Source organism: Nonomuraea sp. NPDC049158 (assembly GCF_040648335.1).
Lineage (GTDB): Bacteria > Actinomycetota > Actinomycetes > Streptosporangiales > Streptosporangiaceae > Nonomuraea.
The window spans coordinates 30,262-86,041 of the sequence record NZ_JBEZDM010000042.1; the positions used below are offsets into that span (position 1 = coordinate 30,262).

At 70.9% G+C, this 55,780-nt stretch carries 55 protein-coding genes and 1 pseudogene (1 of these 56 cut by a window edge); 38 read left to right on the forward strand and 18 right to left on the reverse strand.

The genetic code is table 11. The features are described from left to right. Positions 1-195: 195 nt before the first annotated feature. The 7 genes from AB0B61_RS48915 (at position 196) to whiA (ending at position 6,657) form a co-directional block, all read left to right on the forward strand. Entirely contained in the window at positions 196-621 is a 426-nt protein-coding gene (locus AB0B61_RS48915) for a Rieske (2Fe-2S) protein (protein WP_358447832.1), read from the forward strand. 104 nt (positions 622-725) lie between these two features. After that, on the forward strand, positions 726-1,181 hold the full coding sequence (locus tag AB0B61_RS48920) for a Rieske (2Fe-2S) protein (RefSeq protein WP_358447834.1): 456 nt from the start codon (positions 726-728) through the stop codon (positions 1,179-1,181). Positions 1,182-1,225: 44 nt separating this feature from the next. Continuing rightward, positions 1,226-1,666, forward strand: a complete 441-nt coding sequence (locus tag AB0B61_RS48925) for a Rieske (2Fe-2S) protein (protein ID WP_358447836.1) — start codon at positions 1,226-1,228, stop codon at positions 1,664-1,666. Positions 1,667-1,762: 96 nt separating this feature from the next. Further along, complete coding sequence (gene uvrC, locus AB0B61_RS48930) at positions 1,763-3,673, forward strand: excinuclease ABC subunit UvrC (protein WP_358447915.1); 1,911 nt, start codon at positions 1,763-1,765, stop codon at positions 3,671-3,673. A gap of 22 nt (positions 3,674-3,695) precedes the next feature. After that, positions 3,696-4,562 (forward strand): RNase adapter RapZ, encoded by an 867-nt coding sequence (gene rapZ, locus AB0B61_RS48935; RefSeq protein ID WP_358447838.1) that lies wholly within the window; start codon positions 3,696-3,698, stop codon positions 4,560-4,562. Between the two features lie 125 nt (positions 4,563-4,687). Further along, entirely contained in the window at positions 4,688-5,605 is a 918-nt protein-coding gene (yvcK, locus tag AB0B61_RS48940) for a uridine diphosphate-N-acetylglucosamine-binding protein YvcK (protein ID WP_357958576.1), read from the forward strand. Between the two features lie 71 nt (positions 5,606-5,676). Beyond that, on the forward strand, positions 5,677-6,657 hold the full coding sequence (gene whiA / locus AB0B61_RS48945) for a DNA-binding protein WhiA (RefSeq protein ID WP_357656688.1): 981 nt from the start codon (positions 5,677-5,679) through the stop codon (positions 6,655-6,657). 510 nt (positions 6,658-7,167) lie between these two features. On the opposite strand, the gene AB0B61_RS48950 is transcribed toward whiA, so the two are convergent. Then, a complete protein-coding gene (locus tag AB0B61_RS48950; protein ID WP_358447840.1) occupies positions 7,168-7,740 on the reverse strand; it encodes a hypothetical protein in 573 nt (190 codons plus the stop codon). A gap of 225 nt (positions 7,741-7,965) precedes the next feature. On the opposite strand from AB0B61_RS48950, the gene gap reads away from it, so the two are divergent. The 5 genes from gap to AB0B61_RS48975 all read left to right on the forward strand — a co-directional run bounded on the left by gap (position 7,966) and on the right by AB0B61_RS48975 (position 11,679). Next, positions 7,966-8,970, forward strand: coding sequence for a type I glyceraldehyde-3-phosphate dehydrogenase (gap, locus tag AB0B61_RS48955; RefSeq protein ID WP_358447842.1), 1,005 nt, complete (start codon positions 7,966-7,968; stop codon positions 8,968-8,970). Continuing rightward, positions 8,970-10,157 (forward strand): phosphoglycerate kinase, encoded by a 1,188-nt coding sequence (locus AB0B61_RS48960; RefSeq protein ID WP_358447843.1) that lies wholly within the window; start codon positions 8,970-8,972, stop codon positions 10,155-10,157. Before gap ends, AB0B61_RS48960 begins: the two co-directional genes overlap by 1 nt. Then, positions 10,154-10,936 carry a triose-phosphate isomerase gene (gene tpiA, locus AB0B61_RS48965; protein ID WP_358447916.1) on the forward strand — a complete coding sequence of 261 codons (783 nt, stop codon included), beginning with the start codon at positions 10,154-10,156 and terminating at the stop codon, positions 10,934-10,936. The genes AB0B61_RS48960 and tpiA overlap by 4 nt, the downstream gene beginning before the upstream one ends. Before the next feature lie 99 nt (positions 10,937-11,035). Continuing rightward, entirely contained in the window at positions 11,036-11,266 is a 231-nt protein-coding gene (gene secG, locus AB0B61_RS48970) for a preprotein translocase subunit SecG (protein ID WP_214636246.1), read from the forward strand. A 68-nt stretch (positions 11,267-11,334) separates the two neighbouring features. Continuing rightward, positions 11,335-11,679, forward strand: coding sequence for an RNA polymerase-binding protein RbpA (locus AB0B61_RS48975; RefSeq protein ID WP_357656681.1), 345 nt, complete (start codon positions 11,335-11,337; stop codon positions 11,677-11,679). A gap of 209 nt (positions 11,680-11,888) precedes the next feature. Here AB0B61_RS48975 and AB0B61_RS48980 read toward each other — a convergent pair whose 3' ends face one another. The 5 genes from AB0B61_RS48980 to AB0B61_RS49000 all read right to left on the reverse strand — a co-directional run bounded on the left by AB0B61_RS48980 (position 11,889) and on the right by AB0B61_RS49000 (position 17,482). Beyond that, positions 11,889-12,542 (reverse strand): hypothetical protein, encoded by a 654-nt coding sequence (locus tag AB0B61_RS48980; RefSeq protein ID WP_358447845.1) that lies wholly within the window; start codon positions 12,540-12,542, stop codon positions 11,889-11,891. Beyond that, positions 12,509-13,582, reverse strand: a complete 1,074-nt coding sequence (locus AB0B61_RS48985) for a hypothetical protein (protein ID WP_358447847.1) — start codon at positions 13,580-13,582, stop codon at positions 12,509-12,511. Before AB0B61_RS48985 ends, AB0B61_RS48980 begins: the two co-directional genes overlap by 34 nt. Beyond that, the gene (locus AB0B61_RS48990; protein ID WP_358447849.1) at positions 13,575-14,144 is read right to left on the reverse strand and encodes a hypothetical protein; all 570 of its coding nucleotides are present in this window, start codon (positions 14,142-14,144) and stop codon (positions 13,575-13,577) included. Before AB0B61_RS48990 ends, AB0B61_RS48985 begins: the two co-directional genes overlap by 8 nt. 310 nt (positions 14,145-14,454) lie before the next feature. Then, entirely contained in the window at positions 14,455-16,059 is a 1,605-nt protein-coding gene (locus AB0B61_RS48995; RefSeq protein ID WP_358447851.1) for an amidohydrolase, read from the reverse strand. 31 nt (positions 16,060-16,090) lie between these two features. Continuing rightward, positions 16,091-17,482, reverse strand: coding sequence for an FAD-dependent oxidoreductase (locus AB0B61_RS49000; protein ID WP_358447852.1), 1,392 nt, complete (start codon positions 17,480-17,482; stop codon positions 16,091-16,093). 96 nt (positions 17,483-17,578) lie between these two features. Here AB0B61_RS49000 and AB0B61_RS49005 point away from each other — a divergent pair, with 96 nt between their 5' ends. After that, on the forward strand, positions 17,579-18,601 hold the full coding sequence (locus AB0B61_RS49005; RefSeq protein WP_358447854.1) for a GNAT family N-acetyltransferase: 1,023 nt from the start codon (positions 17,579-17,581) through the stop codon (positions 18,599-18,601). A gap of 287 nt (positions 18,602-18,888) precedes the next feature. Here AB0B61_RS49005 and AB0B61_RS49010 read toward each other — a convergent pair. Continuing rightward, positions 18,889-19,305 (reverse strand): annotated as a pseudogene (locus tag AB0B61_RS49010) (Clp protease N-terminal domain-containing protein); the annotation flags it as partial. Positions 19,306-19,377: 72 nt separating this feature from the next. Here AB0B61_RS49010 and AB0B61_RS49015 point away from each other — a divergent pair. The 4 genes from AB0B61_RS49015 to add all read left to right on the forward strand — a co-directional run bounded on the left by AB0B61_RS49015 (position 19,378) and on the right by add (position 22,817). Then, positions 19,378-20,235, forward strand: coding sequence for a hypothetical protein (locus AB0B61_RS49015; RefSeq protein WP_358447856.1), 858 nt, complete (start codon positions 19,378-19,380; stop codon positions 20,233-20,235). 35 nt (positions 20,236-20,270) lie between these two features. Further along, entirely contained in the window at positions 20,271-21,140 is an 870-nt protein-coding gene (locus AB0B61_RS49020; RefSeq protein WP_358447858.1) for an oxidoreductase, read from the forward strand. A gap of 11 nt (positions 21,141-21,151) precedes the next feature. Then, complete coding sequence (locus tag AB0B61_RS49025) at positions 21,152-21,724, forward strand: TetR/AcrR family transcriptional regulator (protein WP_358447860.1); 573 nt, start codon at positions 21,152-21,154, stop codon at positions 21,722-21,724. A 73-nt stretch (positions 21,725-21,797) separates the two neighbouring features. Beyond that, positions 21,798-22,817, forward strand: a complete 1,020-nt coding sequence (gene add / locus AB0B61_RS49030) for an adenosine deaminase (protein ID WP_358447862.1) — start codon at positions 21,798-21,800, stop codon at positions 22,815-22,817. Positions 22,818-22,832: 15 nt separating this feature from the next. Here the strand turns inward: add and pgl are convergent, their stop codons facing one another. From pgl to tkt, 6 genes are all read right to left on the reverse strand, one after another. Next, positions 22,833-23,606, reverse strand: a complete 774-nt coding sequence (gene pgl / locus AB0B61_RS49035; protein WP_358447864.1) for a 6-phosphogluconolactonase — start codon at positions 23,604-23,606, stop codon at positions 22,833-22,835. 100 nt (positions 23,607-23,706) lie between these two features. Further along, positions 23,707-24,621, reverse strand: coding sequence for a glucose-6-phosphate dehydrogenase assembly protein OpcA (locus AB0B61_RS49040; RefSeq protein WP_358447865.1), 915 nt, complete (start codon positions 24,619-24,621; stop codon positions 23,707-23,709). Next, positions 24,621-26,243, reverse strand: a complete 1,623-nt coding sequence (gene zwf / locus AB0B61_RS49045) for a glucose-6-phosphate dehydrogenase (RefSeq protein ID WP_358447867.1) — start codon at positions 26,241-26,243, stop codon at positions 24,621-24,623. The genes AB0B61_RS49040 and zwf overlap by 1 nt, the downstream gene beginning before the upstream one ends. Position 26,244: 1 nt before the next feature. Next, positions 26,245-27,858, reverse strand: a complete 1,614-nt coding sequence (locus AB0B61_RS49050) for a glucose-6-phosphate isomerase (RefSeq protein ID WP_358447869.1) — start codon at positions 27,856-27,858, stop codon at positions 26,245-26,247. Then, a complete protein-coding gene (gene tal / locus AB0B61_RS49055; RefSeq protein ID WP_358447871.1) occupies positions 27,858-28,949 on the reverse strand; it encodes a transaldolase in 1,092 nt (363 codons plus the stop codon). The genes AB0B61_RS49050 and tal overlap by 1 nt, the downstream gene beginning before the upstream one ends. Before the next feature lie 5 nt (positions 28,950-28,954). Beyond that, entirely contained in the window at positions 28,955-31,063 is a 2,109-nt protein-coding gene (gene tkt / locus AB0B61_RS49060) for a transketolase (protein ID WP_358447872.1), read from the reverse strand. 256 nt (positions 31,064-31,319) lie between these two features. On the opposite strand from tkt, the gene AB0B61_RS49065 reads away from it, so the two are divergent. The 4 genes from AB0B61_RS49065 to AB0B61_RS49080 are packed head-to-tail and all read left to right on the forward strand — an operon-like array spanning position 31,320 to position 34,845. After that, positions 31,320-32,264 (forward strand): heme o synthase, encoded by a 945-nt coding sequence (locus AB0B61_RS49065; protein ID WP_358447874.1) that lies wholly within the window; start codon positions 31,320-31,322, stop codon positions 32,262-32,264. A gap of 48 nt (positions 32,265-32,312) precedes the next feature. After that, on the forward strand, positions 32,313-32,696 hold the full coding sequence (locus AB0B61_RS49070) for a metalloregulator ArsR/SmtB family transcription factor (protein WP_358447876.1): 384 nt from the start codon (positions 32,313-32,315) through the stop codon (positions 32,694-32,696). Beyond that, entirely contained in the window at positions 32,696-33,631 is a 936-nt protein-coding gene (locus AB0B61_RS49075; protein WP_358447878.1) for a cation diffusion facilitator family transporter, read from the forward strand. Before AB0B61_RS49070 ends, AB0B61_RS49075 begins: the two co-directional genes overlap by 1 nt. Positions 33,632-33,648: 17 nt before the next feature. Continuing rightward, complete coding sequence (locus AB0B61_RS49080; protein ID WP_358447879.1) at positions 33,649-34,845, forward strand: PrsW family intramembrane metalloprotease; 1,197 nt, start codon at positions 33,649-33,651, stop codon at positions 34,843-34,845. On the opposite strand, the gene AB0B61_RS49085 is transcribed toward AB0B61_RS49080, so the two are convergent. Both AB0B61_RS49085 and AB0B61_RS49090 read right to left on the reverse strand, forming a co-directional pair. Further along, entirely contained in the window at positions 34,830-35,441 is a 612-nt protein-coding gene (locus tag AB0B61_RS49085) for an ElyC/SanA/YdcF family protein (RefSeq protein WP_358447881.1), read from the reverse strand. The two genes, AB0B61_RS49080 and AB0B61_RS49085, sit on opposite strands and share 16 nt — an antisense overlap. Before the next feature lie 216 nt (positions 35,442-35,657). Continuing rightward, positions 35,658-36,674: a COX15/CtaA family protein gene (locus tag AB0B61_RS49090; protein ID WP_358447883.1), complete on the reverse strand. Its 1,017-nt coding sequence runs from the start codon at positions 36,672-36,674 to the stop codon at positions 35,658-35,660. A gap of 97 nt (positions 36,675-36,771) precedes the next feature. Here AB0B61_RS49090 and AB0B61_RS49095 point away from each other — a divergent pair, with 97 nt between their 5' ends. Genes AB0B61_RS49095 through AB0B61_RS49130 form a run of 8 tightly spaced genes read left to right on the forward strand, consistent with a single transcriptional unit; the run spans position 36,772 to position 44,184 of the window. Continuing rightward, on the forward strand, positions 36,772-37,953 hold the full coding sequence (locus tag AB0B61_RS49095) for an FAD-binding oxidoreductase (protein ID WP_358447885.1): 1,182 nt from the start codon (positions 36,772-36,774) through the stop codon (positions 37,951-37,953). After that, entirely contained in the window at positions 37,950-38,192 is a 243-nt protein-coding gene (locus tag AB0B61_RS49100) for a (2Fe-2S)-binding protein (protein ID WP_225291383.1), read from the forward strand. Before AB0B61_RS49095 ends, AB0B61_RS49100 begins: the two co-directional genes overlap by 4 nt. Beyond that, a complete protein-coding gene (locus AB0B61_RS49105; RefSeq protein ID WP_358447887.1) occupies positions 38,189-39,634 on the forward strand; it encodes an NAD(P)/FAD-dependent oxidoreductase in 1,446 nt (481 codons plus the stop codon). Before AB0B61_RS49100 ends, AB0B61_RS49105 begins: the two co-directional genes overlap by 4 nt. 16 nt (positions 39,635-39,650) lie before the next feature. After that, positions 39,651-40,544, forward strand: coding sequence for a dihydrodipicolinate synthase family protein (locus AB0B61_RS49110; RefSeq protein WP_358447888.1), 894 nt, complete (start codon positions 39,651-39,653; stop codon positions 40,542-40,544). Further along, positions 40,541-41,557 carry a proline racemase family protein gene (locus AB0B61_RS49115; RefSeq protein WP_358447890.1) on the forward strand — a complete coding sequence of 339 codons (1,017 nt, stop codon included), beginning with the start codon at positions 40,541-40,543 and terminating at the stop codon, positions 41,555-41,557. The genes AB0B61_RS49110 and AB0B61_RS49115 overlap by 4 nt, the downstream gene beginning before the upstream one ends. After that, positions 41,554-42,519, forward strand: a complete 966-nt coding sequence (locus tag AB0B61_RS49120) for a proline racemase family protein (RefSeq protein ID WP_358447892.1) — start codon at positions 41,554-41,556, stop codon at positions 42,517-42,519. The genes AB0B61_RS49115 and AB0B61_RS49120 overlap by 4 nt, the downstream gene beginning before the upstream one ends. Further along, a complete protein-coding gene (locus AB0B61_RS49125) occupies positions 42,516-43,454 on the forward strand; it encodes an ornithine cyclodeaminase family protein (RefSeq protein ID WP_358447894.1) in 939 nt (312 codons plus the stop codon). The genes AB0B61_RS49120 and AB0B61_RS49125 overlap by 4 nt, the downstream gene beginning before the upstream one ends. 58 nt (positions 43,455-43,512) lie before the next feature. Next, complete coding sequence (locus AB0B61_RS49130; RefSeq protein WP_358447896.1) at positions 43,513-44,184, forward strand: GntR family transcriptional regulator; 672 nt, start codon at positions 43,513-43,515, stop codon at positions 44,182-44,184. A gap of 38 nt (positions 44,185-44,222) precedes the next feature. On the opposite strand, the gene AB0B61_RS49135 is transcribed toward AB0B61_RS49130, so the two are convergent. Continuing rightward, the gene (locus AB0B61_RS49135; protein ID WP_358447898.1) at positions 44,223-45,134 is read right to left on the reverse strand and encodes an EamA family transporter; all 912 of its coding nucleotides are present in this window, start codon (positions 45,132-45,134) and stop codon (positions 44,223-44,225) included. A gap of 135 nt (positions 45,135-45,269) precedes the next feature. Between AB0B61_RS49135 and AB0B61_RS49140 the strand changes: the two genes are divergently transcribed. Continuing rightward, positions 45,270-46,439: an MFS transporter gene (locus AB0B61_RS49140; protein ID WP_358447900.1), complete on the forward strand. Its 1,170-nt coding sequence runs from the start codon at positions 45,270-45,272 to the stop codon at positions 46,437-46,439. A 74-nt stretch (positions 46,440-46,513) separates the two neighbouring features. Here the strand turns inward: AB0B61_RS49140 and AB0B61_RS49145 are convergent, their stop codons facing one another. Beyond that, complete coding sequence (locus tag AB0B61_RS49145) at positions 46,514-47,281, reverse strand: ABC transporter permease (RefSeq protein WP_358447901.1); 768 nt, start codon at positions 47,279-47,281, stop codon at positions 46,514-46,516. Beyond that, positions 47,278-48,186 carry an ABC transporter ATP-binding protein gene (locus AB0B61_RS49150; RefSeq protein ID WP_358447903.1) on the reverse strand — a complete coding sequence of 303 codons (909 nt, stop codon included), beginning with the start codon at positions 48,184-48,186 and terminating at the stop codon, positions 47,278-47,280. Before AB0B61_RS49150 ends, AB0B61_RS49145 begins: the two co-directional genes overlap by 4 nt. Before the next feature lie 181 nt (positions 48,187-48,367). On the opposite strand from AB0B61_RS49150, the gene AB0B61_RS49155 reads away from it, so the two are divergent. The 8 genes from AB0B61_RS49155 to AB0B61_RS49190 all read left to right on the forward strand — a co-directional run. Continuing rightward, a complete protein-coding gene (locus AB0B61_RS49155; RefSeq protein WP_358447904.1) occupies positions 48,368-49,144 on the forward strand; it encodes a VOC family protein in 777 nt (258 codons plus the stop codon). Positions 49,145-49,236: 92 nt separating this feature from the next. Continuing rightward, positions 49,237-50,457, forward strand: a complete 1,221-nt coding sequence (locus AB0B61_RS49160; protein WP_358447905.1) for a multidrug effflux MFS transporter — start codon at positions 49,237-49,239, stop codon at positions 50,455-50,457. Positions 50,458-50,548: 91 nt separating this feature from the next. Continuing rightward, positions 50,549-51,262, forward strand: a complete 714-nt coding sequence (locus AB0B61_RS49165; RefSeq protein ID WP_225291448.1) for a metalloregulator ArsR/SmtB family transcription factor — start codon at positions 50,549-50,551, stop codon at positions 51,260-51,262. Beyond that, entirely contained in the window at positions 51,259-52,671 is a 1,413-nt protein-coding gene (gene sufB / locus AB0B61_RS49170) for a Fe-S cluster assembly protein SufB (protein WP_358447906.1), read from the forward strand. Before AB0B61_RS49165 ends, sufB begins: the two co-directional genes overlap by 4 nt. Further along, positions 52,671-53,795: a Fe-S cluster assembly protein SufD gene (gene sufD, locus AB0B61_RS49175; protein WP_358447907.1), complete on the forward strand. Its 1,125-nt coding sequence runs from the start codon at positions 52,671-52,673 to the stop codon at positions 53,793-53,795. The genes sufB and sufD overlap by 1 nt, the downstream gene beginning before the upstream one ends. 53 nt (positions 53,796-53,848) lie before the next feature. Continuing rightward, positions 53,849-54,166, forward strand: a complete 318-nt coding sequence (locus AB0B61_RS49180) for a non-heme iron oxygenase ferredoxin subunit (protein ID WP_225291368.1) — start codon at positions 53,849-53,851, stop codon at positions 54,164-54,166. A 4-nt stretch (positions 54,167-54,170) separates the two neighbouring features. Continuing rightward, complete coding sequence (sufC, locus tag AB0B61_RS49185) at positions 54,171-54,917, forward strand: Fe-S cluster assembly ATPase SufC (protein ID WP_358447909.1); 747 nt, start codon at positions 54,171-54,173, stop codon at positions 54,915-54,917. Then, positions 54,914-55,780, forward strand: the 5' portion of a protein-coding gene (locus AB0B61_RS49190) for a cysteine desulfurase (RefSeq protein WP_358447911.1). 396 nt of this gene lie beyond the right edge of the window; 867 of the gene's 1,263 nt are visible here — the first part of the coding sequence; it begins with the start codon at positions 54,914-54,916; its stop codon lies off the right edge, out of view. The genes sufC and AB0B61_RS49190 overlap by 4 nt, the downstream gene beginning before the upstream one ends.

Below are 55,780 nucleotides of genomic sequence, written 5' to 3' on the forward strand. Positions count from 1 at the left end.
CTGCCCCTTTGTCTGCAGTCTGCGGTCTTCGGGGGTGTTCTGTGGGGCGGTGTCCCCGTAAAAACACCCCCCGACGGTAGACGGCCTCACGGGGATGACCCGGACGGGGGACCGAGGGGTGGCGGCAATAAAGTTGACCCGACGATAGCGGCCTGGCCTGCAGGGGGTCAGTGGCCACGGGGAAGGGTCGGCACCATGGGGATTACGGAGCTGGGCGGCGCCATGCCCGAAATCGGGCGTCGCGAGGCGCTGGGCGCGGCCGGACTGGCGGCGTGCGGTCTCGCGGTCGCGGGATGTGGCGGCGGTGCCAGCGCGGAGCCGGCCGGTATCAAGGGGCAGCTGCTCGCCAAGACCGCGGACGTTCCCGTGGGCGGCGGCGTCGTGGTGGAGAAGTACAAGATCGTGGTCACCCAGCCGGCGAAGGGCGCCTTCAAGGCGTTCAGCGCGGTCTGCACGCACAAGGGCTGCGCCGTCGGCTCGCCCGAGGAGAACGTGATCACGTGCGGGTGTCACGGCAGCGAGTTCGCCGCCGACAGCGGCAAGGCGCTCAAGGGGCCGGCGACCGCGCCGCTCGTGGCCTACAAGGTCAAGGTCGAGGGTGACGGCGTCGTGGTGGCCTGAACAGGTAATTCTGCGTGGTTCCCGGGATTGGCGTACGGCACGCTGAACCGGCGCGAGGGCGCTGGCCGTACCTGAAGTGAGAACTAGACCTGGGAGGACGCAATATGACCGAAACGACGCGCCGGGCGGTGGTGCTCGGGGCCGGAGGCGCCGGGCTCGCAGTGGTGATGACCGCTTGCGCGAGCTACGGCTCGCCGACGACCCAGGCGAGTGAGGCACCCCCGGCCGACGAGCCGTCGTCCGCGGCCCCGAAGAAGAAGAAAGCCGCCGCCGGCAAGGCGCTCGCTGAAACCGGCGACATCCCCAGCGGGGGCGGGAAGGTCTTCGAGAGCCAGAAGATAGTCGTCACCCAGCCGACGGAGGGGGAGTTCAAGGCGTTCACGGCGGTCTGCACCCATCAGGGATGCACGGTCGACGAGGTCGCGGACGGCACCATCAACTGCCCGTGTCACGGGAGCAAGTTCAAGATTTCGGACGGTTCCGTCGCAGGTGGCCCGGCTTCCGAGCCGCTCGCGGAGAAGAAGATCAAGGTCAGCGACGGTAAGATCACGCTCGCCTAGCGGGTCCTCATGAATTTCTCACCTGTGTGCGGTTGGGTGAGCTCATGGGAGATGACTTTCAGAGTCGCAGAGCGATGATCGCCGGTGTGGGCGCGGGTGGCCTGACACTGGCGCTGACCGCGTGCGGCAGTAACGACGCCGCGAGCGGCGCGCAGACCTCGACCGCTGATACGCAGTCGAGTGCTCCGGCGGCCGCGGGTGGCGCATTGGCGAAGACCTCCGACATCCCCGTGGGCGGAGGGACGGTCTTCAAGGAGCAGAAAGTGGTGGTGGTGCAGCCCAAGTCGGGCGAGTTCAAGGCGTTCAGCGCGATCTGCACCCACCAGGGCTGTACGGTCGGCGGCGTCGCGAACGGGATGATCGACTGCCCGTGCCACGGCAGCAAGTTCAAGATCGACGACGGATCCGTCACCGCCGGACCGGCCAAGAAGCCGCTTCCTGAGCAGCAGATCAAGGTCGAGGGAGACCAGATCACGCTCGCCTAGGCGCACGCCCGCCGTACCAGGACGACTGGTACGGCGGGCCGCCTTGTCGGTGGGGCCCGTTAGTCTTTGAACGTGGCGAGATCAGCGCGCAGCCCCCTGAGTTTCCGCCCCCAGTCGGGCTCCATTCCCGACTCTCCGGGGGTCTACCGGTTCAGGGACGCGCATGGCCGGGTGATCTACGTCGGCAAGGCCAAGAGCCTGCGGCAGCGGCTCAACTCCTACTTCGCCGACTTCTCCGCGCTGCATCCGCGCACCCAGACCATGCTCACCACCGCCGCCGACGTCGACTGGACGGTGGTCGGCACCGAGGTCGAGGCGCTGCAGCTCGAATACTCCTGGATCAAGGAGTTCGACCCCCGCTTCAACGTCAAATACCGCGACGACAAGTCCTACCCCTACCTCGCCGTCACCATGGGCGAGGACTTCCCGCGCGTGCAGGTGATGCGGGGCGCCAAGCGCAAGGGCACCCGCTACTTCGGCCCCTACTCGCACGCCTGGGCCATCCGCGAGACCGTCGATCTGCTGCTGCGCGTCTTTCCCGTCCGCACGTGCAGCGCGGGGGTGTTCAAGCGGGCCGGGCAGATCGGCCGGCCGTGCCTGCTGGGCTACATCGACAAGTGCTCGGCGCCGTGCGTGGGCCGGGTCACCCCGGACGAGCACCTGGCCCTGGCCGAGGACTTCTGCGACTTCATGGCGGGTAACACCGGCCGCTTCATCAAGCGGCTGGAGCGGGACATGCGCGAGGCCGCCGCGGCGCAGGAATACGAGCGGGCCGCCAGGCTCCGCGACGACATCCAGGCCCTGCAGCGCGCGCTCGAGAAGCAGGCCGTAGTCCTCGGCGAGGGCACCGACGCCGATGTGATCGCGCTGGCCGAAGACCCCCTTGAGGCCGCCGTCCAGGTCTTCTACGTGCGCGGCGGCCGCATCCGCGGCCAGCGCGGCTGGGTGGTCGACAAGGTCGAGGAGAGCTCGCCGGGCGAGCTGGTCGAGCAGTTCCTGCTGCAGATGTACGGCGAGGCGGGCGCCGAATCGATGCCCCGCGAGGTCCTCGTGCCCGTGCTGCCGCCCGACAACGAGGCGATCACCGAGCTGCTGTCGGAGCAGCGCCGCGCCCGGGTCGAGGTCCGGGTGCCGCAGCGCGGCGACAAGAAGTCGCTGATGGAGACCGTCGAGCGCAACGCCAAGGAGTCGCTCGCCCAGCACAAGATCCGCCGGGCCGGCGACCTGACCACCCGCAGCAAGGCGCTGCAGGAGATCGCCGACGCGCTCGACCTCGACCAGGTGCCGCTGCGCGTCGAGTGCTACGACGTCTCCCACCTGCAGGGCGAGAACGTCGTGGCGTCGATGGTGGTGTTCGAGGACGGCCTGGCCCGCAAGAGCGAATACCGCCGCTTCGCCGTCAAGACCAAGGAAGGCGACGTCGCCTCCATCTACGAGGTCATCCAGCGGCGGTTCCGGCGCTACCTGGAGGAGCGCTCGAACACCGGGGAACTGGCGGCCGAGGACGACGCGGACGGACCCAACGGGCCCATCGACCCGGAGACCGGAAAGCCGCGCAAGTTCGCCTACCCGCCCAACCTGGTCGTGGTCGACGGCGCGGGTCCCCAGGCGGCCGCCGCCCAGCGGGCGCTCGACGAGCTCGGCATCGATGACGTCGCCGTGTGCGGCCTGGCCAAGCGGCTCGAAGAGGTGTGGCTGCCCGGCGACGACCAGCCGGTGATCATGCCGCGCTCCAGTGAAGGGCTCTACCTGCTGCAACGCGTGCGGGACGAGGCACACAGGTTCGCCATCACCTACCATCGTGCTAAGAGGTCCAAGACCGTGAAGGAGAGCGCGCTCGACACCGTGCCCGGCCTCGGACCGGCGCGCAGGCAGGCGCTGCTCAAACACTTCGGCTCCGTGAAGAAGCTGCGCGAGGCCACCGCCGCCGAAATGTGCGAGGTCCCCGGCATCGGCCCGGCCATCGCCGAGGTGATCGCGTCGACGCTGAAGGGGGAGGGACAGTGAGCCCGCCGAACGGAGTGAGGCAATGAACACCGAGCCGGCGTTCGTCATCGTCACCGGCATGTCAGGCGCGGGTCGCAGCACCGCGGCCAAGGCGTTGGAAGACCTGGGCTGGTTCGTCATCGACAACCTGCCACCAGGGCTGCTGTTCGCCATGGCGGAGGAGGCGGGCAAGGTCAAGCTGGCCGCCGACAAGGTGGCCGCCGTCGTCGACGTGCGCAGCCTGGCCTTCACCAGCGACCTCAACGCCGCCATCGAAGAGCTGGAGGGCCGCGGCGTACGCGTGCGCGTGGTCTTCCTCGAGGCCGGCGACGAAGGGCTGGTGCGCAGGTTCGAGAACGTACGCAGGCCCCACCCGCTCCAGGGCGAGGGCCGGCTCGTCGACGGCATCGCCCGCGAGCGCGGCATCCTGCGCGAGGTGCGGGCCAACGCCGACCTGGTGATCGACACCTCCTCGCTCAACGTGCACGAACTACGCAACAAGATCGTCAACTTCTTCGGCGGTGACGACCGGCCGGGGCTGCGGCTCAACGTGGTCTCGTTCGGCTTCAAATACGGCCTGCCGGTCGACGCCGACCTCGTGGTCGACTGCCGGTTCCTGCCCAACCCGCACTGGGTGCCGGATCTGCGGCCGATGAGCGGGCTCGACGCGCCGGTGCGTGATTACGTGCTCGGTCAGCCTGGGGCCAAGGAGTTCCTCGACGCGTACGAGGAGGTGCTGCAGGTGATCGCCGCCGGCTACGCGCGCGAGGGCAAGAGCTACGCCACGCTGGCGGTGGGCTGTACGGGTGGCAAGCACCGCAGCGTGGCGATGGCCGAGCAGGTCGCCGGCCGGCTGCGTGACCGCGGCATGGAAGTCCAGGTCAGCCACCGGGATGTGGGGCGGGAGTGACCGATGAGGGCCAAGACCAGGGCGAGGCGGCCGTAGCCGAAGTGACGCCGGGTGAGGCGGTCATGGCCGGCGCGGCGCCGGGTGACGCGGCCGAGATCGGCGCGCCGCCGGATGACCGGCCGCGGGTGGTGGCGCTGGGCGGGGGGCATGGGCTCTATGCCTCGCTGTCGGCGCTGCGCGGTGTGGTGGGCGATCTGACCGCGGTGGTGACGGTCGCCGACGACGGCGGCTCCAGCGGGCGGCTCAGGCGCGAGCTGGGCGTACTCCCTCCCGGCGACCTGCGCATGGCGCTGGCCGCGCTCTGCGGCGACGACGAGTGGGGGAGCACCTGGAGCGAGGTCGTCCAGCACCGCTTCCGCAGCGAGGGCGACCTGCACGGCCACGCTGTCGGCAACCTGCTCATCGTGGCGCTGTGGGAGCTGCTCGGCGATCCCGTGGCGGGCCTCGACTGGGTGGGCCGGCTGCTCGGCGCCCACGGCAGGGTGCTGCCGATGGCGTCGGTGCCGCTGGACATCGTGGCCGAGGTGGAGCTCGACGGCGTCACCTCGACCGTACGCGGGCAGGTGGCCTGCGCGCTGACCCCCGGCCGGGTGCAGGCCATCTCGCTGGTGCCGGAGGACCCGCCGGCGCGGCCTGAGGCCGTACGCGCCGTGCTGGAGGCCGACTGGCTGGTGTTCGGGCCCGGGTCGTGGTTCACCAGCGTGTTACCGCATCTCAAGGTCCCCGAGCTGGCTCGGGCGTTGCACGAGTCGAAGGCCCAACGGCTGGTCACGCTCAACCTGGCGCCGCAGCCCGGCGAGACCGACGACTTCTCACCCCAGCAGCACCTGGAGGTGCTCCGGCAGCACGCGCCCGGCCTGCGCGTCGACGTCGTGCTCGCCGACACCGGCGTGGTCGACGACCGCGACGCTCTGGAGAAGGCCGCCACCGCGCTCGGCGGGCGGCTCGTCATGGCCGACGTCGCGGCCGCCGACGGCTCCCCCCGGCATGACTCACGACGTCTTGCCTCCGTCCTGGACGAGATTTTCCTCCAGAAGCGTTGATCCTGGTCGGTGCGGCGCAAAGGTGCGAGACACTGCTGAGAGCCGGTCTGAATGGGGGAGGACTAACGCTTATGGCGATGACGGGTGTGGTGAAGGACGAGCTGAGCCGCCTGCCAGTGCTGAAGCCTTGCTGCCGGAAGGCGGAGGTGTCGACGCTGTTGCGGTTCGCCAGCGGGCTGCACCTGGTGGGCGGGCGCATCGTGATCGAGGCGGAGCTCGACACCAACGCCACCGCGCGGCGGCTGATCAAGGACATCGGGGAGGTGTTCGGTCACAAGGCCGAAGTGCTCGTGCTGGCACCCGCCGGGCTGCGTAAGGGCTCACGCTATGTCGTGCGCGTCTACCGCGACGGTGAGGCGCTGGCCCGGCAGACGGGTCTCATCGACAACCACGGGCGCCCGGTCCGCGGCCTGCCTCGTCAAGTGGTGGCGGGGGCCGCCTGCGACGCCGAGGCCGCGTGGCGCGGGGCGTTCCTGGCGCACGGCTCGCTGACCGAGCCGGGGCGCTCCATGTCGCTGGAGGTCACCTGCCCGGGGCCCGAGGCGGCGCTGGCGCTGGTGGGGTCGGCGCGGCGGCTCAAGATCCACGCCAAGGCGCGGGAGGTGCGGGGCGTCGACCGGGTGGTGGTGCGCGACGGCGACGCCATCAGCGCGCTGCTGACGCGGCTCGGCGCGCACGACAGCGTGCTGGCCTGGGAAGAACGCCGGATGCGCCGCGAGGTGCGGGCCACGGCCAACCGGCTGGCCAACTTCGACGACGCCAACCTGCGCCGCTCGGCGCGGGCCGCGGTGGCGGCGGGGGCGCGGGTGCAGCGGGCGCTGGAGATCCTGGGCGAGGAGGCGCCCGACCACCTGGTGATCGCGGGGCGGCTGCGGGTGGAGCACAAGCAGGCGTCTCTGGAGGAGCTGGGGCAGATCGCGGATCCGCCGCTGACGAAGGACGCGATCGCCGGACGTATCCGGCGGCTGCTGGCGATGGCCGACAAACGTGCCACCGACTTGGGCATCCCCAACACCGAGGCGAACCTCACCGTGGACATGCTCGCCCAGTGAGGGCGCTTCTCCGCGCGGCCCGCGCAGCCTCTGTGGGGCTCTGTGTGGCCTGCTCGCGGCCTCTGTGTGGTGAGGTGGCCCCGGTTGACCGGGGCCTGGTGACCGCGGGCATGTGATGGGGCCCGGTGAGTGCTGGCACGTGTCCGCGGGTACGAGACTGCGGTGCGTGCCGGGAGGCGGCTTCGGGAGCGAGGCAGGACGGTGCTGAAGGGCTGTGGGCGGGCTTCTCCTCCGTGCGGGGCTCGCTGGGTTCTGGGGGCTGCTCCGTACAGGGGCCGCTGGGCTCTGGGGGGCTGCCCCGTGCGGGGATCGCTTTCGGGTTCTCCTCGTGGTGCTCCGCTGTGCGTGGCCTTCCGTCAAGGCGGTTCATGCATTACGGCACGGCACGGTGGGCGCCGACCGCCGTCGTGGGCTGGGCCCTGTCCAGGGGAACGCTCCTCCGGTGGGGGGACTTCCCGCCGTGACGTGCGCATGCTTGGCCGTCTCCGTGGATCGGGCCGGTGAGCCGTTTCAGGCGCGGCCCGAGTCTCTCGGCGTGAAGAGGTCGCCCGTGGGGCGTGAGGGGTTGGTGGGGCTTTGGAGGGGCTCGAAGGGGGCCCGGTATTCCGGTTCGGCCGGGGCCGGGTCCTCCGGTGGGGTCAGGGAGGTTCGGCGGGCTCGGACGCGGCGCACTCGCACGCGTACGAGGAAGTAGGCCGTCAGGGCCGCCACCGCCAGCGGGAGCCAGAGCTCCCAGGAGTCCTTCAGCGAGGGCCAGAGGCTGGTCAGCTCGGCCGGGAAGTTGGTCATGAGGCGGTCGAGGCTCAGGTCGGGCCGGCCGCCGGTGCTCGTGGCGCGGGCGGTGGTCCAACCCAGGGCCACCGCCGCCACCGAGCAGAGGGCCGACCACCACGGCAGGAGCCGGCTGCCCGGCCTGAACAGGCATACCAGGAGAGACAGGAGCAGAGCCGAGGCGAAGGCGATCGTGGTCATCGCCCAGAGGCCGTCGCCGGCGGTCAGGAAGGCAGCCGGGATGAAGCGGTCTCCGTAGAGGAGTACCGCCCCTTGCGCGATGGCGCAGACGAGCGTTGCTACGAAACCCACGACCAGGCCAGACAGCAGGCCGGACCTAGGTTGTGACATCTCAGCCCCCAGAGAATGCCGGAACTTACTCCGATGAGTCGGGCACTTTACTCGAAGCTCGCAAATTACGCCGCCTGATCGCGGATTCACGGTAAGGGGAGTCGAGTGGTCTAAACCAATTTGGTTCCGATAGGGTTTGGCATTGAGGTTTTTAGCTCGCCATCACGTACGAGGAGATCGGTTCCCGTGAGCATCCGCGTAGGCGTCAACGGCTTCGGCCGCATCGGTCGCAACTTCTGGCGTGCGGTGGCCGCCAGTGGCAAGGACATCGAGATCGTTGCGGTCAATGACCTGACCGACAACGCGACGCTCGCCCACCTGCTGAAGTACGACAGCATCCTCGGCCGCCTGCCGTACGAGGTGAAGGTCTCCGGCGACGAGATCACCGTCGACGGCAAGACGATCAAGGTCTTCGAGGAGCGCGACCCGGCCAAGCTGCCCTGGGGCGACCTCGGCGTCGACGTGGTGCTGGAGTCGACCGGCCTGTTCACCGACGCGGCCAAGGCCAAGGTGCACGCCGACAACGGCGCCAAGAAGGTCATCATCTCCGCCCCGGCGAAGAACGAAGACGTCACGATCGTGATGGGTGTCAACGACAACATCTATGACGCCACCAAGCACACGATCATCTCCAACGCCTCCTGCACCACCAACTGCCTGGCTCCGCTGGCGAAGGTCCTGAACGACGCCTTCACCATCGAGAAGGGCCTGATGACCACCATCCACGCCTACACGCAGGACCAGAACCTGCAGGACGGCCCGCACAAGGACCTGCGCCGCGCCCGCGCCGCCGCCGTCAACGTGGTGCCCACCTCGACCGGCGCCGCCAAGGCCATCGGCCTGGTGCTGCCCGAGCTCAAGGGCAAGCTCGACGGGTTCGCGATGCGCGTGCCGATCCCCACGGGCTCGGCCACCGACCTGACCGTCGAGGTCTCCCGTGACGTGACCGTCGAAGAGGTCAACGCCGCGTACAAGGCCGCCGCCGAGGGGGCGCTCAAGGGCGTGCTCAGCTACACCGAGGACGAGATCGTCTCCAGCGACATCGTCACCGACCCGGCCTCCTGCATCTTCGACGCCGGCCTGACCAAGGTCATCGGCAACCAGGTCAAGGTCGTCGGCTGGTACGACAACGAGTGGGGCTTCTCCAACCGCCTCGTCGACCTCATCCAGTTGGTGGGCGCGGACCTCTGATGCGTACGCTCGACGATCTCGATGTGAAGGGTCGGCGCGTGCTCGTGCGCGCCGACCTCAACGTCCCACTCGACGGTGAGACGATCACCGACGACGGCCGCATCCGCGCGTCGGTGCCGACGATCAAGGCGCTGACCGGCGCGGGCGCGAAGGTCGTCGTCTGCGCTCACCTGGGCCGCCCCAAGGGGCGGCCCACCCCCGGCCTCTCGCTGAAGCCGGTCGCCGAGCGCCTCGCGGAGCTGCTCGGCGAGGACGTGGCCTTCGCCACCGACGTGGTCGGTGACAGCGCCCAGGGCGTCGTCGACGCGCTGGAGGAGGGCCAGGTCGCCCTGCTGGAGAACCTCCGGTTCGAGGCGGGCGAGGAGTCCAAGGACGACGCCGAGCGTGGCGCGTTCGCCGAGAAGCTGGCGGGGCTCGCCGAGCTCTACGTCGGCGACGGCTTCGGCGCGGTCCACCGCAAGCACGCCAGCGTCTACGACGTGCCCCGGCTGCTGCCGCACGCGGCGGGCAAGCTCATCGTGGCCGAGCTCGAGGTGCTCAGGAGGCTCACCGAGGACACCGAGCGCCCCTACGTGGTGGTGCTGGGCGGCGCCAAGGTCTCCGACAAGCTCGGCGTCATCGCCAACCTGCTGGCCAAGGTCGACCGGCTGCTGATCGGCGGCGGCATGGCCTACACCTTCCTCAAGGCCCAGGGCTACGAGGTCGGCAAGTCGCTGCTCCAGCAGGACCAGCTCGACCAGGTGCGCGGCTTCCTCAACGAGGCCGCCGAGCGCGGCGTCGATCTCGTGCTGCCCGTCGACGTGCTGGCCGCGACCGGCTTCGCCGAGGACGCGCCGCACGACGTGGTCGAGGCCACGGCGATCCCGGCCGACCGTGAGGGGCTCGACATCGGTCCCAGGACCCGTGAGCTGTTCGCGGCCAAGCTGGCCGACGCCAAGACCATCTTCTGGAACGGCCCCATGGGCGTCTTCGAGTTCGACGCCTTCTCCGGCGGCACCCGGGCCGTGGCCGAGGCGCTGATCGGGGCCGACGCCCTGACGGTGGTCGGCGGTGGCGACTCGGCGGCGGCCGTACGGAAGTTCGGCCTGCCCGAAGACGGCTTCTCGCACATTTCCACCGGTGGTGGGGCGAGCCTGGAATATCTCGAGGGCAAGACCCTGCCCGGACTCGCCGCCCTGGAGGACTGACCGTGAGAAAGCCGCTTTTCGCCGGCAACTGGAAGATGAATCTCAACCACCTTGAGGGCATCGCACTGGTCCAGAAGCTCGCCTTCGCGTTCGCCGACAAGGACTTCGACAAGGCGGAGATAGCCGTCCTGCCGCCGTTCACCGACCTGCGCAGCGTTCAGACGCTCGTCGACGGCGACAAGCTGCGCATCGTCTACGGCGCGCAGGACCTGTCCCAGCACGAGGCGGGCGCCTACACCGGCGAGATCTCGGGCGCGATGCTGGCCAAGCTGGGCTGCACGTTCGTCCTGGCCGGCCACTCGGAGCGGCGGCAGTATCACGGCGAGGACGACGACCTGGTCAACGCCAAGGTGCACGCCGCGTTCCGCCACTCGCTGACGCCGATCCTGTGCGTCGGCGAGGGCCTGCCCGTGCGCCAGGCGGGCGAACAAGTTTCACATTGCTTGAGCCAGCTTGACGGCGGACTGCGCAAAGTCTCCGCTGAGCAGGCACAATCGATGGTAGTGGCCTACGAGCCGGTGTGGGCGATCGGCACCGGCGAGGTGGCCACTCCCGAGGACGCCCAGGAGGTCTGTGCGGCGCTGCGAGGCAGACTCGCTGAGCTGTACGACCCCGAAGTGGCCTCCGCAGTACGTATCCTTTACGGAGGGTCAGTCAAGTCAGGCAACATCGCTGGGATCATGGCTCAACCCGATATCGACGGCGCGCTCGTGGGCGGTGCCAGCATCGATGCCGGGGAGTTCGTTAAGATCTGCCGTTTCTCCGATATGTCTGGCTAACTGAGTCGTTCCGGGGGTGCGACTTGACAACAAGCCGTACCCTCTAGAAGCAAGTTTGAATCGTCACGCGTGACAGAGCATTGAAGGACTAGGCATACCGTGGAAATCGGAATCTCCATCGCCCTCATCCTGGCGAGCTGTCTCATGATCCTGCTCGTCCTGCTCCACAAGGGCAAGGGTGGTGGCCTGTCTGACATGTTCGGCGGCGGTTTCTCGTCGAACTTCGGTGGTTCCTCGGTGGTGGAGCGTAACCTCGACCGGTTGACCGTGATCACGGGCACCGTCTGGTTCGTCTGCATCATCGCTCTGGGTCTGCTTCTGCGGCCCTGAGTCAGATTGACGCGTGACAGTGATTCTCCCCCCGTGTGTCACGGGGCGATCGAGCGAGGAGTTCATCCGTGGGTAGTGGCAACGCGATCCGTGGCAGCCGTGTCGGCGCCGGCCCGATGGGGGAGGCCGAGCGCGGCGAGGCAGCTCCGAGAGTGCGGGTCCCGTTCTGGTGCGCCAACATGCATGAGACGCGGCCCAGCTTCGCCAGCGATGCGGCGGTGCCCGAAACGTGGGATTGCCCACGCTGCGGCCTCCCGGCCGGCCAGGACGAGCAGGCCCCGCCTGCCCCGCCCCGGAACGAGCCGTACAAGACGCACCTGGCTTATGTGAAGGAGCGCAGGAGCGACAAGGACGGCAAGGCGATCCTCGAGGAAGCGCTGGAGCGTCTCCGCAACAACAAGTCCCCCTGGTAGGACCTTGTTATCGCAGAGTTATCTCCGAAGGACCCCGGCACACTGCGCCGGGGTCCTTCGCTGTTCGTGGCGTGGGCCGTCATGGGCGACCGGTTCACCGGATGGAGTTCGGCGGTGCTGTGTGCCCTGGGTGGCGGGGTGTCGGAGCCCCTACGGGTATGGCGGAGTGCTGGGATTATGCGGCGTTTGGCAGGGTTTGCGGGGTGGTCTCAGGGGTCTGGCTGGTGCCGGAGAGTTGAGACGCGGTCGCGGACCTGGGACAGGCGGCGTTCGATCTCCGGGAGGAAGCGCGGGTCGAGCGACTCGCGGTCCGCGCTCAGGCGGTGGGCGGCCTCGTCCGTGACCTGTTCCACCAGGCGCAGCACGTCGGCCCGGCCGCTGAGATAGCCCTCGCGCACCGCCGCCGCGTGTTCGGCGGCCAGTTCGTGGTCCACCCCCGTGGTGTCCAGGTCCAGCAGGTCGCGCACCGCCGAGGCGCCGATCGTGAACGCCAGTGGCCACACCAGTCCCGCCAGGTCGGCCCAGTGCAGCGGTACGGGCAGCAGCCACACGCAGACACAAAGGATCGACGCTGCCGAGGCCACGGCCGCGATCCGGCGTCCCAGCCCCAGGTCGCGCCAGTACATGACCGTCAGCGGGACGGCGAAGAGCATCGCGTGCAGGAACGGCATCCGGGTGAGCCCGCCGGCGGCCATCGTCCGCATGAGGGACGTCGAGACCAGCGCGTCCACCGCGCCGAAGCAGAGTCCCGCGGCCAGCACCCGCGCGTGCGCCGCCGTGCCACGGGCGAGGACGCGCCGGTGCGCCCAGAAGGCGACCAGCAGCCCGATCACCGTGAGGGCCGCGCAGGCCGGGAGCGGCACGCCGTCCATGTCGCGCCACGAGTGGCTGAGCGAGCCGATGGCGCCGAGGGCGATGGCGCGTCGAACGGCGGAGTGTGCGGGCGGGCGTCCTCAGGCAGGACCACTTTCCTGGAGCCGATCCGCAGTTCCTGCCGTCGCCCGAGCGGCCGTGGCCCGTCCGCGGTGACGGTGAGCGAGCCCGTGGGCGCCAGCCGTACCAGGGCCTCGTGCAGGGCGGCGGTCTGGGCGGGGGAGAGCAGGAGCGAGCCGCTCCCGTCCGTGGGACGGAACTCCACGTCGCGGGAGAGGTCCGGGCTGGCCAGGTTGTGGCGCTGCTCCCAGCGCAGCAACGCGACCGCCAGGTATTCGGCGTGGTCGGCCGTCTCCTCCGCCAGCCGCTGCCGCCAGGCGGACAGAGGTGACGCCACCTGGCGACCCGGCCCGGCCAGCAGCGGCCATGTGCGGGTCAGCAGGTCCACCACGGTGTCGGCGCCCATGGCCACGCTGTGCCGGCCGGCCAGTTCGGCGCGGCTCCTGGCGGCCTGCCGCTCCGCCGCGGCCACGCGCAGTCGCTGCCGTAGCCGTCCGCGCAGGTACCGGCCGATGAACACGCCGCCCGCCACGCCGCCGGCGGGCCAGAGAAAGGGCGCGGGACTGTACGACCAGCCCGCCACGGCCAGCGCCACGTTGGCCACCGCACCCGACGTCAGCGGTACGGCCAGTGCCGTCCAGCCGTGCTCCAGGGCCAGCTCGTAGGCCAGGGGCGCGGCCAGCAGGGCGGGGGCGTCGATCGGGTCGCCGGCCAGCGCGGACCAGACGGCCACGTCGGCGACGTCTAGCGCCAGGCGTACCGGGACGGGGATGCCGTGGCGTCTGAGGGCGCGGAAGACCAGCAGGTCGTACAGGCACGAGGCGAGCAGGGTGAGCAGCGCCACGGGTGGCGTGAGGGTCTCCCAGAGGGTCACGCAGATCGTCACCCGCGAGGCCAGCCGCAGGTTGAGGAAGAGGCGGACGGCGGTGAACGAGGTGGACCGCGCGGCGCCCCTGACCGGTTCACTCATCCGGTGGCGGTGGCGGTGGCGGTGGCGGTGGCGGTGTTTTGACTCTTGTCGCCCATGTCAAGAAGCGGGCGATCTGTGGCAGTGACGGCAGGGACTGGGTGCGGTCCGGAGCGCGGCCGTCGGAGGTCGTCGGCGCGAGCCGGGCCTGCCGGTTGAACCGCTCCCGTAATCGGATCCAGGCCCGCGATCGGGGGCTGGCCCGTTCGTCCAGCCGTTCCGGGAGGTGCTCCGCCAGCGCGTGCGCCACGGCCGCGTTGACCCGGCTGGCGGCGGAGACGCCGAGTCTGATCTCCTCTTCTGGGTCGGCGGGGCCGGGCACGCCCCCAGAGGGTTCGAGTACGGCGGCGCGCAGGCGGGCCGCGTCGCCGAGCTGGCTGCGATGGTAGAAGTAGTCGGCCCTGGCCTCCCGCATGCGCCGCCGGACCGCGCCGTCGAGGAAGTGGCCGGTGAGCACGATGACCGTGGTCTGCTGACTGCTCCGGGCGCGGCGGACGGCCTCGACGACCGCCACGCCGGGGAAGTGGTCGTCGGGGCTGCGCTCGTCGGCGGCGTCCACCAGCACGACGTCGACGCCCTCGTACGACCGTCCAGCTGCCGCCCACCTGCTCGACCCGGACGCGGTCGCCTTCGTACACGTAGATTCCGGTGTCCTGCCAGCCGCGCCTGGACGTGATCACTACGTCCCTGCCGCTCTGGGTCGTCGCCTGGGCGACGCCGGGAATGGTCACCGTCATCGCGCAGGCGAGCGCCGCGACGGCCCACCTTCGCCGCATCACCATGTCAGCCTCCATCACTTGTGTCGGAGGCGACCGTATGCGGCGAGGGTGCGCGTTCCGTAGCGCCGGATCGCGCACCTACCCGTTCCGCCGGGTTTACCCGTCGTGGACCGCTACGCCGTCCACGAACGTCATGCGCGCCCCGGTCGTCCAGATGTCGCGCTCCGGCAGCGTGAACGGGTCGCGGTCCAGGACGACGAGGTCCGCCGGGCGGCCCGGCTCGATCACCCCGGCGGGGGAGCGGTTGACCCAGGCCGAGCCGGCCGTGTACGCCGTCAGCGCGGTCGCCAGGTCGAGGCGCTGGCCGGGCAGGAACGGCGTCTGCGCCGTGGGGTAGTCGGCGTGCACCGAGCTGCCGGGCTCCGTACGGTTGACGGCCACGTGCATGCCCTGCAGCGGGTCGGCGCTCGACACCGGCCAGTCGCTGCCCGCGCAGAACCGCGTCCCGTGGGAGAGCAGGTCGGCGAAGGGGTACTGCCACGAGGAGCGGGGCTCGCCCAGGAACGGCAGCGTCAGCTCGTCCATCTGCGCGTGGTGGGTCGCCCAGAGCGGCTGCAGGTTGGCCGTCACGCCGAGCGCGGCGAAGCGGGGCACGTCCGACGGCTCGATGATCTGCAGGTGCGCGATGTGGTGCCGGTTGGCGGGCGAGGTGCCCTCGAAACTGTCCAGCGCCTCGCGTACGGCCCGTTCGCCGATCGCGTGCACGTGCGCCTGGAAGCCGAGGCGGTCCAGCTCGGCCACATACTTCCTGAGCTTGTCCGGGTCGACGTAGGACAGGCCCGTGCCGCCGCAGAGGCAGTAGGGCTCCAGCGTCGCGGCGGTGAAGTTCTCGGTGATGCCGTCCTGCATGATCTTCACCGAGGTCGCGCGGAACCGGTCCAGCCCCTCCGCCGAGGCGCGGCGCGCGGTCAGGTCGTCGATCTGGTCGAGGCCACGGGTACGGTCCCACCACAGCGCGCCCACCACGCGGGCCCGCAGCCTGCCGGAGCCGGCCGCCGACAGGTAGGTGGGAAGCTGGTCCACCGAGCCCGCGTAGGAGCCGACGATGGCGTCCTGCCAGCCGGTGATGCCGAGCGAGAACAGGTAGCGCTCCGCCTCCTCCAGCGCCCGGTCCAGGTCACGAGGGGAGGGACGGGGGGTGAGGAGGCCGACGAGGTCCATCGCGCCCTCGTGCAGGACGCCGCTGGGCGTGCCGTCGGCGTCGCGTTCGATGCGGCCGTCGGCGGGGTCGGGGGTGCCGGCGGTGACGCCGGCCAGCTCCAGGGCACGGGCGTTGACCCAGGCGGCATGATGGTCGCGCTGGATGAGGTAGACGGGCCGGTCGGCGAAGGCGAGCTGGTCGCGGTGCGGCAGCCCACCCGGGAAGGCCGACATGTCCCACCCGCCGCCATCAATCCACTCCTTTTCAGGATTTTTCGCCGCATAGTCGGCGATCTTCGCCAAATAGGCATCGAGTCCGTAAATTTCGGATAGATCGCACTTGGCGCGCTCCAGGCCTGCCTGCACCGGATGCACATGCGCATCGATGAACCCGGGCACCAGCAGACCCCCGTCCAGGTCCACGGTCTCGTGCCCCGGCGCCTCCCGTACCAGGTCCCGCTCGTCGCCCACGGCGGCGATCACGCCGTCGCGGACCAGCACGGCCTCGGCGAAGCCGGTCTTCGCGGTGAAGACCCGTCCCCCTCGAAAGAGCGTGTTCATGATGCTCCCCAATCTCAACGACGATGGTGTGTCAGTGACCGGTGATGAGGTCGGCCATGCGGGCCAGCACGGACGTATCCGCCATCGACCGCTCCCGATGGTCCGCCACCCGGTACAACCGGTACATCGCGTGCACCCCCAGCCAGCGCAGCGGCTCCGGCTCCCACGCTCGCACCCGGCGGCCCACCCACGGCAGTTCCGTCAGCGCCGTCCGCTCGCCCAGGACGAGGTCCCGCATCGTCCGGCCGGCCAGGTTGGCCGTCGTCACCCCGTGCCCGGTGTAGCCGCCCGCCCAGCCCAGACCGGTGGCCGGGTCCACGTGCACGGTCGAGCACCAGTCGCGCGGCACCCCCAGCACCCCCGACCACGCGTGCGCCACCGAGGAGGAGGCCGCGGCGGGGAAGAAGTCGATCAGCAGCCGCCAGAGCGCCTCGACCGTCTGCTCGTGCGTGTGCCCCCTGGCGTCCACCCGCGAGCCGTACAGGTACGGCCGGCCGCGCCCGCCGAAGGCGATGCGGTCGTCGGCGGTCCGCTGCGCGTACATGTAGTAGTGAGCCATGTCCCCGAGCAGCTCGGACCCCGCCCAGCCGACCGTCTCCCAGAACGAGGCGGGCAGCGGCTCGGTGACGATCAGCGAGCTGTTCATCGGCAGCCACTGCCGCCGCAGCCCCTTCAGCCGCGAGGTGAACCCCTCGGTCGCGCGGAGCACGTGCCGCGCGCGGACCGTCCCGAACGGCGTCACGGCCAGTCCCGGGGCGATCTCCGTGACGGGCGTCCGCTCGTAGACGGTCACCCCGAGCTCCCGTACGGCCCGCGCCAGCCCTCGTACCAGCTTGGCGGGCTGCACCCGCGCGCAGTGCGGACTCCAGGAGGCGGCCACGGCGCCCGCCACCCGCAGCCGTTCGGCGGGATCGACCAGCCGCAGGTCCGCCTCCTCGATGCCCCAGGCGCGGGCGGCCGACACCGAGGCCCGCAGCCGGGCCGCCTGGGAGGGGGTACGGGCCACGTTGACCACGCCGCCCTTGACGACGTCGGCGTCGATGCCCTCCTTCTCGCAGACCTGGATCACCTCGTCGATCGAGGCGTACATCTCGCGCTGCAGCCGCCGCGCCCCCTCCACCCCGTGCGTCCTGGCGTAGCGCTGATGCGACCCGGCCAGGTCGCCGGTCAGCCAGCCGCCGTTGCGTCCCGAGGCCCCGAACCCGGCGAAGTCCTTCTCCAGCACCACGACGTTCAGGGACGGCTGGGCCTGCTTGAGGTAGTACGCGGTCCACAGCCCCGTGTAGCCCGCGCCGACGATCGCCACGTCCGCCTGGAGGTCTCCGTCGAGGCGCGGACCAGGGGAGGGTACGCCGGAGGAGCGGTACCAGAAGGAGACGTCGCCGTTCACGAATCCGGACGACAGGGAGACATGCGCGTTCATGGCCCGTATCCTCCTATACGCCGCATCTCGCTATGAAACTCGCATTCGAAACACGGCGTTAGCGGCCAGGTAACACCTCCCCGGCATCCTCTTCCTATGGGATTCTTGCGCATTCGCACGACGGTGGACGAGCGTCCGGGACGACTGGCCTCCCTGGCCGCGGCCCTGGCGGACAGGGGCGGCAACATCCTCGGCCTGAGCGTCCAGTCGGACGCGGACGGCACCGTCGACGAGTTCGTCGCCGACATCCCCGCCGGCCCCGAGGCCGTGCGTGAAGCCCTGGAGGCGGCCGGTGGCCGCCGCGTCCAGGTGGTCCCGGCGACGGCGCACGAGCTGACCGACGAGCCCACCCGCGCGCTGCTGCTGGCCTCCCGGCTGCGGTCGATGCCGTGGCGGCTGCCGGAGTTCCTGGCCGAGTTGCTGCGCGCCGACGATGCCAGGTGGATCTATGGTGAAGCGGTGAGTGACCTTCCCGACCCGACCCTGCTCGTGGTGCCCGTCGCACCCAGGCGCGCCGTCCGGCTGCGCCGCGCCGAGCTGCCCTTCACCCTGACCGAGGCGGCCCGGGCCGCCTCCTTCGTCCGGCTCGCGCAGCCGCCGGTCGAGCAGGGCGCCGCCGAGCCCACGGTCAAGCTGGCCGACGGCGAGGAGGTCACGGTCCGGCCGCTCACCTCGATCTACCGCGAGGCCGTCCGCGACCTGCACGACAGGTGCTCGCCCGAGGCACGCAGGTTCCGCTACTTCACCTCGATGCCCGAACTGCCGCCGCGGATGTTCGACCGGCTCTGCGACCGCAGCCGCGGCCGCTCCATCGTCGCCGGGCACGACGGCCAGGTGGTGGCCATGGCCAGCCTGATGTTCACCCCCGATCCCGGCATCGCCGAGATGGCCTTCCTGGTCGAGGACCGCTGGCAGGGGCGCGGTCTGGGCACGGCACTGGCCAGGACGCTGGTGCGCGAGGCGCGCGATCTCGGTTACGCCGAGGTCAGGGCCACGATGCTGTCCGACAACGTACGGATGCGGCGGCTCCTGCTGTCGCTGGGCGCCACGCTCGGCTACACCGAGGACCCGGGCGTGATCGAGGCCAGGCTGCCGGTCGGCGCGATGGCGTCAGCCTGACGCGCTCTCGCCGTGTCAGCCTGGGGCGGTCAGCCTGAGGCGCTCTCGCCCCGTCCATCGTCCCGCTCGTCCTCGTCCGGCCCGGAGTCCGGTTCTGACGGCTCTGGCCCGGAGCCCTGGTCTGCCGGTTTCGTGTCGGGCGCCGCCTGGTCCGGCTGCCGGATGCCCAGGTGGCGCTCGATGCGTTCGAGGCTCTCCTGGATCTGCGTGAGCCGTTCGCCGAGCGCCATACCGCCGGCGAAGAACATCTCGGCCGGCCGGTCCTTCGTCCCCTGCCCGAGCCGGGTGAGCACACGGTGCCGCAGCTCGCCCAGCTCCACGCCGGCGTCCACGATCGCCTGGGCGGCCAGCCCCTCGCCCTCCCTGATCACGCCGAGCAGGATGTGCTCGGTGCCGATGTAGTTGTGGCGCAACTGCAGCGCCTCGCGCAGCGAGAGCTCCAGGACCTTCTTGGCGCGCGGGGTGAACGGGATGTGCCCGCTCGGCGCCTCGTCGCCCTGGCCCGCCTCGCGCGTGACGAAGGCGCGCACACTCTCGAGCTCGATGCCGAAGCTGTCGAGTGTCAGGCCCGCCACGCCTTCGCCCTCGTGGATGAGGCCGAGCAGGATGTGCTCCGTGCCGATGTGGGCGTGGTTCAGCGTCCGCGCCTCCTCCTGGGCGAGGACGACGACCCGGCGGGCACGGTCAGTGAAGCGCTCGAACACCGGTGGCCTCCGTTCGAGTGGCGTGTCTCCACTATGCGCTACAAACCAGCGGATGTGGGGTAATTGACAGGTGTGGATCTTGACGAGGTGGCCGGTCGCCTGTATGGGCTCCCGCCGTCCGAGTTCACCGCCGCGCGCGAGGCCGAGGCTCGTGCCGCCAAGGACGCGGGCGACGTACGGCTGGCCCGCGACATCGCCGGACTGCGCAGACCCACGGTCTCCGCGTCGGCCGTGAACCGGCTGGCCCGCGAGCATCCGGACGACCTCGGCGAGTTGCTGGCGCTCGGGCAGGAGCTGCGCGAGGCGTGGGAGAGGCACGACGCCGAGGCGCTGGCGGAGCTGACCCGGCGGCGCGGCGAGCTGGCGGGACGGCTGTCCCGGCTGATCAGGCGGGACGCCGGGCTGTCGGCCGCCGCGGCGGCCGAGGTCGAGCAGACGCTCGACGCCGCCGTCGTGGACGCGGGCGCGGCCGAGGAGGTACGGCGCGGCCACCTGGCCAAGCCACTCAGCTACAGCGGCTTCGCCCCCACCCCGGCGCCGCGCGGCAGGCCCGCCAAGAAGCCGGCGGCCTCGACAACCTCGGCCGACTCAGCCTCGGAGGCGAAGGGCGCGAAGGGCGCGAAGGGCGCGAAGGGCGCGAAGGGCGCGGAGGCGAAGCGCGCGGAGGCCAAGGAGCGAGAAGAGGCGGAGGCGAAGAGGCGGGCGGAGGCCGAAGCCAGGAAGGCCGCCGAACGACAGGAGGCGCTGGACGCCCACCGGGAGTGGGTCGCCGTCCTGGAGCAGGCCGTACAGGAGCACGACGAGCGCGCCGAGCGGGTCGCCGGGCTGGAGCGGAAGCTGGCCAAGGCCCGCAAGCGGCTCGCCGAGAGCGCGCAGCGGCTGGAGGTCGCCCAACGGGAGGAGCGGCACGCGCGACATCGCATAGGTTAAGGTGTACGAAACGGTTTCGTACACCTGGAGTGGCGATGAGCACCTGGACCCCAGCCGACATGCCCGATCTGAGCGGCAAGACGGCCATCGTGACCGGCGCCAACAGCGGCATCGGCCTGCCCACCGCGCTCGAACTCGCCAGGCACGGCGCCCGCGTCGTCGTCGCCACCCGCTCGGCCGCGAAGGGCGGCGCGGCCGTCGAGGAGATCCGCCGGGCCGTCCCCGGCGCCCAGGTCGAGCACGGCACGCTGGACCTGGCCGACCTCGCCTCGGTCAGGAGCTTCGCGGCCGGCGTCGATCGGGTGGACCTGCTGGTCAACAACGCGGGCGTCGGCATGATCCCGCGCCAGCTGACCCGTGACGGGTTCGAGATGCAGTTCGGCACCAACCACCTGGGCCACTTCGCGCTCACCGGGCTGTTGCTGCCCCTGCTGCTGTCGCGGCCCGGCGCGCGGGTGGTCAACGTCTCCAGTGACGCGCACAAGATGGGCACGCTGGACCTCGATGACCTGGGCCTGGAGCGCGGCTACAAGAAGATGAACTCGTACGGCCGCTCCAAGCTGGCCAACCTGCTCTTCACCCTGGAGCTCCAACGACGCGCCCAGCGGGCCCAGGTGGACCTCATCAGCGTCGCCACCCATCCCGGTGTCACCGCCACCAATTTCTTCAACGTGGGGCCGCTACAGCCCCTCGTGGGGGTGTTCCTGAAGGGCGCGGCGGCCGGGGCGGTGTCCTCCCTCTACGCGGCCACCTCGCCGGAGATCCACGGCGGGGAGTTCGTCGGTCCCAAGACCCGGCTGCTCACGCCGTCGGAGGCGGCCCGTTCCGAGCAGCTCGCCGCCGACCTGTGGGAGGTGTCCACGCGGCTGACCGGCGTACGATTCGAGGAGATCACCTACGGCTGAGGGACGTGCGCGTGCCACCACTCGACCCCGAGCGGGAGCGGGCCATCCTCGACGCGACGCTGGAGTTGCTGTCCGAGATGGGCTACGACCGTATGTCGGTCGACCAGATCGCCAAGCGGGCCAAGGCCAGCAAGGCGACCATCTACCGCCGGTGGGCGGGCAAGCCGGAGCTGGTGGTCGACGTCATCTGCCGCCGGTTCGACATGGACACGCCGGCCGCCGAGGACACCGGCTCGCTGCGCGGCGACCTCGCCGGGGTGCTCGGCGGCCTGTGCGGCGCGGTCGAGCGCAAGCACGGGCTCATCATGGGGCTGTCCTCGACGCTGGTCTCGCACCAGGAGCTGGCCAGGACGCTGCGCGAGCACATGCCGGCCAAGGACCTCGGCGGGGTGGAAGCGCTGCTGGAGCGGGCCAGGAAGCGCGGTGACCTTCCGGGGCCGGTGGATCCGGGCCGCCTGTTCGGGGTGGCGGAGGCGCTGGTCTGGCACCGCATGATCTTCCTCGGGCCGCTGTTCGACGAGTCCTTCGTCGCGGAATCGGTGGACGAGGTCCTGCTGCCGCTGGTGCGCGCCTGGGCGCAGTAAACCTAACATTCTTATGTGATATTTCGTCTCAAGCCATGGCTTGAGACGAAAAGTCGGGCTTAGGGTCGTCGCCATGACGACCCCCATTGACGCCTTCATCGACGCGCTCCCCAAGGTGGAGCTGCATGTGCACCTGGTCGGCTCCGCCTCCGTACCCACCGTGCTGGAGCTGGCCCGCCGCCACCCCGGCGGCCCGGTTCCCACCACGGAGGAGGAGCTGCGGGCGTTCTACGCCTTCCGCGACTTCCCCCACTTCGCGCAGGTGTACCAGGCCGTCAACGCGCTGGTCCGGGAGCCGGAGGACATCGCCGCCCTCGTGCTCGGCCTGGCCCGCGACCTGGCCTCCCAGGGCGCCCGTTACGCCGAGCCGCAGGTCACCCCGTACGCCCACAGCATCGTCGGGATGCCCATGCGCGAGGTCACCGAGGCGCTCGACCTGGCCGCCCGCCGGTCGGAGACCGACCACGGGGTGGAGATGGCCTACATCTTCGACATCCCCGGAGAAATGGGCGAGGAGGCGGCCAAAGTCACGCTCACGCACGCTTTGGAAGAACCTCCCGCTGCTTTGATAGGTTTCGGGCTGGGCGGGATCGAGCAGAGCCGGACGCCATACCGTGACGCCTTCCGCGACGCGTTCGCGGCGGCGCGGGCGGCGGGCCTGCACAGCGTGCCGCACGGCGGCGAGATGACCGGTCCCGAGACCATGTGGGAGGTCATCGAGGGGCTGGGCGCCGAGCGCATCGGGCACGGCATCTCCTGCCTGGAGGACCCGCGCCTGGTGGCGCACCTGCGCGAGACGCAGCTGCCGCTGGACGTCTGCCCGACCTCCAACCTCCGTACGGGACAGGTGGCCCGGATCGAGGAGCACCCGCTGCCCAGGCTGCTGGAGGAGGGGCTGTTCGTCACACTGAACAGCGACGACCCGCCCATGTTCGCCACCACCCTGGCCGGCGAGTATCGCGTCGCCGCGCACGTCTTCGGCCTCGGCGAGCCGGAGCTGGTCCAGCTCGCCCGCAACGGCGTGAACGCGTCCTTCCTGCCGCCGGCGCGCAAGCAGGCCCTGCTGGCCGAGATCGACGCGCTCACCAACTGAGGACGCTACGAAAACTCAGGGAGAGGCGATGCGGCCCAACCCTGGCGGGAGCTTGGCGGCGGCGGTCCGGTCGAGCAGGAACAGCGTCCGCACCCGGCCCCTGGCCCCGGCCGCGGGCACCTGCACCGGCCCGGAGTCGGACAGCGCCAGCCGTACGGCCCCCGACTTCTCCTCACCCGCCGCCACCACCCACACCTCGCGCGAGGCCACGATGGTCGGCAGCGTCAGGGAGATGCGCGTGGGCGGCGGCTTGGGCGCGCCGTGCACGGCCACCACCGGCCGCGTGTCGTACAGGGCGGGCATCCCGGGGAACAGCGACGCCACGTGCGCGTCGGGCCCGATGCCGAGCAGCATCACGTCGAAACCGGGCACCGGGCCGTGGTCCTCCGGCCGGGCCGCCTTGCGCAGCTCGGCCGCGTAGGCCTCGGCCGACTCCTCCGCCGACATCCCCGAGTCGGGCCCGGCCATGACGTGCACCCGGTCGGGATCGAGGTCGACATGGTCGAGGAGGGCCTTGCGGGCGCCCGTCTCGTTGCGCTCGGGGTCGCCGGTCGGCAGGAAGCGCTCGTCGCCCCACCAGATGTCGAGGCGGTGCCAGTCGACCGCGTCGCGCGCCGGCGTGGCGGCGATCGCGGCCAGCGTCGCGTGGCCGACCGTGCCGCCGGTCAGGACCAGCGACGCCGACCCCTTGGCCGACTGCACGTCGACCAGCCGGGTGATGATCCGCGCCGCCACGGCCTTGGCGAGGACGTCGCCGTCACGATGGACGACCACATTGGGAACGCTCACGTACTCACTCTTTTCGCTATCAACTCTTTCACGATCGGCGCCCACCGGCCGTGCACGCCCCCTCGTAGGAGAGGGCCGCCACGACCGGTGGGAGGAGGCGTCAGGACTTGTACGAGCGGGCCAGCCGCTTGACCGCCGCCCCGTAGATCTCGTCGGAGTCGAGCCGCCGCAGCTCCTCCGACAGCAGCTCGGCGGTCTGCCGCCGGGCCAGGGCGACGTTCCGGTCCGGCTGGCCGGGCCGAGACAGCGTCGCCAGCCGGGCGTCGCTCCTGCACACCGCCAGCACGCCGTCGGCCGTCGTGAGCCGGACGGCGGTCAGGCCGGGCCCGTTGGAGTCGGCCACCTTGACCGGCGCGCCGAGACGTTCGGACAGCCACGCGGCCAGCAGCGGCGCGCTGGGGTTGCCCGGAGACGCCTCCACGGTGCCCTTGCGCACCTTGCCCGTGGGTTGGTCGAAGGCCGCCGCCAGCAGGCTGCGCCACGGCGTCAGCCGGGCCCAGGACAGGTCCGTGTCACCGGGCGCGTAGCCCTTGGCCCTGGTCACCAGCGACTCGACCCCGCCGTCGCGCGAGCCCCTGGCGTCGGAGATGCGGCGCTGGGCGAGCATCCCGACCGGGTCCTTGGACATCACCTCGGGCGCCAGCCCCGGCCACCAGGCCACGACCGGCGTGTCGGGCAGCAGCAGCGGGCTGACCACCGAGTCGGCGTGCTCGGTCAGCTCGCCGTAGAGCCGCAGCACGACCACCTCGCCCGGCGTGGACTCGCCGATGCGCAGCTCCGCGTCGAGCCGGTTGGCCTCGTCGGACTCGCGGTTGATCACCACGATGATGCGCGAGGGGTGCTCGCGCGCCGCCTCGCTGGCCGCGCGGAGCGAGTCGTACTGGTCGCGCTCCTCGCAGACCACGATCAGCGTCAGCACCATCCCGATCGCGGGCGCGCCCATCTGATGGCGCAGCTGCGTCAGCTGCGCGGAGATCTTCCCCGCCGTCGTGTCGGTGAGCATGAAGGTGGTCATCAGAGTCTCCTCCATGCGCGGCCGTCGCCCATCATCGCGTCGGCGGACGGTGGCCCCCACGAACCGGCCGGGTAGCCCTCGGGCTGGCCCTGGGTGGCCCAGAACTCCTCGATCGGATCGAGGATCTTCCACGACAGCTCGACCTCCCGCTGGTGCGGGAAGAGCGGCGGGTCGCCGATCATCACGTCGAGCAGCAGCCGCTCGTACGCCTCGGGGGACGACTCCAGGAACGACTCCCCGTAGGCGAAGTCCATCGAGACGTCACGCACCTCCATGGCCGTACCCGGCACCTTGGAGCCGAACCGCACGGTGATGCCCTCGTCCGGCTGCACCCTGATGACCAGCGCGTTCTGGCCGAGGATCTCGGTGTCGTCCTTGCTGAAGGGCAGGTGCGGCGCCCGCTGGAACACCACGGCCACCTCGGTGACCCGGCGGCCGAGGCGCTTGCCGGTGCGCAGGTAGAACGGCACGCCCGCCCAGCGCCGGTTGGCGATCTCCAGCTTGATGGCCGCGTACGTCTCGGTCGTGGAGTCGGCGGAGATGCCGTCCTCCTGCAGGTAGCCGACGACCTTCTCGCCGCCCTGCCAGCCCGCGTCGTACTGCCCGCGCGCGGTGTTGAGCGCCAGGTCCGCCGGCAGCTGTACGGCCTTGAGCACCTTCTCCTTCTCCCGCCGCAGCGCGGAGGCGGTGAAGGACGTCGGGTCCTCCATCGCCACCAGGGCGAGCAGCTGGAGCAGGTGGTTCTGGATCACGTCACGGGCCGCGCCGATGCCGTCGTAGTAACCGGCCCGGCCGCCGATGCCGATGTCCTCGGCCATGGTGATCTGCACGTGGTCGACGAAGCCACGGTTCCAGATGGGCTCGTAGAGGTTGTTGGCGAACCTCAGGGCCAGGATGTTCTGGACGGTCTCCTTGCCCAGGTAGTGGTCGATCCTGAAGATCGAGCTCTCCGGGAAGGCCGAGGTGGTGATCTCGTTCAGCTCGTGCGCCGACTTCAGGTCGTGCCCGAACGGCTTCTCGATCACCACGCGCCGCCACGACCCGGGAGGCGCCTGGGACACGCCGGTCCGCTTGAGCTGCTCCACCACCACGGGGAAGAACTTCGGCGGCACGGAGAGATAGAACGCATAGTTGCCGCCGGTGCCCCGGGTCTCGTCGATCTCCTTCAACGCCATCGCCAGCGCGTCGAACGCCCCGTCGTCGGAGAACTCGCCGGGCACGAAGTGGATGCCCTCGCGCAGTTGCTTCCAGACCTCCTCACGGAAGGGCGTCCTGGCGTGCGCCTTGACGGCGTCATGCGTCACCTGGGCGAAGTCCTGGTCCTTCCAGTCACGCCTGGCGAACCCGACCAGCGAGAAACCGGGCGGCAGCAGCCCTCGGTTGCCCAGGTCGTAGATCGCCGGCAGCAACTTGCGCTTGGCCAGGTCACCCGTCACGCCGAACAACACCAGCACACACGGTCCCGCCACCCGGGGCAGCCGCTTGTCGCGCGGATCGCGCAGCGGATTGGCGGCCGCCACCTCCAAGGTGGTGGAGGTGGCCGCGGCCGAGGTGGCTACCGTCGCCGCGATCGTCTCCTCAAAGTCGAGTGCCTCCTCCGAGGGTGTTTCCGGATCTTTCATCTCAAGCCTCCTGTGCGGCTGCGAGCAGGTGCGCGACTCCGGCCGCGCGATCGGTCAAGTGCAGGCGTACGGCCGGCCGGCCGCGCCGCAGCAGTGCCCCGAGGTCGCCGAGGGCCTGCGCGAGCTCGAGCCCGCCCAGCGTGTACGGCCTGCCGGGCACCGGCACGTCGTCGGCCACGGCACCGGTGATCTGCAGGAACACCCCGTTCTGCGGGCCGCCCTTGTGATATTGGCCGGTGGAGTGCAGGAACCGCGGCCCCCACCCGAAGGTGACCGGCCGGTCGGTACGCAGGGCCAGCAGCGCCCTGAGCGTGGCCGGGTCGGCCGCCATCCACGCGTCGGTCATCTGCTCGAAGTCCGCGCCTTCCGGTACGAACACATCGAAGGCCGACAGCCGGTCCAGATACGCCATCACGGACAGGTAGCCGTCGTCGGGCACCGCTTCGAGCAGCTCGCTCAGCACACCGGGCAGATCCCTGGCCTTGGTGGCGCCGTACACCTCCACGGGCCCGTCGACGAACGCCGGCTCGCCCAGCGGCAGCGCCTCCATGTCGAGCAGCGCGGCCGTGTTGGCCTTGGACTCGGCGACGTTCGGCTGGTCGAACGGGTCGATCCCGAGCAGCAGCCCGGCCACGGCCGTGGCGTACTCCCAGATGAGGAACTGCGCGCCGAGCGGCCCGTCGACGCGCACGTCGGCGTCGTCGGACTCGATCCCGATGACCAGCTCGTCACGGGCGCCGTTCGGCTCGGCGCCGGCGACCGGCAGGATGCCCAGGCCGTTCTTGCCCGTGGACTCGGCGACGAGTTGCTCGATCCAGTCCGACAGCCCGCTGATCGCGGACAGCCGGTCGTCGACGATCAGCTTGTCACGCCCGGCGAGCGCCGCCCCGCCGAGCGCCACACCCAGGTCGAGCCCGGGGTTGCCGGCGTCGAGCGAGAGCAGCGGCAGCACCTCGTCGGCCTCGTCGAGCAGCCGTTCGACGTCGGCCCCGGCCAGCGCGCTGGGCACCAGGCCGAACGCCGACAGCGCCGAGTAGCGGCCGCCCACGTCGGGCACGGCCGGGACCAGGCGGTAGCCCGCGTCCACGGCCGTCTGCTCCAGCGGCGAGCCCGGGTCGGTGACGACCACGATGCGGTCGGCCGGGTCGATGCCCGCCTGGCGGAAGAGCTCCTCATAGACACGCAGATGACTGTCGGTCTCGACCGTCGAGCCGCTCTTGCTGGCCACGACCACGATCGTGGCCTCCAGCGGCTCCGCCAGCGCCCGGCGCACCTGACCCGGGTCGGTGGTGTCCAGGACGGTCAGCGGCACGTCGGCGCTCGCGCAGATCACCTCGGCCGCCAGCGACGAGCCGCCCATCCCGGCCAGCACCACGTTGGTCAGGCGCTCGGCGCGCGCCCGCTCGGCCAGCTTGCCGAGCTCGGGCAGCAGCTCGCGCGAGGTGCGGGGCAGGGTGAGCCAGCCCAGCCGGACGGCCGCCCCCGCCTCCGCGTCGCTGCCCCACAGCGTGGGATCGCCGGCGGCGAGCCGCGCGGGCACGCCGTCGGCCACGAGCCGCCCCGCGGCGGAGGAGGCGGCGTTGGCCACCCCCTCCTCGCGGTACGAGACGGTCATCAGCGGGCCAGGTTCTTGCTGACGCTCTCGAGGAGTTCGTTCCAGGACGCCTCGAACTTCTCGACGCCCTCGTCCTCCAGCACGTTGACGACGTCGTCGTAGTCGACGCCGGCCTCCTTGAGCGCCGCCATCGTGTTCCACGCGTCCTCGTAGAAGGGGCGCACGGTGTCACCGGTGATGTTGGCGCCGGCGGCGGTCGCGTCGACCGTCTTCTCCGGCATCGTGTTGACGGTGCCGGGGGCGACGAGCTGGTCGACGTACAGCGTGGGCGAGTAGTCGGGGTTCTTGACGCCGGTCGAGGCCCACAGCGGGCGCTGCGGGCGGGCACCGGCGGCGCGCAGCCGCTGCCAGCGCTCGGAGTTCATCACTTCCTCGAACGCGGCGTAGGCCAGGCGCGCGTTGGCCACGCCGGCCTTGCCCTTGAGCTCCGGCTTGCCGAGCTGGTCGAGCCGCTTGTCGATCTCGGTGTCGACCCGGCTGACGAAGAACGACGCCACCGACTCGATCGTGCCCAGGTTGAGGCCCTTGGCCTGCGCGGCCTCAAGACCGGCCAGCCAGGCGTCCATGACCGCGCGGTAGCGCTCCAGCGAGAAGATCAGCGTGACGTTGACGCTGATGCCCTCGGAGAGCGCCTGCGTGATCGCGGGCAGCCCCTCGACCGTCGCCGGGATCTTGATGAACAGGTTGGGCCGGTCGACCAGCCACCACAGCGCCCGCGCCTCGGCCACGGTCTTGTCGCTGTCGCGGGCCAGCCGCGGGTCGACCTCCAGGGATACGCGGCCGTCGACGCCGGCGGTGGCGTCGTAGACCGGGCGCAGCACGTCGGCGGCCCAGCGGATGTCGTAGGCGGTGATGGCGCGCACGGCCTCGCCGAGGTCGACCCCGCGCACGGCCAGGTCGTGCAGCTGGGTGTCGTAGGCGTCGCCCTTGCTGAGCGCGCCGGCGAAGATGGTCGGATTGGAGGTGACGCCGACCACGTTCTTCTCGCGGATCAGCTGCTCCAGGTTGCCCGTGCGCAGGCGCTCACGGCTGATGTCGTCCAGCCAGATCGACACGCCCTGGGCGGACAGCTTCTTGAGGTTCTCGCTCATTTCGTTCAGTTTCCCGTCGTCTCGCCTTTGTCGTGGCCCAGCTTGGCGAGGCTCGCCTTGGCCGCGGCGGCCACGCGCTCCGCCGTCAGCCCGAATTGCTCGTACAGCGTCTTATACGGCGCCGACGCGCCGAAGTGTTCAAGGCTGACGACCTCGCCCCTCTCGCCGACGAACTCGCGCCAGCCCAGAGCGATGCCCGCCTCGACCGCGACCCGGGCCTTGATCGCTGACGGCAGCACAGTCTGCCGATACGCAATGTCCTGCCCTTGGAACCACTCCACACACGGCATCGACACGACCCGCGTCGGGATGCCTTCGGCTTCGAGGAGTTCGCGGCCGTTGACGGCCAGCTCCAGCTCGCTGCCCGTGGCGATGAGGATCACCTGCGGCTGCCCGTCGGACGCCTCGTGCAGGACGTAGCCGCCCTTGGCGACGCCCTCGGCGCTGGTGCCCTCGAAGACCGGCAGGTTCTGCCGGGTCAGGGCCAGCGCGGCGGGCCGGTCGTCGTGCTCGAGCACGGCCCGCCAGGCGTACGCCGTCTCGTTGGCGTCGCCGGGGCGCACCACGTCGAGGCCGGGGATCGCGCGCAGCGCCCACAGGTGCTCGACCGGCTGGTGGGTCGGGCCGTCCTCGCCCAGTCCGATGGAGTCGTGCGTCCACACGTACGTGACCGGCAGCTTCATCAGCGCCGCCAGGCGCACCGAGGGGCGCATGTAGTCGGAGAAGACCAGGAACGTGCCGCCGTAGGGCCGGGTGCCGCCGTGCAGGGCGATGCCGTTGAGAATCGCGCCCATGCCGTGCTCGCGGATGCCGAAGTGCAGCGTGCGGCCGTAGCGGTTACCGGGGAACTCCTTGGTCTGGTATTCCTCCGGGATGAAGGACGGCTCGCCCTTCATCGTGGTGTTGTTGGACTCGGCCAGGTCGGCCGAGCCGCCCCACAGCTCGGGCAGCACCGGCGCGAGCGCGTTGAGCACCTCACCGGAGGCCTTGCGGGTGGCCATCGAGCCGCCCTTGTCGAACGCCGGCAGCGCCTCGGTCCACCCGGCGGGCAGCTCGTGGCGGGAGATCCGGTCGAGCTCGGCGGCCCGCTCGGGGTTGGCCTCGCGCCAGGCGTCGTAGCCCTTCTGCCAGGCGGCGTGCGCCTCGTGGCCTCTGCGGGCCACCTCGCGCGCGTGCTCCAGCACCTCGGCGGGCACGTCGAAGCTCTTGTCCGGGTCCATGCCGAGGACCCGCTTGGTGGCGGCGACCTCGTCGGCGCCGAGGGCGGAGCCGTGGATCTTGCCGGTGTTCTGCTTGTTCGGGGCGGGCCAGCCGATGATCGTGCGCAGGCGGATGAACGTCGGCCGGTCGGTCTCGGCGCGGGCCGCCTCCAGCGCCGCGTGCAGCGCCTGGATGTCCTCGACGTACTCGCCGGACTCGGTCCAGTCGACGCTCAGCGTGTGCCAGCCGTAGGCCTCGTAGCGCTTGACCACGTCCTCGGACTTCGCGATCAGCGTGTCGTCCTCGATGGAGATGTGGTTGTCGTCATAGATGACGGTGAGGTTGCCCAGCTTCTGGTGGCCGGCGATCGAGCTGACCTCGTGGCTGATGCCCTCCTCGATGTCGCCGTCGCTGACCATGCACCAGATGTGGTGGTCGAAGGGCGAGGCGCCCGCCTCGGCGTCGGGGTCGAACAGGCCGCGCTCACGGCGGGCCGCCAGCGCCATGCCGACGGCGTTGCCCAGGCCCTGGCCGAGCGGGCCGGTGGTGGTCTCCACACCGACCGTGTGCCCGTGCTCCGGGTGGCCGGGGGTCAGGCTGTCCCACTGGCGCAACCCCTTCAGGTCGTCCAGGCCGAGTCCGTAGCCGGACAGGAACAGCTGGATGTACAGCGTCAGGCTGGAGTGCCCGCACGACAGGACGAAGCGGTCACGCCCCAGCCACGAGGGGTCCGTGGGGTCGTGGCGCATCGCGTGCTGGAACAGCAGGTACGCGGCGGGAGCCAGGCTCATGGCGGTGCCCGGGTGACCCGAACCCGCCTTTTCGACTGCGTCCATGGCCAAGGCTCGAACGACGTCGACCGCTTGCTTGTCTAGGTCGGTCCATTCGAGGTCTGGCACGAGTTCGGTGCTCAAGTGCTCGGTCTCCGGAATCTAGTTGTCATTGGTGGTACCGGTTGGCATATCCCGCCACACCGGACCCTAACTGAGTGGAGTCGGCGAAAGATTCCCCTTCCACCCCCGTGCGTGTCCCCCCATTGGCCGGACCGGACGACCCTGCTACTACAGTTTGGTTGTTCTCGTTGTCATCACAGGGACGCCGTGGCGTCCGTCCATGAGATTCCGCTCCAATCAGAGGTTACGCGTTGACTCCGCACGTGCTGGAAGCGCCTTGACGGTGCTGACGAACAGGCAGACGACGGCCCCCGCTCCCGCGGCCGAGCCGCCGAGGACGATCGGCATGCTCGTCAAGGCCTACATCGCTCTGACCAAGCCGCGGATCATCGAGCTCCTGCTGATCACGACTCTCCCCGTGATGTTCCTCGCGGCGGGCGACCTGCCGCCGCTGTGGACGTCGATATCGGTGATGGTGTTCGGCACCCTGTCCGCGGGCAGCGCCAACGCGCTCAACTGCTACGTGGACCGCGACATCGACCAGAAGATGCGCCGCACCAGACGGCGCCCGCTGGCCAGGCACCAGGTCTCGCCGACCGGCGCGCTCATCTTCGGCATCGTGCTCGGCGTGCTGTCGTTGGTCGGCCTCTGGCTGACCACCAACTGGCTGGCCGCGGTGCTCTCCACCGGAGCCATCCTGTTCTACGTGATCGTCTACTCGATGATCCTCAAGCGGCGCACCGCCCAGAACATCGTCTGGGGCGGCATCGCGGGCTGCATGCCGGTGCTGATCGGCTGGGCGGGCATCACCGGGCGGCTCGACTGGGCGCCGCTGGCGCTGTTCGGGGTGGTGTTCTTCTGGACGCCGCCGCACACCTGGACGCTGGCCATGCGCTACAAGGAGGACTACGCGGCGGCCAAGGTGCCGATGCTGCCCGTGGTGGCCACCGAGCGCCGGGTGATCCTGGAGTCGATCGCCTACACCTGGGCCACCGTGCTCTGCTCGCTGGCGTTGTGGCCGGTGGCGCACACCACGCTGTTCTACCCGATCGCGGCCGCCGCCCTGGGCGCCATGTGCCTGTGGGAGGTCTATCGCCTCCTGGCCCGCCTCAACTCCGGCAAGACCGGTGTCGATCTGCGCCCGATGCGCTTCTTCCACTGGTCCAACGCCTATCTGGCGTTGCTGTTCCTCGCCGTCGCCATCGATCCGCTGCTGAGCTGAGCCCACCGCCTGTTGCGGTGGGCTTTGTCCTGTCGTTATGGTGAACATATGAATAGCTCTTCAGGTGTTGTTGATTCACTCGACAGCTGCGTGGTTCAGGAGCCCGACGCCGAGCGTGTCGCGGCCACCCGCGACCGGCTGGTGACGCCGGACGAGGCCACCCGGCTCGCCGACCTGTTCCGCCTGCTGGGCGACGCCACGCGCGCCCGCCTGCTGTACGCCCTGCTGGAGGCGGGCGAGCTGTGCGTGTGCGACCTGGCCGACGCCGTCGAGGTGACCGACACGGCCGTGTCCCACGCCCTGCGGCTGCTGCGTACGGCGGGCATCGTGGCCAGCCGCCGGGCGGGCCGCATGATCTACTACCGGCTGGCCGACGCGCACGTACGGATGCTGCTCGACCTGAGCCGCGAGCACATGAGGGAGGAGCGCTGATGGGCCAGGGACACGGTCACGGCCACTCGGCCGACGCCGACAAGCGTTACCTGGTGGGCGCGCTCGCGCTGATCGTCGGCTACATGGCGATCGAGGTGGTCGCCGGGCTGATCGCCAACTCGATCGCGCTGATCTCCGACGCCGCCCACATGCTCACCGACGCCAGCGCGATCGCACTGGCCCTGGTCGCGATGCGCTTCGCCGCCCGGCCCGCCCGCGGCGCCTACACCTTCGGCTGGAAGCGCGCCGAGATCCTCTCCGCCCAGCTCAACGGCATCACCCTGCTGCTGCTCGTGGCGTACTTCTGTTACGAGGCCGTGCGCAGGCTGATGGATCCGCCCGAGGTCTCCGGGCCCATCGTGGTCGTCACGGCCGTGGCCGGCATCGTGGTCAACGCGCTGGCCGCCTGGCTGCTGTCCAGGGCCGACCGGCGCAGCCTCAACGTCGAGGGCGCCTTCCAGCACGTGCTCAACGACATGTACGCCTTCATCGCCACTGCGATCTCCGGCGTGGTGGTGTGGCTGACCGGGTTCCGGCAGGCCGACGCGATCGCCGCGCTCGTGGTCGCCGCGCTCATGCTCAAGGCCGGCTGGGGGCTGCTGCGCGATTCGGCCAGGGTGCTGCTCCAGGCCGCGCCGAGCGACCTCGACCCCGACGAGATCGGCCGGGTCCTGGCCGGCGACCCTGACGTGGTCGAGGTGCACGACCTGCATGTCTGGACGGTGACCAGCGGCTATCCGACGCTGTCGGCGCACGTGATCGTGGCCCGCGGGTCCGACTGCCACCGGGTCCGCACCCGCCTGGCTGACCTGCTGCACGATCGCTTCGAGATCGGCCACACCACGCTGCAGGTGGACCACGGCCTCAAGGACCGCACGGAGCATTGTGAGGACCCGCACGGACCGCGCCACCTGGGCAGGACAGCGCCTTTTTGATCCGTTACAGTCACGGTATGGCGTCCCGTGATCCACGCTGGGTGTTGAAGGACCGCCCGTCGTTCGCGTTGATCATCGGGCTGATCGTGACCGGCCTGTGCGCGCTCGTCTCCTTCGCCTTCGACGTGCTCAACGGCGCGCCCACGGCGCCGGTCGAGCAGTTCTTCATCTCGCTGATCCTGGCGCTGGCGCCGGTGCCGCTGCTGCTGGCCGCGGTGCTGGCGCTGGATCGCATGGAGCCGGAGCCGCGCAGCAACCTCATCTTCGCCTTCGCCTGGGGGGCGGGCGTGGCGGTGCTGGTCGCCGGCGTGATCAACTCGCTCAACCTGCACTACATCATCGACGCGGCCAACCTGAGCGCGGCCAGCGCGCGCAACATCGCCGCCACGTTCGGCGCCCCGGTGGTCGAGGAGACGATGAAGGGGCTGGTGCTGCTCGGGCTGCTCAGGTTCCGCCGGGCCGAGCTCGACGGGCCGACCGACGGCATCATCTACGCCAGCATGGTCGGCCTCGGCTTCGCGATGAGCGAGAACGTCAGCTACTACATCGCCGCGCTCAACTCCGACCAGGGCGGCATCGGGCTGGCCGCCACGGTGGTGCTGCGCGGCGTGCTGTCACCGTTCGCGCACCCGCTGTTCACCTCGATGATCGGCGTGGCGGTCGCCTACGCCGCCCAGCGCCAGGGGTCGGACCGGGTCTTCTCCATCCTGGCCGGCTGGGTCGGCGCGATGCTCCTGCACGGCCTCTGGAACGGTCTGAGCTCCTACGGCGGCTTCCCCGGCCTGGTCATCGCCTACCTGGTGCTGCTGGTGGTGCTCGTGGTGCTGATCTTGCTGGTGATCAGGGACCGGCGGCGCATCGTCGCCCTGCTCCAGCGCTACCTGCCGCCGTACGAGCCGACCAAGCTGGTCAACCGGGCCGACATCTACATGCTGTCCGCCCTGTCACGGCGCCGGCAGGCCAGGCAGTGGGCCAAGGTCCACGGTGGCAAGCGCGGGCAGCGCGCGATGAGCGACTACCAGCTCGCGGCGACCGAGCTGGGCCTGCTGCACGAGCGGGCGGCCCGGCGGATGATCGACGAGCAGACCTTCCACGAGGAGCAGCGGGCCCTGCTCGAATGCATGAGCACCGCCAAGGCGAGCTTCCCGGCGTCGCCCGCCCACCTCGGGGCCGCGACGCGGGGCACCCCGCCACCGGGCTACGCGCCCGGCTGAGCCAGGATCGCGCGCAGCGAGGTCTCCCGCGGGCCGGGATAGACGGGGTCGGAGTGCAGCAGGAGCGCGTCGGCGAAGGCCTTGCCGGTGGCGAACACCTCGCGGGCGGCCGAGGCGTAGGTGGTCACGGCAAACTGCTTGGCGGAGTCGTCGCCCACGCCGAAGGTCGTCAGGCCCGCCGTACGGCAGAGCGTGACCGCTCTCGGCAGGTGGAACACCTGCGTGACCACGGTCAGCCGCTCGGCGCCGAAGACCTTGCGGGCCCGTACGCACGAGTCCCAGGTGTCGAACCCGGCGTAGTCGAGCACCATCACCGCGTCCGGCACGCCCTTGGCCCGCAGGTAGTCGCGCATGGCCGTCGGCTCGTCGTACTCCTTGCGGCTGTTGTCGCCCGACAGCAGCAGCGCCTTGACCTTGCCCGCGTGGTAGAGCTCGGCCGCGATGTCGAGCCTTCGGGCCAGCATGGACGAGGGACGGCCGGCGTACAGGCCCGCGCCGAGCACGAGCGCCGCCTGCGAGGTGGGCACCCGCGTCAGCCAGCCGGCGGTGTCGGCCACCTCGCGGTGGTCGGAGCTGTCGAGCCAAGCCCAGGTCATCGGCGCGAGGACGAGCACGCTGAGGAGTACCAGCCCTTGGTACAGGCGTCGCAGGGTCTTCCGAGCGGGACGGGCTAGAGCCACTCAGGGGCCTCACAGGGTAGGGGAGACAGTCCCTCATACCTTGGCATAGCGGCCCAAAGTGTGGCTGGGGTTTCGGTGGGGGAGGGGCTCGGCGGCGTCCGATGGGGGCCGGCGTTTCGGTGGGGGAGGGGTTCAGACCTTGGCCGGTGTCGCGGCGGGAGAAGGGGTGGCGGGGGCCGTCAGCGGGTCGCGGGTGCGCAGTGAGGTGACCACCCTGAGCGTGGCGATCCAGACCAGGGTCGAGCCGAGCACGTGCAGGCCCACCAGCAGGGCGGGCACCGCCAGGAAGTACTGGATGTAGCCGATCACGCCCTGGGCCAGCTCCACCACGAGCAGCGCCAGCGCCGCCCGGCGGGCCGGCCTGGGCGAGTCGGTCACGTGCAGCGCGAACAGCAGCGCGAACGACAGCCCCAGCACGATGTAGACGATGTCGGAGTGCAGGCGCACCACGCTCTCGATGTCGAGATCGAAGCGGGAGGCCACCGCGTCGCCGGAGTGCGGCCCCGTGCCGGTCACCAGCACCCCGGCCAGGAGCAGCACTGCCACCGCCGCGACCAGCACGAAGCCGAGGCGCCGGATGTCGCGGTGCGTCACCCGGCGGGCCGGGCCGTCGCCTTCGCCCGCTCGCGCGTAGAGCGTCCAGCAGGCGGCGATCAGCGCGATGGAGACCAGGAAGTGCACGCTGACCGTGAACGGGTTGAGCAGGCTCCTGACCACCAGCCCGCCCCACAGCGCCTGGAAGACGATCCCCGCGGGCTGCAGCAGGGCCAGCCAGAGCAGCGGGCGGCGCCGCGGGGCCAGCCGCATCGCCGCCACCACGCAGGCGAACCCCACCGCCAGCACCAGGAACGTCAGCAGCCGGTTGCCGAACTCGACGGCCATGGTGACGGGCGAGATCTCGGGATGCGCGACGGGTACGAAGCTGTCGGGCGTGCACCTCGGCCAGGTCGGGCAGCCGAGCCCGGAGCCGGTGAGTCGCACGGCCGCGCCCGTCACGGTGATGCCCGCGTTGACCACCACGGCCGCCAGAGCCCAGCCCCGCATCGACTCGGCGGTCGGCGCCCAGAAGGAGAACAGGCGCCGGACCAGGGCATTGGGGTGGTCCGTGGGTAGTTTCACGTCGGCTAGTTTCACGGCGTCGAGCTTCACGTCATCGATGGTAAGGGCCTGGTTGTCCGGTCCTTAACCCGGGAACGTGCTTCTCAAGCAGCATGGGTATGTGACATATTACAGATGGGAGGTGAGGATGTCGGATGTGATCGTCATCGGCGCCGGAGTGGTGGGCGCCGCGTGCGCCTATTACGCCGCACGGGCCGGTCTGGACGTGACCGTGGTGGACCGCGGCCCCGTGGCGGGCGGCACCACGGGCGCGGGTGAGGGAAACGTGCTGGTCTCGGACAAGGAGCCGGGCCCTGAGCTGGACCTCGCGCTGCTGTCCAACCGCCTGTGGGGGGAGCTGGCCGGGCTGGGCGGGTTCGAGTACGAGCCCAAGGGCGGCCTGGTCGTGGCCGAGACCGACGAGGTCCAGCGGCAGCTGGTCGGGCTGGCGGGCAAGCAGGGCGTCGAGTACACCGTCGTGCCCGCCGCCGGCCTGCGCGACTACGAGCCGCACCTGGCCGAGGGTCTCGCGGGCGGTGTCCACTACCCGCAGGACGCCCAGGTGCAGCCCATGCTGGCCGCCGCGCGGCTGCTCAGGCACGGCGCGGAGAGCTACGGCCACGGCACGCTCCACCTGCGCACCGGCGTCACCGTGACCGGGTTCACCCGGTCCGGCGACCGGGTGACGGGCGTACGGACCGACCAGGGCGACATCCTCGGCGGCGCGGTGATCAACGCGGCCGGCACGTGGGGCGGCGAGATCGCCGGGCTCGCGGGCGTGGCGCTGCCGGTCCTGCCCAGGCGCGGGTTCATCCTCGTCACCGAGCCGCTGCGCGAGCCGCTCATCCGGCACAAGGTCTACACCGCCGCCTACGTCACCAACGTGGCCAGCGACTCCGCCGATCTGGAGACCTCGGCCGTCGTCGAGGGCACCCCGGCGGGGACCGTGCTCATCGGGGCCAGCAGGGAGCGGGTCGGCTTCGACCGCACGACCTCGCCCCGGGTGCTGGCCCGGCTGGCGGCCCAGGCGGTCGCGCTGTTCCCGGCGTTGCGGGAGGTGCGGGTGATCAGGTCGTACTGCGGGTTCCGCCCGTACTGTCCGGACCACCTGCCGGTGATCGGGGCGGATCCGCGCGCGCCCGGGCTGTATCACGCGTGCGGGCACGAAGGGGCCGGGATCGGGCTCGCGCCCGCGACCGGGCTCCTGCTGTCCCAGCTGCTGACCGGCGCCGGCCCCGAACTCGACCTGCGCCCCTTCCGCCCGGACCGCTTCGCGACCTCGTCCGGGGTCCCGTCCGGGTCCTCCCGTGCGACCGAGGAGTCCGCGTGACCTTCCAGATCACGATCGACGGCCGGGCCGTGCCGGTCGAGCCGGGGCAGACGATCGGCGCGGCCCTGCACGCCGCCGGTGTCCGCGCCTGGCGGACCACCCGCTTCGGCGGACGGCCGCGCGGCCTGTTCTGCGGCATCGGCGTCTGCTTCGACTGCCTGATCACGGTGAACGGCCGCCCACCAGAACGCGCCTGCCTGCTGGAGGCGCGACCCGGAGACGAGGTGACGACCGCATGAGCCCGACCGACGACCGTGTGGGCGCGCCCAACGACCGCGTTCCCGCCGACGGTGTTCCCGACGACCGCGTTCGCGACGACCGCGTTCGCGACGACCGTTCTTCCGACCACTACACCTGTGATCTCGCCGTGGTCGGTGGTGGGCCCGCCGGAGTGGCGGGGGCTCTCACGGCGGCGCTGCGCGGCCTGAGCGTGGTCCTCGTCGACTCCGGCGCCCGCCTCGGCGGCCAGTACTTCCGTCACCCGCCAGGAGCGGCGCGCGCGAGCACGCCGGGTCTGGACCGGTTCCTGAGGCAGGCCCGCGCGCTCGGCGAGCGGGCCGAGGTCCTGCTCGGGCACCAGGTGTGGACCGTGACGCGGGACGGCGACCGGCTGACCGTGCACTGCCAGACCCCGGACGGCCGCGCGGTGGCGATCCGCTGCCGCGACCTCCTGATCGCCACCGGCGCGCACGACCGGCCGCTGCCGTTCCCGGGCTGGGACCTGCCCGGCGTCCTGACGGCGGGCGGCGCCCAGGCGCTGCTCAAGGGCAACGGCGTCGTCGCGGGCGGCCGGGTGGTCGTCGCGGGCACCGGGCCGTTCCTGCTGCCCGTGGCCACCGGCCTGGCGGGGGCGGGGGCCGAGGTGCTGGGCGTGTTCGAGGCCAACGGCGGACTCGGCCTGGCTCGGCATCCGGTGCTGGCCGCGGGCAAGGCGGGGGAGGCGGCGGGCTACGGGCTGGCCATGGCCCGGCACCGCGTGCCGTACCGGACGCACCAGGCGGTGATCGCCGCCCACGGCGAGCGCGGGCTGGAGTCGGTCACCGTGGCGCGGCTCGACGCCGACTGGAACGTGCTCGCCACCCGCGAGCTGGCCTGTGACACGCTGGCCGTCGGCTACGGCTTCGTCCCCCAGATCGAGCTCGGCGTCGAGCTCGGCTGTGAGACCCGCCAGGACGCGGACGGCATGCCCGTGCTCGCGGTGGACGGCCACCAGCGCACCACGGCGCACGGCGTCTGGGCGGCGGGCGAGCCGGTCGGCGTGGGCGGGCGGTACCTGGCCGAGCTGGAGGGCCGCATCGCCGGCCTGGCCGTGGCCGGTGAGCCGGTGCCCGGCGTGCTGGCCAGACGGCGCCGGCGGATGCGCGCGTTCGGTGAGGCGCTGCATCATGCGTATCCGGTCAAGCCGGGCTGGCAGGGCTGGCTGCGCGACGACACGCTGGTGTGCCGGTGCGAGGAGGTGCCGGTCGCCCGCGTACGCGCGGCGCTGGAACTCGGCGCCACCGACGCGCGCTCGGTCAAGCTGCTGGCCAGGCCCGGCATGGGCTGGTGCCAGGGCCGCGTCTGCGGCTACGCGGTCGCCTGCCTGGCCGGGGAGTCGCCCCGCCCCCCTCGCCGCCCCATCGCGCAACCCATCTCTCTTGGCGCTCTCGCCGACCTCGAACTAAAACTCGATACACCTTGATTTGGAGGACTCTTTAATGACAAATCGCATTAAATCCTGGCACGGTGTCATGGTGGCCACGGCTCTCCCTCTGCGCGAGGACCTGTCCGTCGACTTCGACGGCTATGCGGAGCACTGCCGCTGGCTGGTCGAGAACGGCTGCGACGGGGTGGTCCCCAACGGGTCGCTGGGCGAGTACCAGACGCTCACCGCCGAGGAGCGGGCCAAGGTCATCGAGACGGCCGTCGAGGCCGTCGGCGGGGCGAACGTGATGGCGGGCGTCGGCGCGTACGGCGCGGCGGAGTCGCGGCTGTGGGCCGAGCGCGCGGCCGCGGCCGGCTGCGGCTCGGTGCTGCTGCTGCCGCCCAACGCCTACCGGGCCGACGAGCGCTCCGTGATCGCGCACTACCGCGAGGTGGCCAAGGCCGGGGTGCCGATCGTGGCCTACAACAACCCGTACGACACCAAGGTAGACCTGACGCCCGCGCTGCTGGCCACCCTGCACGGCGAGGGCCTGATCGTGGCCGTGAAGGAGTTCAGCGGCGACCCGCGCCGCTCCTATGAGCTCGGCGAGCTGGCCCCCGGGCTGGACGTGCTGATCGGGTCCGACGACGTGCTGCTGGAACTGGCGATCGCCGGGGCCGTCGGCTGGGTGGCCGGCTACCCCAACGCGCTGCCCGCCTCCAGCGTCGCGCTCTACCGGGCCGCGCTGGCCGGGGACCTCGAGACCGCGCTGCCCCTGTACCGTACGCTCCACCCGCTGCTGCGCTGGGACTCCAAGACGGAGTTCGTGCAGGCCATCAAGCTGTCGATGGACATCGCGGGCCGTCACGGCGGGCCCTGCCGCCTGCCGCGCGTGCCGCTGACCGAGACGCAGGAGGCGGCCGTACGCGGCGCGACGGAGAAGGCGCTCGCGGAGGGCATGCGATGAGAACCAAGCGGGTCTTCCACGCCGTCGACTCGCACACTGAGGGCATGCCCACCCGCGTGATCACCGGCGGCGTGGGCGTGATCCCCGGCGCGAGCATGGCCGAGCGGCGCGTCTACTTCCGCGACCATCTCGACCACATCCGCAGGCTGCTGATGAACGAGCCGCGCGGCCACGCCGCCATGAGCGGCGCCATCCTGCAGCCGCCCACCCGGCCGGACGCCGACTGGGGCGTGCTGTTCATCGAGGTGTCCGGGCTGCTGCCGATGTGCGGTCACGGCACCATCGGCGTGGCCACCGTGCTGGTGGAGACCGGCATGGTGGAGGTCGTCGAGCCGGTCACCACCGTGCGCCTGGAGGTGCCCGCCGGGCTCGTCGAGGTGGACGTGGCCGTCAAGGACGGCATGGCCATGTCGGTGACGCTGCGCAACGTGCCCGCCTACAGCGACCGGCTCGACGCCGTCGTCACGGTGCCCGGCTTCGGCGACATCCGCTACGACCTGGCGTACGGCGGCAACTTCTACGCGATCGTCGACCTCGACGACTATGGCCTGCCCTTCGACCGCAAGGCCAAGAACGAGATCCTGGCCGCCGGGCTGGCCACGATGGCGGCGATCGACGCGGCCGACGAGCCCGTGCACCCCGAGGACGACCGCATCCGGGGCTGCCACCACGTCTACTTCGCCGCGCCGGGCTCGGACGCGCACCACTCGCGGCACGCGATGGCCATCTACCCGGGCTGGTTCGACCGCTCGCCGTGCGGCACCGGCACCAGCGCCCGGATGGCTCAGCTGCACGCGCGTGGCCGGCTGGCCGTGAGCGAGGGGCCGGGCAGCGGGGAGTTCGTCAACGAGTCGTTCATCGGGACCCGCTTCATCGGCCGCCTGCTGGGGGAGACCACCGTCGGGGGGCGGCCCGCGGTCGTGCCGGCCATCACCGGCCGCGCCTGGGTCACCGGCACCGCTCAATACTTCCTCGACCCGCGCGACCCGTTCCCCGAGGGATTCGAGCTGTGAGCGTCACCACGGTCGACTACCACACCGCCGGCGAGCCGTTCAGGATCGTCACCGGTGGCGCCCCGGACATCCCGGGCGCCACCGTCCTCGAACGCCGGGCCGCCGCACCTGGCGGCCCGGCCGAGCGGATACGGCGGCTGCTCTGCCACGAGCCGCGCGGCCACGCCGACATGTACGGCTGCTTCCTGGTCCCGCCCGACGACCCCGGCGCCCACTTCGGCGCGCTGTTCTGGCACAAGGACGGCTACTCCACCGCCTGCGGCCACGGCACGATCGCGCTCGGCGTGCACGCCGTCCGCGAGGGCCTGGTCGAGGCGGACCCCGGCGGCGAGACCGACGTGGTCGTCGACGTGCCCTCGGGCCGCGTCACGGCCCGCGTGCGCGGCTCCCGGGACCGCGTCGAGTCGGTCACCTTCGTCAACGTCCCGTCGTACGCCATCGCGCGCGCCCTTCCCGTCGCCGGGGTCGAGGTCGACCTCGCCTACGGCGGAGCCATCTACGCCACCCTGCCCGCCTCGGCGGTCGGCCTGTCCGTCGAGGCCGGGAGCCTGACGGAGTTCGTCGGCCACGGCCGCCGCATCAAGGCCGCCCTGGCGGGCCATCCGGCCACGCGGCACCCGTCGGACGACCGGCTGTCCGGCGTCTATGGGGTGATCTTCTACGAGGACGTCCCAGGGGATGGACTGCGCCAGCGCAATGTGACCGTCTTCGCCGACGGGGAGGTGGACCGCTCGCCGTGCGGGTCCGGCACGGCGGCGCGGCTCGCCCTGCTCTACGACGACGGTCACCAGGGTCCGCTGATCCACACCGGCGTCGCGGGCGGCACGTTCGTCGCCACCGTGGGGAAGGTGACCGACCAGGGCGTCGTCGCCGAGATCGAGGGGATGGCCTACCGCACCGGCCGGCACACCTTCGAGCTCGATCCGGAAGACCCCCTCGGCACCGGGTTCGTGCTGCGGTGAACGGGCTGCCCTACCTCGACGCCGCCACCATCGAGCGGCTGGTGCCCGTGGCGCGGGCCGTACGCATCCTGGAAGAGGCCCTGCGGGACGGGCTCGATCCGGAGGAGACGCCGCTGCGGCCGATCGTCGAGCTGCCCGCCGGGCAGCTCCTGCTGATGCCCGCCGCCGCGGGACGGTACGCGGGCGTGAAGGCCGTCACCATCGCGCCGGGCAACGCCGAGCGCGGGCTGCCCCGCATCCAGGGGACGTACCTGCTGCTCGACGGCGACACCCTGAGCCCGCTGGCCGCCATGGACGGCATCACGCTCACCTCGCTGCGCACCCCGGCGGTCTCGGCGCTCGCCGTCAAGCACCTGGCCGGGCCGGACGCCCGTAATCTGGTGGTGTTCGGCACGGGCCCGCAGGCGTGGGGGCACATCCTCGCGCTGGGCGCGGTCCGGCCGGTCGAACGGGTCACGGTCATCGGCCGCGACCCCGAACGCGCCGAGAGTCTCGCCGCCCGCTGCCGCGACCACGGCCTGCCGGCCCGCGCGGTGCACGGCCAGGCTCCGGACCTGAGCGCCGTGGCGCAGGCGGACCTGATCGCCTGCTGCACCACGGCCAGGGAGCCGCTCTTCCCCGGCGAGCTGGTCCGCGACGGCGCCACGGTGGTCGCGGTCGGATCGCACGAGCCGGAGGCCCGTGAGCTGGACGGGGACCTCGTCGCCCGCGCCACGGTCGTCGTCGAGGCCAGGTCGGCGGCGCTGGCCGAAGCGGGGGATGTGGTCATCCCGGTGCGCCAAGGTACGATCACCACCGGTCATCTCGCCGGGAACCTCGCCGACCTGATCGCCGGCCGGGTTCCTGCGGGCTCCGGTCCCCGCGTGTTCAAGAGCACCGGGATGGCGTGGGAGGACCTGGTGGTCGCCGCCGCCGCGTACGAGGCGTGGGTTTAGCGGGGTGCCCCCAGCGGGGGTTGATCAGCGGGCGTGTACTGAGCGAAGGGATGGCCGGATGGCTGCCGAGGACCGGCTCGACCTGCCGATGGTGGGCGAGCGGCAGAGCTTGCGCGAGCAGGTCGCGCACGCGCTCCGCGCCGCGTTGATCACGGGTGAGATGCGCCCGGGGGTGGTCTACTCGGCGCCGGTGCTGGCCGCGCAGTTCGGCGTCTCCGCCACGCCGGTCCGTGAGGCCATGCTCGACCTGGCCAAGGAGGGACTGGTCGAGGCGGTGCGCAACAAGGGCTTCCGGGTCACCGAGCTGTCCGACCGCGATCTCGACGAGCTGACCGAGATCCGGCAGCTCATCGAGGTGCCCACCGTGACCCGGCTGGCCAACAGCTCGCGCGCGGCCGACTTCGAGCGGCTGCGGCCCGTCGCCGAGGAGATCGTCGCCGCCGCCGAGCGGGGGGACCTGCTCGCGTACGTGGACGCCGACCTGCGCTTCCACGTGGAGCTGCTGACGCTGTCGGGCAACGCCCACCTGGTCGAGGTGGTCAAGGACCTGCGTAACCGGGCCCGGCTCTACGGCCTGTCGCAGCTGTCGGAGCGCGGCACGCTGTCGGACTCGGCCCGGGAGCACGTCGCGTTGCTCGACGCGCTCAAGGCCGGTGACACCGAGGCGGCCCGCCACATCATGTCCGAGCACATTCAGCACGTCCGCGGCATCTGGGCCGACCCGCACTGATCACTTTTGGGTCGGCCCGCACTGATCAGGCCCGGAGGCTACTTCGTCGCGCGGGTCGTGCCCAGGCTCGCGGCCACGATGCAGATGATCGCCGCCCACTGCTGCGCGTGCAGCATCTCGCTCAGCACCAGCACGCCGACCAGCGCGGCCGCCGCGGGCTCCAGGCTCATCAGGATGCCGAACACGTGTTTCGGCATCCGCCGCAGCGCCTGCAGCTCCAGCGAGTACGGGATCACCGACGACAGCAGCCCCACCCCCAGCCCGATCAGCAGCAGATGCGGCTGGAGCAGGTCGCCGCCGCCCGACGCGATGCCCACCGGCGCGACCACCACGGCCGACACGATCATCGCGAACGACAGCCCGGTGGTGCCGGGGAAGCGCCGCCCCACCGAGGCCGACAGCAGGATGTAGGCCGCCCAGAACACTCCCGCCCCCAGCGCGAACCCGATGCCGGCCCAGCTCACCGACGCCGACTGGCCCCAGGGCGCGAGCAGCGCCACGCCCGCCGCCGCCAGGCCGATCCACACCAGGTCGAGCCGCCGCCTGGAGGCCGCCACCGCCACGCCCAGCGGCCCGAGGAACTCGATCGCCACCGCGATCCCCAGGGGCAGCCGCGCTATCGCCTCGTAGAACGACAGGTTCATCAGCGCCAGCGTGACGCCGAAGGTGAGCCCGACCCCCAGGTCACGCCACGACATCCCCTTCAGTTTGGGCCTGGCCACCGCGCCCATGATCAACGCACCCGCGCCGATGCGCAGGAACACCACCGCGCTCGGCGGCAGCGCCGCGAACAGCTCCTTGGCGAAGCCCGCCCCCAGCTGCACGGAGAAGATCGCCAGCAGCACCAGCCCGGAAGGCGGAATGGAGTCGGCGGCGCTGCGCAGCACACTGCCAGGTCTGGGCAGGCCCGATCCCCGGTCGAAGGGATCATCCAGGGCGAAGGCGCTCACAGCACTCCTCAATCGGCATGGCGGCTCAGTAGTGGGACGGCGGGTAGAACGGTACCGAGCTGGGCCGACATTCCCCCACTAGGGTGGTACTTTTACGCACTTAACCGTTGAAGCCGACAATTCGACCATGGAGTCATGACCGCACCCCCGGCCTCCCTCGTCCGTCCTCCGCTCGTGCTGTCCGTGGCCACCTTCGTCAGCAGCTTCGACCGGTTCGCCGTGAACCCCATGCTCGTCCTGATCGCCGCCGACCTCGGCGTCCCGCTGTCGGCGGCGGTCGCGGTCGCCAGCGGCTACTACCTGGCCTACGGCCTGACGCAGCCGCTGTGGGGCGTGCTCTCCGACCGGTTCGGCCGGGTGCGGGTGATGCGGGCGGCGATGTTCGGCGCCGCGCTGGCCGGGGTGGTCTCCGCCCTGATGCCGGTGCTGGGCGCGCTGGTGGTGTCGAGGGTCGTGGCCGGCGCCTGCTTCGGCGCGGTGATCCCCACCTCGCTCACGTACGTCGGCGACACGGTCGCGCCCGTCGTACGGCAGCGCGCCCTGTCGGACCTGATGGGCGCCGGAGCCCTGGGCATCGCCATGGCCACCGGTCTCGGCGGCGTGCTCGCCGACCTGGTCGACTGGCACGTGGCGTTCACCGTGCCCGCGGCCTGCGCGCTGGCCTGCGCGCTCGCGTTGCGCTCCCTGCCCGAGCCGCCCCGGGCCGAGATCGGCGGGCTGGGCAGGCACGTGGGCGCGGTGCTGCGCGAGCCGTGGGCGCTGCTGGTGTTCGGGCTGGCCTTCGTGGAGGGCGCGGTGCTGCTCGGCACGATGGCCTTCCTCGCCACGGCCCTGGAGCACAGCGGGGTCAGGGCGGCGGTCGCCGGTCTGGCCACCGCCACCTACGGCGTGGGCCTGTGGCTGTTCAGCAGAGTGGTCAAACGCCTGTCGCGGACGTGGTCCCCGCCCGTGCTCATCGCCGTCGGAGGAGCGCACCTCTGCGCCGGGTACGCGCTCGTGGCCGTCCACGTCAGCCTGGCGACCGTCGGCGCCACCGCGCTGCTGCTGGGCGTCGGGTGGTCGTTCATGCACTCCTCGCTGCAGACCTGGATCACCACCGTCGCGCCCAACGCCAGGGGGACCAGCGTGGCCTTCTTCGCCGCGGCGCTGTTCGTCGGCAGCGCGGTGTCGTCGTGGGCGGGCGGCCCGGCCGCTCAGGACGGCAGGTACGCGCTGCTGTTCGGCGTCGCGGCGGCCGTGGCGGTGCCGCTCACCGTGGTCGCCGTCATCGGCCGCCACCGCTACGGCGTCACCGGCCGCGCCTGACACCCAGCCCCGTCCAGCGCGGACGCGCTCGGCTCAGGCCCGCCTACCAAGGGGCCGCCCAGCTCAGGCCCCGCTCACTCCCAACGGAATGTGCGCGCGGCGATGCCCAGCGACAGCACCGCCCAGGCGGCCAGCACCCCCAGCGCCCCCAGCGGCACGGCCGCGCCCCCGGCGAGGACGGAACGCAGCCCGCCGGTCAGCGCCGAGATCGGCAGCACCTCCAGGGCCGGCCGCATCCCGGCGGGGAACTTCGCCAGCGGGAAGATCACCCCGCCCGCCCCGAGCAGCACCAGGTAGACGAGGTTGGCCGCGGCCAGCGTCGCCTCGGCCCGCAGCACGCCCGCCATGAGCAGGCCCAGCCCGCTGAAGGCCGCCGTCCCCAGCAGCACGAGCAGCAGCGCGCCCACCGGCGAGCCCTGGGGCCGCCAGCCGAGCGCCAGCGCGACCGCCACGATCACCACGACCTGGACGCCTTCGACCGCGAGCACCGCCACCGTCTTGGCCAGCAGCAGCCCGGCCCGCGACAGGGGAGTCGCGCCGAGCCGCTTCAGCACGCCGTAGCGGCGCTCGAAGCCCGTCGCGATCGCCTGACCGGTGAACGCCGTCGACATGATCGCCAGCGCGAGCACGCCCGGCGCGAGGAAGTCGATCCGCCGCCCCCCGCCGACGTCGATCAGCGGCGCCAGCGAGAACCCGACGAGCAGCAGCACCGGGATGATCAGCGTCAGCAGCAGTTGCTCGCCGTTGCGCAGCGTCGCGCGCGTCTCGGCCGCCGCCTGCGCCAGCACCATGCGGGCGAACGGCGCCGCCGCCGGGGCGGGGGTGAAATCGAGCGTGGTCATCGCAGCTCCCTGCCGGTCAGCTCCAGGAAGACGTCTTCGAGTGTGCGGCGCTCGATGCTCAGGTCGTCGGCCATGACGCCCTCGGCGGCGCACCAGGTCGTCACGGTCGCCAGCAGCGCCGGGCCCACCTGGCCCTCGATGATGTAATGGCCGGCGGGCGACTCCTTGGCCGCGCTGCCCCCGGGCAACGCGTGGAGCAGCTCGTCCAGCGAGAGCCCCGGCCGGGCCCGGAAGCGCAGCTGCCGCTCGGCCCCGGTCAGCGAGGCCGGGCTGCCCTCGGCCACCACCCGGCCCCGATCGATGATCACCACGTGGTCGGCCAGCCGCTCGGCCTCGTCCATGTGGTGGGTGGTGAGCACCACGGAGACCCCCGCGGCCCGCAGCTCGCCCACCAGGTCCCAGCAGGCGTGCCTGGCCTGCGGGTCGAGCCCGGCCGTCGGCTCGTCGAGGAACACCAGCTCCGGCCGGCCGATCACCGCCGCGGCCAGGGAGAGCCGTTGCTGCTGGCCCCCCGACAGGCGGCGGTAAGGGGTGCGGGCGTGCTCGGCCAGGCCGAGCCGTACCAGAAGGGCGCCGGCGTCGAGCGGGCGGGCGTAGAAGCGCGAGACCAGGCGCAGCCACTCCCCGCAGCGCACCGCGGGCGGCACACCGCCCGCCTGGAGCATCACGCCCACCCGGGGCCGCAGCGCGGGCTGGTCGGGCGGCTGGCCCAGGACGCGTACGGTGCCGGAGTCGGCCTCGCGGAACCCCTCGCAGATCTCGACCGTGGAGGTCTTGCCGGCGCCGTTGGGCCCGAGCACGGCGGTGACCGCGCCCCGCTCGGCGCGCAGCGACAGGCCGTCTACCGCCGTGGCGCCGCCGTAACGCTTGACCAGGTCGATGAGCTCGACGGCTGGGGATTCCATGGCCACGAGTTTAGGGACTGTCCGCGGCGGTCCGCCTGGCAACCCTGCCCGGTCCGCACATGGCCGGATGCCTGGCCGATCGCGTGGCCGGATATGGACAGCTGTTGACCCGGCTGTTTCCCGGAAAGTCCCCACCAGGAGTGAAAGTCTGAGAGTGACGTCCACATCACAGGAGGTTGCCATGTCACAGCGCAGTGGCTATGAGCCCGGTGTTCCGTGCTGGGTGGATCTGTCGAGCACCGACGTCGAGGCGTCCGTCCGCTTCTATGACGACGTCTTCGGCTGGCAGGCGGAGATGATCGACGATCCGGCGGCCGGGGGCTACGGCCAGTTCACCTACGACGGCGAGAAGGTCGCCGGAGTCGGCCCCGTCATGGGGGAGGGCATGCCCTCGACCTGGAACACCTATATCGCCATAGAAGACGCCGCCGCCACCGCCGACCGGGTCAAGAACGCGGGCGGGACCGTCGTCGTGGAGCCCATGCAGGTGTTCGAGGAAGGCACCATGGCCGTCTTCCAGGCGCCCGACGGGTCGTTCGTCTCGGCCTGGCAGGCCGGCCGCCACAACGGCGCGGAGCTGGTCAACGAGCCGGTCTCCTTCTGCTGGAACGAGCTCGTCACCCGCGACGTCGCCGGCGCGGAGCGGTTCTACCCGGCCGTCTTCGGCTGGACTCCGCACCGCCAGGAGATGGAGGGCGTCAAGTACACCGAGTGGCACCTCGGGGACGCGAGCATCGCCGGGATGATCGAGCTGTCGCCGAACTATCCGCCGGAGACGCCGTCGCACTGGATGACGTACTTCGCCGTCGACGACCTCGACGCCACCGTCGCCGCCGCCGAGCGCGCGGGCGCCACGATCCTCGTCGGCGCCATGGACGCGCCTCCCGGGAGGTTCGCCATGCTCACCGACCCGCAGGGCGCGGCACTGTCCGTGATCCAACTCCACGAAGTCAGCTAAATATCCCATAACCGGGAATTAGGTAGACCGGATCTTGGTTTCATCCCTCGGCCCTCGTGGGCCACACGCCTGCGAGGGAGAGGGGTTCACGCATGTCCGTGGCAGAAGCCACGCCACTCACGTCACCTGTCGTCAAGGGGAACCGCCGCGGACTGCTGTTAATCATTCTCGGAGCGCTCTCGGCCATCGGCCCGCTCTCGATCGACATGTACCTGCCCGCGCTGCCCGCCATCACCGGCGAGCTGGTCAGCACTCCCGCGCAGGTACAGCTGACACTGACCGCCTGCCTCATCGGCGTCTCCGTCGGCCAGGTGGTCGCCGGGCCGGTGAGCGACGTGCGTGGCCGCCGGTTGCCGCTGATCGTGGGTGTGGCCGGCTACACGCTCGCCTCGCTGCTGTGCGCCTTCGCCCCCTCGGTGCCCGTGCTCATCGTCTTCCGCCTGCTGCAGGGCATTCTCGGCGGCGCGGCCCTGGTCATCGTCCGGGCCGTGGTCCGTGACCTGTACGACGGCGCCGCCATCGCGCGCATCTTCGCCACCCTCATGCTCGTCAGCGGCCTCGCGCCGATCCTGGCCCCGATCGCGGGCGCGCAACTGCTCGGCTTCACCTCCTGGCGCGGGGTGTTCGTCGCGCTGAGCCTGGCCGGGATCGTGCTGCTCGTGGCCGTGCTCGGCGGGGTCCGTGAGACGCTGCCCGCGTACGAGCGGGAGAGCGGCGGCCTCAAGCACACCGTGAGCGTCTTCTGGCAACTGCTGCGCGACCGCTCGTTCATGGGCGGTGCGCTGACCGCCGGGCTGGCCTTCGCCGCCATGTTCGGTTACATCTCCGGCTCACCGTTCGTGCTGCAGGAGGTCTACCACGCCACACCGCAGCAGTATTCGCTCATCTTCGGTCTCAACGCGCTCGGCCTGACCCTCATGGCGCAGGTCGGCGGGCGGCTCTCGGGGCGGGTGCCGCCGGCCCGGCTGGTGGCCATCGGCCTGTGCGTGGGCCTGACCGGCGCGGCGCTGCTGCTGGCCGCGGCCATGGTCGGCATGGGGCTGGCGGGCATCGTCGCCGGGCTGTTCGTCATCATGTGCGGCCAGGGCCTGGTGCTTCCCGGCACCGGCGCGCTGGCCCTGGCCAGCCAGCCGCAGCAGATCGCGGGCAGCGCCTCCGCCCTGCTCGGCGTGCTCCAGTTCGCGCTGGGCGCCCTGGCCGCGCCGCTGGTCGGCCTGGTGGGCTCGGGTACGGCAGTGCCGATGGCGTCGGTGATGCTGGGGCTCATCGCCTGCTCGGCCGTGACGTTCCTGGTCATCGGCAGAGTTAGGTAAGCCTACCCTGCGTGAGAAATTCCATTCCCCGTCTTCCTGGATCCATTTGTGAACTGGGAAGGAATTACGGCACACTGATGTTGTGAAAAACGTGCCCACGTCGATCGAGCCTGGACACGAGCGCGGCACCCGCGCCCGTGTGGCACGGCTGATCCTCGAGCACGGTCCCGTCGCGGCGGCCGCGCTGGGCGAGCGGCTCGGGCTCACGCCCGCCGCCGTCCGCCGTCACCTCGACGCGCTGCTGGCCGACGGGATGATCGAGCCCCGCACCGTGCGTCCGCACGGGCAGCGCGGGAGAGGGCGGCCGGCCAAGCTGTTCGCCATCACCGACGCGGGGCGCAGTGCTTTCGAGCACGCCTACGACGACCTGGCCGGCAGCGCGCTGCGTTTCCTGGCCGAGCGCGTGGGTGAGGAAGCCGTGACCGACTTCGCCCGTTCGCAGGTGTCCAGCCTGCTGCGGCGCTTGGAGCCGGTCATGCGGACGGTGCCGGCCGACCAGCGCGTACAAGTGCTGGCGCAGGCGCTGTCGGCGGATGGATACGCCGCTTCGGCCACCAAGGCCAATCTGGGCGGCGACCAGCTCTGCCAGCACCACTGCCCGGTGGCGCACGTGGCCGCGGAGTTCCCGCAGCTGTGTGAGGCCGAGACCGAGGCGTTCGCGCAGCTGCTCGGCACCCCCGTGCAGCGCCTGGCCACGATCGCGCACGGCGACGGGGTCTGCACCACACATGTGAGCCCGCACGCGCTGGGTCTTGCGACGAGCAGGGCCACCCATAGCGACAAAAGCAAGGAGACCGGAAGGTGACTGTCACCGACCGCCCGGAGCTGGAAGGCCTCGGGAATTACAAGTTCGGCTGGTCCGACTCGGATGCCGCAGGCGCGGTTGCCAAGCGCGGTCTGTCCGAGGAGGTCGTCCGCAACATCTCCGCGCTCAAGAACGAGCCGGAGTGGATGCTCGACCTTCGCCTGAAGGGCCTCCGCCTGTTCGGCAAGAAGCCCCTGCCCACCTGGGGCTCCGACCTCACGGGCATCGACTTCGACAACATCAAATACTTCGTGCGCTCGACCGAGAAGCAGGCCGCTTCCTGGGACGAGCTGCCCGACGACATCAAGAACACCTACGACAAGCTCGGCATCCCCGAGGCGGAGAAGCAGCGCCTCATCGCCGGTGTCGCCGCCCAGTACGAATCCGAGGTCGTCTATCACAAGATCCGTGAGGACCTCGAGGAGAAGGGCGTCATCTTCGTCGACACCGACACGGGCCTGAGGGAGCACGAGGAGCTCTTCAAGGAGTACTTCGGCTCGGTCATCCCGGTGGGCGACAACAAGTTCGCCGCCCTCAACAGCTCCGTGTGGTCCGGTGGCTCGTTCATCTACGTGCCGCCGAACATCGAGGTCGAGATCCCGCTGCAGGCCTACTTCCGGATCAACACCGAGAACATGGGCCAGTTCGAGCGGACCCTGATCGTCGTCGACGAGGGCAGCTACGTCCATTACGTCGAGGGCTGCACCGCGCCGATCTACTCTTCCGACTCGCTGCACTCCGCGGTCGTCGAGATCGTCGTGAAGAAGAACGCCCGCTGCCGTTACACGACCATTCAAAACTGGTCCAACAACGTCTACAACCTGGTCACCAAGCGCGCCGTCGCCTACGAGGGCGCGACCATGGAGTGGATCGACGGCAACATCGGCTCCAAGGTCACCATGAAGTACCCGGCCGTCTACCTGATGGGCGAGCACGCCAAGGGCGAGACGCTGAGCGTCGCCTTCGCGGGCGAGGGCCAGCACCAGGACGCCGGGTCCAAGATGGTGCACCTGGCTCCGCACACCAGCTCCACCGTGATCTCCAAGTCGGTGGCGCGTGGCGGCGGCCGTACCTCCTACCGCGGTCTGGTGCAGATCGAGGAGGGCGCTCACGGCAGCGCCAGCACGGTCAAGTGCGACGCGCTCCTGGTCGACCAGATCAGCCGCTCCGACACCTACCCCTACGTCGACGTCCGCGAGGACGACGTCTCGATGGGTCACGAGGCCACGGTCTCCAAGGTGAGCGAGGACCAGCTGTTCTACCTCATGAGCCGCGGTCTCAACGAGGACGAGGCGATGGCGATGATCGTGCGCGGCTTCGTCGAGCCGATCGCCCGCGAGCTCCCGATGGAGTACGCCCTCGAGCTCAACCGCCTCATCGAGCTGCAGATGGAAGGAGCCGTCGGCTGATGGGCCTGACCGAGAAGCCCTTGTCGACCCTGCACGAGAAGGCGTCCTACGACCTGGACGACTTCGAGGTCCCGACCGGGCGCGAAGAGGCGTGGCGCTTCACGCCGTTGTCGCGCCTGAAGGGCCTGCACAGCGGCAAGGCGGAGATCACCGGACGGGTGCTCACCCAGGCCTACACCCCGGCGGGCGTCACCGCCGAGTGGGTCGGGCGTGAGGACGCGCGCATCGGCAGGGCGTACGTGCCGGCCGACCGGGTCAGCGCGCAGGCCTACAACGCCTTCGAGAAGGCGCTGGTCGTGACCGTGCCCAAGGAGGCCGTGCCGGCCGAGCACATCCGCATCGAGGTGCGCGGCGGCGGCAACGACGGCGCCACCTACGGCCACATCGTGGTCGTGGTCGAGCCGCTGGCCGAGGCCGTGGTCGTCATCGAGCACCAGGGCAGCGCGGTCTACGCCGACAACATCGAGTTCGTCGTCGGCGACGGCGCCACGCTCAAGGTCGTCAGCCTGCAGGACTGGGACGACGACGCCGTACACGTCTCCCACCACCACGCCCAGCTCGCCAAGGACGCCACGTTCAGGGGCTTCGCGGTGACCCTGGGCGGCGATCTGGTGCGCCTGTCGCCGAGCGTGTCCTACACCGGGCCGGGCGGCGACGCCGACCTGTCCGGCGTCTACTTCGTCGACGCGGGCCAGCACCTGGAGCACCGCCTCCTGGTCGACCACTCGCAGCCCCACTGCAAGAGCAACGTCGACTACCGCGGTGCCCTGCAGGGTGAGGACGCGCACGCCGTGTGGATCGGCGACGTGATCATCAGGGTCGAGGCCGAGGGCACCGACACCTACGAGCTCAACCGCAACCTGATCCTCACCGACGGCGCCCGCGCCGACTCGGTGCCCAACCTGGAGATCCTCACCGGCGAGGTGGCCGGCGCCGGCCACGCCAGCGCCTCCGGGCGCCTCGACGACGAGCACATCTTCTACCTGCAGGCCCGCGGCATCCCCTTCGACGAGGCCCGTCGCCTGGTCATCCGGGGCTTCCTCGGCCAGCTCATCGAGAAGATCCAGGTGGCGGAGATCCGTGACCGCGTCATGAACGCGGTGGAGGCGGAGCTCGCCCGATGAACGTCTTTTCCACGGCCGGGGGGGACTTGGGGGGCGGAGCCCCCCGAGGGTCGATGAGTTTCGAGAAAGTGTGCAAGGTCGAGGACATCCCCGACGGCGGGGTCCTCGGCCTCGAGGTCGGGGAGACCCCGGTCGCGCTCGTCCGCAAGGGCGGCGAGGTGTTCGCCCTGCACGACGTCTGCTCCCACGCCGAGGTGAAGCTCAGCGAGGGAGAGGTCTACGACGGCACACTCGAGTGCTGGCTGCACGGCTCGTGCTTCGACATCCGCTCGGGCAAGCCCACCGGGCCGCCCGCCATCAGACCCGTGAACGTCTACACAGTCCAGATCGACGGCGACGACGTCCTCGTCTCGCTCTCGAAGGAGTCATAAACACATGTCCACCCTTGAGATCCGTGACCTGAAGGTCGCCGTCGAGGACAAGGAAATCCTGCGCGGCGTCAACCTCACCGTGCTGTCGGGCAAGACCCACGCCATCATGGGGCCGAACGGCTCGGGCAAGTCCACGCTCGCCTACGCCATCGCCGGTCACCCGAAATACACCATCACCGGCGGCCAGGTGCTGCTCGACGGCGTCGACCTGCTGGAGCTGACCGTCGACGAGCGGGCCCGCGCCGGCCTGTTCCTCGCCATGCAGTACCCGGTCGAGGTGCCCGGCGTGTCGGTCTCCAACTTCCTGCGCTCCGCGGTCACCGCGGTCCGCGGCGAGGCGCCCAAGCTGCGCCAGTTCGCCAAGGACCTCAAGACCGGCATGGACGCGCTGGCCATCGACGCCGAGTTCGCCCAGCGCAACCTCAACGAGGGCTTCTCCGGCGGCGAGAAGAAGCGTCACGAGATCCTCCAGCTGGAGCTGCTCCAGCCGAAGATCGCGGTGCTCGACGAGACCGACTCCGGCCTCGACGTCGACGCGCTGCGCGTGGTGTCCGAGGGCATCAACCGCTTCCGCGCCTCGGGCGACACGGGCATCCTGCTGATCACGCACTACACCCGCATCCTGCGGTACGTGAAGCCCGACTTCGTCCACGTCTTCGCCGGCGGCAAGATCGTGGAGGAGGGCGGGCCGGAGCTGGCCGACAAGCTCGAGGCCGAGGGCTACGAGCAGTACACGAAGGCATCTGTATGACTTCCACCAGCTTGGACGTGGAGAGGATCAGGAAGGACTTCCCGGTTCTCTCCCGCGAGCTGCCCGGCGGGCGTCCGCTCGTCTACCTCGACTCGGGCAACTCCTCACAGAAGCCCACCGCGGTCGTCGAGACCGTCCGTGAGCACCTGGCGATGCACTACAGCAACGTCGGGCGGGCCATGCACGCGCTCGGCGCGGAGTCGACCGAGGCCTACGAGAGCGCGCGCGACAAGGTGGCCGGTTTCATCGGCGCCCCGTCGCGCGACGAGGTGATCTTCACCAAGAACGCCTCCGAGGCGCTCAACCTGGTCGCCTACTCCTTCGGCAACCCGGGCAACACCGACCCCCGCTTCACCCTCGGCCCCGGTGACGAGGTGGTGATCTCCGAGATGGAGCACCACTCCAACATCGTGCCGTGGCAGTTCCTGGTGCAGCGCACGGGGGCGACGCTGAAGTGGTTCGGCGTCACGGACGACGGCCGCCTCGATATGTCGGATATTTCAGGACTGATCACCGAGCGCACGAAGATCGTGTCGATCGCGCACCAGTCCAACGTGCTCGGCACCATCAACCCGGTCGCCGACGTGCTGCGCCGGGCCCGCGAGGTGGGCGCGCTGGTGATGCTCGACGCCTCCCAGTCGGTCCCGCACCACGCCGTCGACATGGCCGCGCTGGGCGCCGACTTCGTGGCCTTCACCGGCCACAAGATGGTCGGTCCCTCGGGCATCGGCGTCCTCTGGGGCCGGGCCGAGCTGCTCGACGCCATGCCCCCGTTCATGGGCGGCGGCGAGATGATCGAGGCCGTCTGGATGGACCACTCGACGTACGCGCCGGTGCCGCACAAGTTCGAGGCGGGCACGCCG

Excerpts from the sequence above, each read along its gene's own strand:
- tal (WP_358447871.1), bottom strand. The coding sequence starts at position 28,949 with ATGAGCGAGAACCTCAAGAAGCTGTCCGCCCAGGGCGTGTCGATCTGG.
- AB0B61_RS49040 (WP_358447865.1), bottom strand. The coding sequence starts at position 24,621 with ATGACCACCTTCATGCTCACCGACACGACGGCGGGGAAGATCTCCGCG.
- AB0B61_RS49000 (WP_358447852.1), bottom strand. The coding sequence starts at position 17,482 with ATGAACGCGCATGTCTCCCTGTCGTCCGGATTCGTGAACGGCGACGTC.
- AB0B61_RS48995 (WP_358447851.1), bottom strand. The coding sequence starts at position 16,059 with ATGAACACGCTCTTTCGAGGGGGACGGGTCTTCACCGCGAAGACCGGC.
- AB0B61_RS49050 (WP_358447869.1), bottom strand. The coding sequence starts at position 27,858 with ATGACCGTCTCGTACCGCGAGGAGGGGGTGGCCAACGCCGCCTCCTCC.
- AB0B61_RS49085 (WP_358447881.1), bottom strand. The coding sequence starts at position 35,441 with ATGACCTGGGCTTGGCTCGACAGCTCCGACCACCGCGAGGTGGCCGAC.
- AB0B61_RS49105 (WP_358447887.1), top strand. The coding sequence starts at position 38,189 with ATGAGCCCGACCGACGACCGTGTGGGCGCGCCCAACGACCGCGTTCCC.
- whiA (WP_357656688.1), top strand. The coding sequence starts at position 5,677 with ATGGCGATGACGGGTGTGGTGAAGGACGAGCTGAGCCGCCTGCCAGTG.
- AB0B61_RS49080 (WP_358447879.1), top strand. The coding sequence starts at position 33,649 with ATGGCGTCCCGTGATCCACGCTGGGTGTTGAAGGACCGCCCGTCGTTC.
- AB0B61_RS49140 (WP_358447900.1), top strand. The coding sequence starts at position 45,270 with ATGACCGCACCCCCGGCCTCCCTCGTCCGTCCTCCGCTCGTGCTGTCC.
- AB0B61_RS49005 (WP_358447854.1), top strand. The coding sequence starts at position 17,579 with ATGGGATTCTTGCGCATTCGCACGACGGTGGACGAGCGTCCGGGACGA.
- AB0B61_RS49070 (WP_358447876.1), top strand. The coding sequence starts at position 32,313 with ATGAATAGCTCTTCAGGTGTTGTTGATTCACTCGACAGCTGCGTGGTT.
- rapZ (WP_358447838.1), top strand. The coding sequence starts at position 3,696 with ATGAACACCGAGCCGGCGTTCGTCATCGTCACCGGCATGTCAGGCGCG.
- AB0B61_RS48960 (WP_358447843.1), top strand. The coding sequence starts at position 8,970 with ATGCGTACGCTCGACGATCTCGATGTGAAGGGTCGGCGCGTGCTCGTG.
- AB0B61_RS49145 (WP_358447901.1), bottom strand. The coding sequence starts at position 47,281 with ATGACCACGCTCGATTTCACCCCCGCCCCGGCGGCGGCGCCGTTCGCC.
- AB0B61_RS48920 (WP_358447834.1), top strand. The coding sequence starts at position 726 with ATGACCGAAACGACGCGCCGGGCGGTGGTGCTCGGGGCCGGAGGCGCC.
- AB0B61_RS48985 (WP_358447847.1), bottom strand. The coding sequence starts at position 13,582 with ATGAGTGAACCGGTCAGGGGCGCCGCGCGGTCCACCTCGTTCACCGCC.
- AB0B61_RS49115 (WP_358447890.1), top strand. The coding sequence starts at position 40,541 with ATGAGAACCAAGCGGGTCTTCCACGCCGTCGACTCGCACACTGAGGGC.
- sufD (WP_358447907.1), top strand. The coding sequence starts at position 52,671 with ATGGGCCTGACCGAGAAGCCCTTGTCGACCCTGCACGAGAAGGCGTCC.
- AB0B61_RS48915 (WP_358447832.1), top strand. The coding sequence starts at position 196 with ATGGGGATTACGGAGCTGGGCGGCGCCATGCCCGAAATCGGGCGTCGC.
- AB0B61_RS49180 (WP_225291368.1), top strand. The coding sequence starts at position 53,849 with ATGAGTTTCGAGAAAGTGTGCAAGGTCGAGGACATCCCCGACGGCGGG.
- AB0B61_RS49160 (WP_358447905.1), top strand. The coding sequence starts at position 49,237 with ATGTCCGTGGCAGAAGCCACGCCACTCACGTCACCTGTCGTCAAGGGG.
- AB0B61_RS49075 (WP_358447878.1), top strand. The coding sequence starts at position 32,696 with ATGGGCCAGGGACACGGTCACGGCCACTCGGCCGACGCCGACAAGCGT.
- AB0B61_RS49155 (WP_358447904.1), top strand. The coding sequence starts at position 48,368 with ATGTCACAGCGCAGTGGCTATGAGCCCGGTGTTCCGTGCTGGGTGGAT.
- AB0B61_RS49150 (WP_358447903.1), bottom strand. The coding sequence starts at position 48,186 with ATGGAATCCCCAGCCGTCGAGCTCATCGACCTGGTCAAGCGTTACGGC.
- AB0B61_RS49110 (WP_358447888.1), top strand. The coding sequence starts at position 39,651 with ATGACAAATCGCATTAAATCCTGGCACGGTGTCATGGTGGCCACGGCT.
- AB0B61_RS48925 (WP_358447836.1), top strand. The coding sequence starts at position 1,226 with ATGGGAGATGACTTTCAGAGTCGCAGAGCGATGATCGCCGGTGTGGGC.
- add (WP_358447862.1), top strand. The coding sequence starts at position 21,798 with ATGACGACCCCCATTGACGCCTTCATCGACGCGCTCCCCAAGGTGGAG.
- AB0B61_RS49130 (WP_358447896.1), top strand. The coding sequence starts at position 43,513 with ATGGCTGCCGAGGACCGGCTCGACCTGCCGATGGTGGGCGAGCGGCAG.
- sufC (WP_358447909.1), top strand. The coding sequence starts at position 54,171 with ATGTCCACCCTTGAGATCCGTGACCTGAAGGTCGCCGTCGAGGACAAG.
- AB0B61_RS49095 (WP_358447885.1), top strand. The coding sequence starts at position 36,772 with ATGTCGGATGTGATCGTCATCGGCGCCGGAGTGGTGGGCGCCGCGTGC.
- AB0B61_RS49020 (WP_358447858.1), top strand. The coding sequence starts at position 20,271 with ATGAGCACCTGGACCCCAGCCGACATGCCCGATCTGAGCGGCAAGACG.
- zwf (WP_358447867.1), bottom strand. The coding sequence starts at position 26,243 with ATGAAAGATCCGGAAACACCCTCGGAGGAGGCACTCGACTTTGAGGAG.